Origin of the sequence: Streptomyces sp. WAC07094 (assembly GCF_036320405.1) — a bacterium.
In the GTDB taxonomy this organism is placed as follows: domain Bacteria; phylum Actinomycetota; class Actinomycetes; order Streptomycetales; family Streptomycetaceae; genus Streptomyces; species Streptomyces lannensis.
Map to the genome: position 1 here is coordinate 229,226 of NZ_JAVMJZ010000004.1, position 57,671 is coordinate 286,896.

41 protein-coding genes and 4 pseudogenes (2 of these 45 running past the window's edge) are annotated in these 57,671 nt (G+C 68.5%); 20 read left to right on the top strand and 25 right to left on the bottom strand.

Annotation, left to right across the window (positions count from 1 at the left end):
* The 10 genes from RCR19_RS42890 to RCR19_RS42935 all read right to left on the bottom strand — a co-directional run.
* Positions 1 to 338, bottom strand: the 5' end (the start) of a protein-coding gene (locus tag RCR19_RS42890) for a type II secretion system F family protein (RefSeq protein WP_331270514.1). The gene continues 550 nt to the left of window position 1, outside the view; 338 of the gene's 888 nt are visible here — the first part of the coding sequence; it begins with the start codon at positions 336 to 338; the stop codon falls past the left edge of the window.
* Positions 338 to 1,294: a type II secretion system F family protein gene (locus RCR19_RS42895; protein ID WP_331270515.1), complete on the bottom strand. Its 957-nt coding sequence runs from the start codon at positions 1,292 to 1,294 to the stop codon at positions 338 to 340. Before RCR19_RS42895 ends, RCR19_RS42890 begins: the two co-directional genes overlap by 1 nt.
* Positions 1,291 to 2,793, bottom strand: coding sequence for a CpaF/VirB11 family protein (locus RCR19_RS42900; RefSeq protein ID WP_331270516.1), 1,503 nt, complete (start codon positions 2,791 to 2,793; stop codon positions 1,291 to 1,293). Before RCR19_RS42900 ends, RCR19_RS42895 begins: the two co-directional genes overlap by 4 nt.
* The gene (locus RCR19_RS42905; protein ID WP_331270517.1) at positions 2,783 to 3,607 is read right to left on the bottom strand and encodes a hypothetical protein; all 825 of its coding nucleotides are present in this window, start codon (positions 3,605 to 3,607) and stop codon (positions 2,783 to 2,785) included. Before RCR19_RS42905 ends, RCR19_RS42900 begins: the two co-directional genes overlap by 11 nt.
* Positions 3,607 to 4,314 (bottom strand): SAF domain-containing protein, encoded by a 708-nt coding sequence (locus tag RCR19_RS42910; protein WP_331270518.1) that lies wholly within the window; start codon positions 4,312 to 4,314, stop codon positions 3,607 to 3,609. Before RCR19_RS42910 ends, RCR19_RS42905 begins: the two co-directional genes overlap by 1 nt.
* 22 nt (positions 4,315 to 4,336) lie before the next feature.
* Positions 4,337 to 5,323 carry an ATP/GTP-binding protein gene (locus RCR19_RS42915; protein WP_331270519.1) on the bottom strand — a complete coding sequence of 329 codons (987 nt, stop codon included), beginning with the start codon at positions 5,321 to 5,323 and terminating at the stop codon, positions 4,337 to 4,339.
* A complete protein-coding gene (locus tag RCR19_RS42920) occupies positions 5,317 to 5,685 on the bottom strand; it encodes a hypothetical protein (RefSeq protein WP_331270520.1) in 369 nt (122 codons plus the stop codon). The genes RCR19_RS42915 and RCR19_RS42920 overlap by 7 nt, the downstream gene beginning before the upstream one ends.
* Before the next feature lie 437 nt (positions 5,686 to 6,122).
* Positions 6,123 to 7,040 (bottom strand): replication-relaxation family protein, encoded by a 918-nt coding sequence (locus tag RCR19_RS42925; RefSeq protein WP_331270521.1) that lies wholly within the window; start codon positions 7,038 to 7,040, stop codon positions 6,123 to 6,125.
* On the bottom strand, positions 7,037 to 9,469 hold the full coding sequence (locus tag RCR19_RS42930; RefSeq protein WP_331270600.1) for an ATP/GTP-binding protein: 2,433 nt from the start codon (positions 9,467 to 9,469) through the stop codon (positions 7,037 to 7,039). The genes RCR19_RS42925 and RCR19_RS42930 overlap by 4 nt, the downstream gene beginning before the upstream one ends.
* Before the next feature lie 176 nt (positions 9,470 to 9,645).
* A complete protein-coding gene (locus RCR19_RS42935; RefSeq protein ID WP_331270522.1) occupies positions 9,646 to 10,227 on the bottom strand; it encodes a hypothetical protein in 582 nt (193 codons plus the stop codon).
* 226 nt (positions 10,228 to 10,453) lie between these two features.
* Between RCR19_RS42935 and RCR19_RS42940 the strand changes: the two genes are divergently transcribed.
* Positions 10,454 to 10,960, top strand: coding sequence for an NUDIX domain-containing protein (locus RCR19_RS42940; RefSeq protein ID WP_331270523.1), 507 nt, complete (start codon positions 10,454 to 10,456; stop codon positions 10,958 to 10,960).
* A 259-nt stretch (positions 10,961 to 11,219) separates the two neighbouring features.
* On the opposite strand, the gene RCR19_RS42945 is transcribed toward RCR19_RS42940, so the two are convergent.
* The 8 genes from RCR19_RS42945 to RCR19_RS42980 all read right to left on the bottom strand — a co-directional run bounded on the left by RCR19_RS42945 (position 11,220) and on the right by RCR19_RS42980 (position 21,608).
* The gene (locus RCR19_RS42945) at positions 11,220 to 12,188 is read right to left on the bottom strand and encodes a C40 family peptidase (RefSeq protein ID WP_331270524.1); all 969 of its coding nucleotides are present in this window, start codon (positions 12,186 to 12,188) and stop codon (positions 11,220 to 11,222) included.
* Positions 12,189 to 12,370: 182 nt separating this feature from the next.
* A complete protein-coding gene (locus RCR19_RS42950) occupies positions 12,371 to 15,085 on the bottom strand; it encodes a hypothetical protein (RefSeq protein WP_331270525.1) in 2,715 nt (904 codons plus the stop codon).
* A 14-nt stretch (positions 15,086 to 15,099) separates the two neighbouring features.
* Positions 15,100 to 17,784: an ATP-binding protein gene (locus tag RCR19_RS42955; protein WP_331270526.1), complete on the bottom strand. Its 2,685-nt coding sequence runs from the start codon at positions 17,782 to 17,784 to the stop codon at positions 15,100 to 15,102.
* Positions 17,781 to 18,350 carry a hypothetical protein gene (locus RCR19_RS42960; protein ID WP_331270527.1) on the bottom strand — a complete coding sequence of 190 codons (570 nt, stop codon included), beginning with the start codon at positions 18,348 to 18,350 and terminating at the stop codon, positions 17,781 to 17,783. The genes RCR19_RS42955 and RCR19_RS42960 overlap by 4 nt, the downstream gene beginning before the upstream one ends.
* On the bottom strand, positions 18,347 to 18,688 hold the full coding sequence (locus tag RCR19_RS42965) for a hypothetical protein (RefSeq protein WP_331270528.1): 342 nt from the start codon (positions 18,686 to 18,688) through the stop codon (positions 18,347 to 18,349). Before RCR19_RS42965 ends, RCR19_RS42960 begins: the two co-directional genes overlap by 4 nt.
* A complete protein-coding gene (locus tag RCR19_RS42970; protein WP_331270529.1) occupies positions 18,685 to 19,623 on the bottom strand; it encodes a conjugal transfer protein in 939 nt (312 codons plus the stop codon). Before RCR19_RS42970 ends, RCR19_RS42965 begins: the two co-directional genes overlap by 4 nt.
* 745 nt (positions 19,624 to 20,368) lie before the next feature.
* Positions 20,369 to 20,986: a DUF2218 domain-containing protein gene (locus RCR19_RS42975; RefSeq protein ID WP_331270530.1), complete on the bottom strand. Its 618-nt coding sequence runs from the start codon at positions 20,984 to 20,986 to the stop codon at positions 20,369 to 20,371.
* 421 nt (positions 20,987 to 21,407) lie between these two features.
* The gene (locus RCR19_RS42980; RefSeq protein WP_331270531.1) at positions 21,408 to 21,608 is read right to left on the bottom strand and encodes a hypothetical protein; all 201 of its coding nucleotides are present in this window, start codon (positions 21,606 to 21,608) and stop codon (positions 21,408 to 21,410) included.
* Between the two features lie 735 nt (positions 21,609 to 22,343).
* Here RCR19_RS42980 and RCR19_RS42985 point away from each other — a divergent pair.
* The 5 genes and pseudogenes from RCR19_RS42985 to RCR19_RS43005 all read left to right on the top strand — a co-directional run bounded on the left by RCR19_RS42985 (position 22,344) and on the right by RCR19_RS43005 (position 27,983).
* Positions 22,344 to 23,432 carry a glutamate--cysteine ligase gene (locus tag RCR19_RS42985; protein ID WP_331270532.1) on the top strand — a complete coding sequence of 363 codons (1,089 nt, stop codon included), beginning with the start codon at positions 22,344 to 22,346 and terminating at the stop codon, positions 23,430 to 23,432.
* Between the two features lie 441 nt (positions 23,433 to 23,873).
* A complete protein-coding gene (locus RCR19_RS42990) occupies positions 23,874 to 24,992 on the top strand; it encodes a hypothetical protein (protein ID WP_331270533.1) in 1,119 nt (372 codons plus the stop codon).
* Entirely contained in the window at positions 24,989 to 25,882 is an 894-nt protein-coding gene (locus RCR19_RS42995; protein WP_331270534.1) for a hypothetical protein, read from the top strand. Before RCR19_RS42990 ends, RCR19_RS42995 begins: the two co-directional genes overlap by 4 nt.
* Before the next feature lie 634 nt (positions 25,883 to 26,516).
* Positions 26,517 to 27,730: pseudogene (locus RCR19_RS43000) on the top strand (transposase).
* Between the two features lie 43 nt (positions 27,731 to 27,773).
* On the top strand, positions 27,774 to 27,983 hold the full coding sequence (locus tag RCR19_RS43005; RefSeq protein ID WP_331270535.1) for a hypothetical protein: 210 nt from the start codon (positions 27,774 to 27,776) through the stop codon (positions 27,981 to 27,983).
* A gap of 159 nt (positions 27,984 to 28,142) precedes the next feature.
* Here RCR19_RS43005 and RCR19_RS43010 read toward each other — a convergent pair whose 3' ends face one another.
* Positions 28,143 to 29,030: a helix-turn-helix transcriptional regulator gene (locus RCR19_RS43010; protein ID WP_331270536.1), complete on the bottom strand. Its 888-nt coding sequence runs from the start codon at positions 29,028 to 29,030 to the stop codon at positions 28,143 to 28,145.
* 238 nt (positions 29,031 to 29,268) lie between these two features.
* Here RCR19_RS43010 and RCR19_RS43015 point away from each other — a divergent pair, with 238 nt between their 5' ends.
* The 3 genes from RCR19_RS43015 (at position 29,269) to RCR19_RS43025 (ending at position 31,884) form a co-directional block, all read left to right on the top strand.
* Complete coding sequence (locus RCR19_RS43015; RefSeq protein ID WP_331270537.1) at positions 29,269 to 30,285, top strand: zinc-dependent alcohol dehydrogenase family protein; 1,017 nt, start codon at positions 29,269 to 29,271, stop codon at positions 30,283 to 30,285.
* Positions 30,286 to 30,667: 382 nt separating this feature from the next.
* On the top strand, positions 30,668 to 31,435 hold the full coding sequence (locus RCR19_RS43020; protein WP_331270538.1) for a glucose 1-dehydrogenase: 768 nt from the start codon (positions 30,668 to 30,670) through the stop codon (positions 31,433 to 31,435).
* 35 nt (positions 31,436 to 31,470) lie between these two features.
* Complete coding sequence (locus RCR19_RS43025) at positions 31,471 to 31,884, top strand: cupin domain-containing protein (protein WP_331270539.1); 414 nt, start codon at positions 31,471 to 31,473, stop codon at positions 31,882 to 31,884.
* Between the two features lie 134 nt (positions 31,885 to 32,018).
* On the opposite strand, the gene RCR19_RS43030 is transcribed toward RCR19_RS43025, so the two are convergent.
* The gene (locus RCR19_RS43030; RefSeq protein ID WP_331270540.1) at positions 32,019 to 33,137 is read right to left on the bottom strand and encodes a hypothetical protein; all 1,119 of its coding nucleotides are present in this window, start codon (positions 33,135 to 33,137) and stop codon (positions 32,019 to 32,021) included.
* A 1,302-nt stretch (positions 33,138 to 34,439) separates the two neighbouring features.
* Between RCR19_RS43030 and RCR19_RS43035 the strand changes: the two genes are divergently transcribed.
* From RCR19_RS43035 to RCR19_RS43050, 4 genes are all read left to right on the top strand, one after another.
* On the top strand, positions 34,440 to 37,976 hold the full coding sequence (locus tag RCR19_RS43035) for a LamG-like jellyroll fold domain-containing protein (RefSeq protein ID WP_331270541.1): 3,537 nt from the start codon (positions 34,440 to 34,442) through the stop codon (positions 37,974 to 37,976).
* Positions 37,977 to 38,040: 64 nt separating this feature from the next.
* The gene (locus tag RCR19_RS43040) at positions 38,041 to 44,514 is read left to right on the top strand and encodes an RHS repeat-associated core domain-containing protein (protein ID WP_331270542.1); all 6,474 of its coding nucleotides are present in this window, start codon (positions 38,041 to 38,043) and stop codon (positions 44,512 to 44,514) included.
* Between the two features lie 20 nt (positions 44,515 to 44,534).
* Positions 44,535 to 45,134 carry a hypothetical protein gene (locus tag RCR19_RS43045; protein ID WP_331270543.1) on the top strand — a complete coding sequence of 200 codons (600 nt, stop codon included), beginning with the start codon at positions 44,535 to 44,537 and terminating at the stop codon, positions 45,132 to 45,134.
* Between the two features lie 1,107 nt (positions 45,135 to 46,241).
* Positions 46,242 to 48,254, top strand: coding sequence for a prolyl oligopeptidase family serine peptidase (locus tag RCR19_RS43050; protein ID WP_331270544.1), 2,013 nt, complete (start codon positions 46,242 to 46,244; stop codon positions 48,252 to 48,254).
* 33 nt (positions 48,255 to 48,287) lie between these two features.
* On the opposite strand, the pseudogene RCR19_RS43055 reads toward RCR19_RS43050, so the two are convergent.
* Positions 48,288 to 48,455: pseudogene (locus tag RCR19_RS43055) on the bottom strand (transposase); the annotation flags it as partial.
* A 17-nt stretch (positions 48,456 to 48,472) separates the two neighbouring features.
* On the opposite strand from RCR19_RS43055, the pseudogene RCR19_RS43060 reads away from it, so the two are divergent.
* Both RCR19_RS43060 and RCR19_RS43065 read left to right on the top strand, forming a co-directional pair.
* Positions 48,473 to 48,655 (top strand): annotated as a pseudogene (locus RCR19_RS43060) (hypothetical protein); the annotation flags it as partial.
* A 6-nt stretch (positions 48,656 to 48,661) separates the two neighbouring features.
* Positions 48,662 to 49,216, top strand: a pseudogene (locus tag RCR19_RS43065) (XRE family transcriptional regulator).
* A gap of 370 nt (positions 49,217 to 49,586) precedes the next feature.
* Here the strand turns inward: RCR19_RS43065 and RCR19_RS43070 are convergent.
* Positions 49,587 to 50,453, bottom strand: coding sequence for a hypothetical protein (locus RCR19_RS43070; RefSeq protein WP_331270545.1), 867 nt, complete (start codon positions 50,451 to 50,453; stop codon positions 49,587 to 49,589).
* Between the two features lie 482 nt (positions 50,454 to 50,935).
* Here RCR19_RS43070 and RCR19_RS43075 point away from each other — a divergent pair, with 482 nt between their 5' ends.
* Positions 50,936 to 51,754 (top strand): S1 RNA-binding domain-containing protein, encoded by an 819-nt coding sequence (locus RCR19_RS43075; protein WP_331270546.1) that lies wholly within the window; start codon positions 50,936 to 50,938, stop codon positions 51,752 to 51,754.
* Positions 51,755 to 51,839: 85 nt separating this feature from the next.
* Here RCR19_RS43075 and RCR19_RS43080 read toward each other — a convergent pair whose 3' ends face one another.
* Positions 51,840 to 52,232, bottom strand: coding sequence for a hypothetical protein (locus RCR19_RS43080; protein WP_331270547.1), 393 nt, complete (start codon positions 52,230 to 52,232; stop codon positions 51,840 to 51,842).
* Positions 52,233 to 52,496: 264 nt separating this feature from the next.
* Here RCR19_RS43080 and RCR19_RS43085 point away from each other — a divergent pair, with 264 nt between their 5' ends.
* The 3 genes from RCR19_RS43085 to RCR19_RS43095 all read left to right on the top strand — a co-directional run bounded on the left by RCR19_RS43085 (position 52,497) and on the right by RCR19_RS43095 (position 55,527).
* Entirely contained in the window at positions 52,497 to 53,804 is a 1,308-nt protein-coding gene (locus RCR19_RS43085; protein WP_331270548.1) for a tetratricopeptide repeat protein, read from the top strand.
* 436 nt (positions 53,805 to 54,240) lie between these two features.
* Complete coding sequence (locus RCR19_RS43090) at positions 54,241 to 54,699, top strand: lamin tail domain-containing protein (RefSeq protein ID WP_331270549.1); 459 nt, start codon at positions 54,241 to 54,243, stop codon at positions 54,697 to 54,699.
* 222 nt (positions 54,700 to 54,921) lie between these two features.
* Positions 54,922 to 55,527 (top strand): SMI1/KNR4 family protein, encoded by a 606-nt coding sequence (locus RCR19_RS43095; RefSeq protein WP_331270550.1) that lies wholly within the window; start codon positions 54,922 to 54,924, stop codon positions 55,525 to 55,527.
* Positions 55,528 to 56,021: 494 nt separating this feature from the next.
* Here the strand turns inward: RCR19_RS43095 and RCR19_RS43100 are convergent, their stop codons facing one another.
* Together RCR19_RS43100 and RCR19_RS43105 are read right to left on the bottom strand one after the other, a co-directional pair.
* Entirely contained in the window at positions 56,022 to 56,531 is a 510-nt protein-coding gene (locus RCR19_RS43100; RefSeq protein ID WP_331270551.1) for a hypothetical protein, read from the bottom strand.
* A gap of 333 nt (positions 56,532 to 56,864) precedes the next feature.
* Positions 56,865 to 57,107 carry a hypothetical protein gene (locus tag RCR19_RS43105; RefSeq protein ID WP_331270552.1) on the bottom strand — a complete coding sequence of 81 codons (243 nt, stop codon included), beginning with the start codon at positions 57,105 to 57,107 and terminating at the stop codon, positions 56,865 to 56,867.
* A 191-nt stretch (positions 57,108 to 57,298) separates the two neighbouring features.
* On the opposite strand from RCR19_RS43105, the gene RCR19_RS43110 reads away from it, so the two are divergent.
* Positions 57,299 to 57,671 carry the beginning of a HEAT repeat domain-containing protein gene (locus RCR19_RS43110; RefSeq protein WP_331270553.1) on the top strand. The gene runs 3,845 nt beyond the window's last position, so only the first 373 of its 4,218 coding nucleotides appear in the window; it begins with the start codon at positions 57,299 to 57,301; its stop codon lies beyond the right edge, outside the window.

Consider the following 57,671-nt stretch of genomic DNA (forward strand, 5'->3'; position numbering starts at 1 on the left):
GCGACGATCCACGGGATCGTCACCAGCACCGGGCACAGCAGGCCGATCGCGGCCAGCGCCACCTTCTTCAGCACGAACTGGCCCGGCCCCTGCCCGAGCAGCGAGAGGTTCGTTACGGGGATGGTGATGCCGGGCAGCCGCTGCAGGCGGGCCAGCAGCCACCGTCCCCACACCTCCTCACGGCCCAAGACCGGTGCGGGCATGCTCAAGCCGGCCGGAGCATGACGTTCGAGAGCGGGTGCCAAGGCGGGCTGTGCTCCCAGCAGTACTTCCCGCACCAGCAGCGCCGTGCCGGCGCCGACGGTGCCACCGGCGAGCACCATGGGCCACAGATTCATCAGCGATCTCCTTCCGGACCGCGGCCGGCGCCGGACACGGCGGGCGCGGCCGCCTCTGCTGCGGGTGCGGGGGTGCGGACGGCGCTGCGCGCATCGGCGATCAGGAAGCGGGGAATGCGGCGGAAGACGCCCAGCTGCCGCATCAGCGCCAGCACCCCCACGAAGCCGGCCGTCAGACAGCCGAGGACCAGTTGGCCCAGCAGGCTGGAGTAGGGCCGGGTGTAGGAGGGGACGAAGAAGCCGGCACCGATCACACCGAGGGTGATGAGGGTCATCCACCGCACCGTGGTGCGCGGCTTGGCCCGGTCCGCCTCGATCGAGCGTTTCTTGGCGACCTCCTCGCGCACCGTTGCCGCCAAATCCTCCAACGCCTGCGCCAAGCCGGGGCCGCGATCGCCCGCGGACAGGATCAGCGCGGCACACACCTTGTCGGCGGTGACATCGTCCAGTTCGTCGGCGAACACGCGTAGCGCCTGCTCCGGCCGCCAGCCCAGCCGCAGCCGGTCGGACAGGCCACCGATCTGGACGGCGAGCGCATCCGGTGCCCCCTTCCGGCTGGTGATCATCGCCTGTTCCAGGCCCATGCCCAACCTGAGCAGGCCGGCCAGGCGCTGCGTCCACTCACTCAAGCCCTCCAGCCGGCCGATACGCTCCTGCGCACGGCCGGCCGGGCTGACCAGCCAGGGCACCCCGATTACGGCCGTGCCGAGCAGCACCGCCGCCACGAAGTTCCCCGACACCAGCCACACCCCGGCGAACACCACCACGGCCGCGAGGGCGAGCATGCGCCGCCGCAGGCGGGTATCCGCGGTGGCCCGCTGCTGCTCCGCCCGGGCCCTCCATCGCCGCCAGTGCGGGGCCCGCCGCGGCGTGGTGGTCCCGACGACCCCCACGACGACGCCGAGCACACCGCCGACCACCGCCATGCCGCCCAACAACGCCACCAGCACCGTCACGTGCTCAACCCCTCCACCTTCAACGCCAGCGGCCGGGCCCAGGCCCCATACGGCTGCTGCAGCAGATGGGAGTCGAACCCGACCCGGCGCAGGTCATCGACACACGCCGGATCCATCCGCGGCACCGCCCGCAGCTCACCGAACTCCCGGCCCGGGCAGAAGACTTCGTTCGTGGCGGGCCGGCCGCTCTCCCCGATCCCGGTCACCTCAAGGACGTGGGAGACGTAACGGTGGCGGCGGCCCCCGATCTGCGTCTCGTCGGTCATGTCGACGTAGACGATGAAGTCCAAACCGTTGGCGGTCTGCCGGTAGGCGAGCTGCTCGGACAGATTCCCCTGAGCCAGCGCATACAGCTCGGCGATCCGGTCGAAGACGGTGTCGGGCCGGCGGGCGTGGATGGTGCACAGGTTGCCGCCCGCCCCGTTCGTCAACGCCTGCATCATGGCCACGACTTCCGGCCCGCGGACCTCGCCGACCACGATCCGCTCCAGCGACATCCGCAACGCGGGATGCATCAGATCCAGCAGCGTCACCTCACCCGCGCCGCGGCCGGTGGCGTCCTTCTCCCCGTTGGACTCCCGCGCGATCAGGGAGACCGCCTGACGGTGGTAGCCGTCCGCGTGGGCGAACAACTCGTCCTCGCTCTGCACGGTGGCGAACCGGCACTGCGGGTCGAACTCCCTCAGCATCGCCCGCAGCAGCGTGGTCTTGCCCGCCTTCTGCTTCCCCGCGATCATGATGTTCTTCTCCGCGCGCACACACGCACCGAGAAACTCCCGCAGCACCGCATCGATCATGCCCAGCCGCACCAGAGCGTCCAGGTCGGCGTCCGCGACGCGGTGACGGCGAATGACCGCATACGTCATCGGCCCCAACCCCGTCACGGCCTGCAGACGCGAGCCGTCCTTCAGCGACAGCGCCAACGTCGGGTTCGCGGTGGAGATGGTGCGCTCGCTGTGACCGGAATCCCGGGCCAACTCCCGCAACATCTCCAGCAGCTCCTCCTCCGAATCCGCCACCGGCCCCACCCTGCGGCGCACCCCGTCGCCATAGTCGAGCCACACCTCATCCGGGCCGTGGATGAGGATGTCCTCCACCCGCTCATCGTCCAGATACGGCTGCAACCGGCCCGCCCGATACAGCAGGTCGTACACGGCACGCCGCAAAGCGTCGTCCTCCTGCGGCGTCGGGCTCACGCCCCGCTCGACGCCCTGAGCGTCCGACCACAGCGCGACCGCCTCGTTAATCCAGTTCAGGCAGTACTGCTCCTCCGCAGCACGGTCCACCCCCGCAGCGGTCTTCAAAAGTTCCTCACGCTGCCGGGCCACCTGAGTGGCGATGTGCCGGGCAACCTTGTAGTCGACCACGTCCGCAGCCGCACCGTCACCGGCGGCAGGCTGCCCGGCTGCCGGGGTCCCGACCGGCACCCCGTGCGCCTGCCGCGGCCGGCCCGGAGAAAGAGCCATCGCGGGATCGCCGTGCAGCGGCCTACCGCGCATGAGCCCCCACCTCCGCACCCGCCACCCCGCGCGGTGCCAGGCGCGCCCTGCGCACCGCAGCCCGCTGCGCCAGCAACGCACCGCCCGTACGGGCCGCCTTCATCAACCCCGTCCGGGTGAAATGCCGCGGCTGCTCGGCACCGTCGGACAAAACCTCGGCCTCCTTCGGCGCAAACGGCAGCGTCGCCACCACCGGCACCTGCAGCACCCGCTGCACCTCACCCGCCGGATAAGGACCCTCATCGATCACGATCAGGCCGACACCGCCCACCCGCTCCTCCAACGCACGCACCCGCGCCTGGGCCGCCTGCAGACAGCGCAGCGTGTTGCGCACCACCACAACCACCGCATCCGCCTGCTCGACCAGCACAGCGGACGGCCCGAACGCGCCACCGCGCCCCACATCGACCAGCACGTCGTGGCCGTAGTCGGCATCGATCCCGCGGAACGTCACCGCCAGCGCCTTCCACACCGGGCCCAGACTCGCCGCCTGCGCCGGATCACTGATCCCCGGCAGCAGCAACCGGTTGCACGGGGACTCCTCCCGGCCGTCCTCACCGCTCAGATCGATCAGCTGCCGCCAAAACCCCTCGCCGAACTCACCCTTGCGCGCGGCAACCGATAAATTCCGCAGCCCGTACCGGTCACCGAGCTGCCCCAGCAACAGCCCGTGCAACACCGCGCCACCGTCCGGATCGCACTCGGCCAAGATCATCCGACGGCCCGGCTCCAGCGGCCACGCCAGCAGCAGCGCCAGAGCACTCGTGGTCACCCCCGGCGCACCACTGCACCCCGCCAGCGCGATCACAGCCATCAGGACCCGTCCGGAGCGGTAAGGACCAGGCGGAGCGTGCCGGCCGACACCCACGCGGCCACCGTCGGGCCGTCATCGGCGGAGGTGGCGACATCGACGACCACCACCCCCGTACCCGGAGCAGCCCCCGACGCCTTCACCACCCGGCCCGCCAACGTCTGCGGTGCGACGGCGGGCGTCCGACCCGTGCCCGTCTCGTCCTGAGCCGGCACGTGCACCAGCCGCACCTTCTGCCCCGGCACCAGAGCACTGGCCGGCACCTGCTCCGGCTTCAGCCCGATAGGCACCACCTGCTCACCCGGCCGGACCAGGGAATCCCGCGTCACCTGCGACGGAGCCAGCAGCGAGCCGGGCCTCAGCTCCACAGCGGCCCGCTGACCCACCACCTCATCGAGGTCATCCGCCCGCACGGCTTTGACCGCCGGATCCAAAGCGACCGACGCCCTGCCCAGGTCCCGTTCGGTCAGCACCTGACCGACCTGCACGTCGCGGACCACAGTGACCACCTGGGTGCGGTGGCCGACCTGCAGCACCAGGACCGCAACACCGGCGCCCCCCGCGGCGATCAACGCCAGCGACAGAGCGATCACCCCGGGCCGCCGCCGGCGGGCCGAAACACGAGGCGGCGCCACCGGCCCGGCCCCCTGCCCCTGCGCGGGGATGCCGTGTGCGCCGGCTGCGCTGACGCGTTCCTTCGTCTTGCTCAACGTGGGCTCCTTCCGGCGTCTGTTACCGGACGACCTGCAGTTCGCCGATCGCCACCTGCATCTGGGACTGCCGAGACTCAACGAGCCGGCCACCCTCGCCACCGCCGCCGACAACCTGCCAATCGACCGTCCACGTCGACGTCGCCGTCACGGTGTACGCGCCCGACGGCTGAGACGTCGACGTCGCCGTGTAGGTGTGACCGCAGGTCGGCGACTCCTGCCTTCCGTACACCGGTGAGTATTTTTTGCCAGGTCCATGACAGGTCACTATCGAGCCATCGCCCATCCTCCAGGCGATCTTCGACACCTTCGCCGTCGCCGTGACCGTCACCCCGCCCGCCGTCGCACTCGCCGAGTTCGGCCCGTACGTAGTCGGACTCTGATCCACCCACATCCACATCGGCACACCCACGACGTACTCGCCGGCCGCTCGAGGGCTGGCAATGTCGGGACCGGCGAGCCGCATCTTGTCGACGGCTTGTTGGGCGAGCTGCGCGGGATCGACAGCGGCCGCAGTCGGCGGCTGGGCCATCCACACGAAGCCCTCGGCCAGGACCTCGTTGCCAGGAATGCCGAAGGGGCAACTGCGTTGGTAGATCGCCCCATCACCTGGTTGATGTCCCCGCCAGGCTGAGTCACCAGCCGCAGGCTGCGGGTCGGCCTTCTTGTAGTAGCAGCCGCCGGAGAAAGACCCCAGCTCGGCATCCTCGCAAGGGACTTCGTACTCGCCGCTGCCCTTTTCATCGGGGCCACCAGCCTTGCTGCCAGCGAAGTAGGCGCTGCAGGTGCGCTTCTTCCTGCTCGCAACCTTCCCACCGTGGTTGCTGCTCCCTCCTCCGGAGGGCTCTGCGTCTGATCCATTGATCCCCACGCCGATGCACAGCGTCATTTCGCCGCAGTCACTCGGTGGAGCCACTGTGGGGTCTCCGTCAGCGCTGGCGACTCCGGCGGAGCTCAGCGTCAGGGTCAGAGTGAGTGCGGTGGTCGCTAATCCCGGACAGGTCAGCACGCGTGCTCCTTGTCCACGTCGTAGTCGACGACCTTCCACTGCCTGCCGATCGTGCGGACGGACCCGCTCACGGTATAGCGCCGCACTTGGTTGGGGCTGGTGACGTTCTTGCTGCCCTGCAGCGCCTTCCAGCCGCTGGTATCCAGGCATTCGGTGATGGTTGCCTTCTGTGGCGTAGCTTCGATGTGGACCGAGGTGACCTTTGCCGTCGACTTCGGCTCGCCTTCGAAGTGAACGCCCGCCTGGCGGTACTGAAACAGCTCACTCTCAATCTTGGACAGCGCTGTGTCTGCGGCGTACGTAGTGAGCTTCGTGTCGGAAGCTTTGCCCTGGCGGTAGGCCTTGCTCTGCTCGGTGCGCATCCCGCGCCAGGCCGTCAATGCGGCGTTCTGAGCGGCCTGTTCCCTTGCATCTTGAGTAGCAGATGGCGTGGCTGCAGCGGATGGCGGAGGCTCGGAATGCCTGTCCGGGCCACCAGTGCACGCTGAAAGGGCCAGCACTGCGCACAATCCCGCGGCTGTTGCAGTGGCAGCGCGCTGTCGGGTGTGAGCATGAGTAGACCTTGCTTCGCGGCGTCGACCTGGTGTCACCTTGTCTCCCCGTGGCGATCCCATGTAATGCGGCCGTTCGTTGGGCTGCGCACGTGCGTGGCAGTCCAATGGTGGCTGGAGCTGCGACCGCGTTTGCGTTCGTACAGGTTACGCATATGCCTGATTGAATTTGAACCGAACTCAGCCAGCTCATGCGTAACTTGGCTCAAACTCAGCCACAGATCGTCTTTGCGTAGGTAAATGTTCAACTAAAGGGCGTACCACGGGCACTGGTCCTCTCCTCCGGCGAGGGGTGTCCATACGTCTGCTGAGGGTCCGTGTGTTTCGAGGTCCTCGAGCACGGCTGCGCCGAGGGGTACGTCGCGGGCGAGGGCGGCGACGAGGGGGTGCTGGGCGGCCATGGCTTGGAGATCACTGATCCGGTGCTGCAGGACGTATCGGGTGGCGCCGGTCAGCACGAACAGGACTCGGGGGAAGACGGGGTACCAGCGCAGCCAGGCGGCGCCGGATGTCTGGCGGGCGCGTTGGCGGCCGGCGGGCTGGGGTTCGTAGGTCCAGAGCCTGGCGTATTCGATGAGCTTGGTGGCGAGGCGTTCGCTGCCCATGGTGGCCCGGTCGACTTCGATGAAGGCCCTGAGTTTCGTGCGCTGTTCGCCGCGGATGAGGGTGTAGTGCAGGACGGCGTCCGTAATGACTTTCTCGCCGTCGTTTAAGGGGTGGGCGACCTCGGGTGTCCAGTCGAGGTGGCCGTGTTCGTCGCCGCGGTGGCGGGCGTCTTGGGCGAAGGCGAGATGGGCGCGGACCGCGGTGAGGGTGTGCGGGGTCTTCAGGGAGGCGGCGGTGGCGGAGGTGACGGGGTAGGGGGGCCGGCCTCGCATCTCGGGGAAGTCGCGGGCCAGTCGGGCGCCTTCGCTGGTGAGGTACCAGGCGCGGGTGCGGTTCGACTGGGGCAGCACGGTGTAGTCGACCAGGTGGTGGCGGCGCAGTTTGTTCAGCGGGGCGGAGATGCTCTGGCGGGTGGCGTCGGGCCGTAGCAGGGCGTGGAGTTGGCTGGTGGTGGCCATGCGGTGCTGGGCGAGCGCGGCCAGGAGCTGGTGGGGCAGCCGCTCGACGGGACACGGCGTGTGCCGGGCCTGCACGGGTTCGGTCGCGGGCGTGAGGGTCATTTGTATTCCTTTGCTTTGTCCAGTGATACGGCCGGCGTGCGGCGGGTGGGGGTGTGCTGGGCGAGGAAGGCGTTGACGCGGTCCAGTTGGGTGGCGGCCCGTTCGGTGAGCTGGTCGAGGGGTTGTGCTCCGGCGGTGGTGCGGGCCGTGTGCTCGAGGCGGGCGACGTCGCGAGGGCGGGCGTAGTCGGCGAAGACGTCGTCCAAGTGCGGGCCGGTGACCTGTACGGGGCCGATGCGGCGGCCGTGGACGGTGAGGGTCATGTAGTGCTCGTACCGGTCCAGCGCTGCGACCTCGGCGGGGCTGGGGGTGTCGCCCCATTCGGCGGTGATGGGGGCGATGGCGGTGGTGGAACCGGCCGTTGAGGCAAGGGTGGAGGCGTTCTGGGTCAGCGACATGCGGACCGGGGCGGGCAGACGGGCCAGGAGCTGGGTCATGCCGTGCACGGTGACCTTGTATTTGCGGAAGTCCTCGAACATGGAGGCGATGGTGTCGGGGGCGGCGCCGGTGAGGGTGATCAGTTCGTCGAAGTAGAGGCGGAAGGGCCTGCGGTGGTGTTCGGGGGTGTCGCGGCGGGAGCGCACGGCGCGGAGCAGGTCCCGGGCGAGCAGGGCGGTCAGCAGGCGGTCGGTGGGGCCGTTGCCGGCGGGGCAGATCCATACGATCAGTCCGCTGTCCATGGCGGCGCGGCTGTTGTAGATGCCGGTCGGCTGGCCGAGGAAGGCGCGGGTGACGGGGTGGGCGGCCAGGCGGGCGAGGGGGTTGAGGACGACGGCGAATGCGTCGGAGGGCAACGTGGGGAAGACGGTCTGCCACCACGCGCGGATCTCCTCGCTGAGCCGGTCGGACACGGCGGTGAGCGCGGCCGTGCGGAAGGCGGCATCGCCCAGGAGCGCGCGCACGTGGAAGAGGGTGGCCTGGTCCTGGGGGCGGCCGGCGTGACAGGCGGCTTGGTTGACGGTGACCAGGACGACCAGGCACGCGGTGAGGATAGTGATCGCCCGGGGGGCTGATGCGTCGTCCCAGCCGAGCACGGAGGCGAAGGCGTCGGTGACCGCCTCGATGACGTCGTGCGGCGGCGGCCCGTGCTGCATGGCCAGCGGATTCCACGAACTCAACAGCGGTGTGGGACCAGCCGTGTTGAGGTCGATCAGGGCGATGCGCTGCATCAGGGGGTCGTGGGCCAGGAAGGGGGCGGCGCGCGGCCAGGAGTCGCGGTGCGGGTCGAGGAACATCAGTGCGCCGCCGGCGTGGGCCCAGCCGATCGCCTGGGCCAGGGCGCGTTCGGTCTTTCCGCCGCCCGCCCGCCCGACCGCGCATTCGAACAGGGTCTCCTTGGCGTGTGTGGCGACCAGCCGCCTGCGCCCGTCGGGGCTGCGGTAGATGCCCTGCAGCAGCAGGTCGGGGTCGCCGAAGGTGAAGGTAGGCAGGGAGTCGGCGAGCAGCGGCAGCCGGCAGTGGACGGTGGGCGGCTTGAGCAGGCCGGTCAGTTCTTCCAGGCGGACCCAGTTCGCCCGCGGCGGCCGGCAGTGCCCCAGCTTCCAGCGGCGTTCGAAGCCGCGGCGGCTGGGCCAGCGGTCGGCGCCCAGGCGCCACGGGCCGACGTGCAGCCCGCGCATGGCCCACCTCGAGTGGCCGCCGAACACATCCAGGGCGGCCTGGAGTTGGGCGAGGCGGGCCTCGGCGCGGCCTTCGATATGGGAGGCGCACATCACCAGCAGCTGGACGCGCACGAGCTGGTCGTCCTCGGCGAGTTTGCCCAACGCCTGCGCCGGATCCACCCGGCGCGGGATGGGCGGCATGACCAGCCGCCGCCCGCCGGCCGGCCGGCGGGGGCCGTGGAGCAGTTGCTGCAGCTGCCAGGCCAGCGAGTCCTCCAAGCCGGCGGCGTCCCGCCGTATCCAGCGGGCGGCGCGCTGGGCTTCTTTCTGTTCGGCGCGGCGGGCGGCGGTCATCAGCTGCAGGCGGCGGGCGCGCAGGGCCCATTTGGGGGCGCGCTGGATATCCAGGCGGATCTCGGCCATGTCCCCGAGTTCGGCGCGCAGGTCGCAGACGGCGTCGACCAGCGGCTGCAGAGGGTCGGGATCCAGCGGCACCTCCCGCAGCGGGGCCGTGGGCTTACCGCGCAGGAGGAATTCCGCGCGGACGACGTGCTCGCGCGGCTTGTCGGCGATCGGCCGCGCCCGGCTCACGGCCACGTGCGCGCCGAAGGGGGTGATGGACAGCAGGCGTTCGCCGCCGGCCGGGCCTTCGATGCGGTAGCGCAGCGGGCGGGTGCCGTCCGCCCGCAGCCGGATCTGCACCGCCTTCGATCGGCGCGGCGCCCACCACGGCATGCTGGTGGAGGCCCGGGCGAGTTGCACCCCGCGCCGGAAGATCTCCTCAAGGCTTGGGTCGAAGTGCCGGTCGGGCACGAGCTCGAGGGCCATCCGCTCGGCCGAGGCCCGCCTGGCCAGGTACCGCAAGAGAGCTTCGCCCGCACCCCAAGCGGCGGCGACGGCCACCGCGAGGTGGTACCAGTGGGCTGCCAGCCAGTCCGCGATCTGAGCGATAGAGGTGATCGAGCGGAGAACGGGCCCGGGGCCGGTGATTACGGCCTGCTGGGTCAGATACGGGGCGGCTGCACCGTCCACGCAGATCCCCCCTTCCGTGTGTAGGTGCGGGTGAAGTGCCAGTCGGTGATGCGGCCGTCCGTATAGGTGCCGCCGCGGTCGGCGCCCGCCCACACCAGGTGCACCACCGCCTGGCTGGTGCCAGGGCCGCGGCGGGCGATCGCCGCTTGGATCCGGAACCGGGTGAAGGCCGGTGGCGTCACCGTCTGCTTGCGGTCGGGGAAGAAGGCGGGCCAGGCGGTGCGGCCGATGCCGGTGGCGTCCGCGCGCAGAAGCGCGCGGCCCAGGGTGAGCAGGCGCCGTGCATCGCCTGCTTGCAGGTCCGCGGGCCATGCGGTCTCGAGGGCCTCTTGGATCGTCCGGTCGCCTGCGGTGCCGTCGCCGTGCGGCGGCAGCGCCGCTACCGGAGGCGAGGGCGCCGGTGCTGTGGCCGGCGCCGTGAGCGCGGATTGGGCAACCGTCGACGGATGGCTGGTAGGGGTGGTGCCGGCCGGGTGGCGTCCGTGGACAGCCGCGGCCATGGTCGGGGTGTGCGGCAGGGTCAGCAGGAGGGTGCCGGCGACCGCGAGCACCATGGTGGCGATCAGCAGCAGGCGCGGTGAGCGGGGTAGAGGGCAGGATCCGAGCTGACGTGTCGGCTGATGCTGCGATGACCAGGGCCTTTGGATGGTTGCCGAGTCGGTGCGCCAGCCGGTTTGCCCCGTATGTGTTGCTTTCCTGTGGAGGAGATTCGGGCGGCCCGGGTCGAGCGGAGCACGGACTTCGGCGCGGCTGTCAGTTCCCTCTGTCATCGTGTGCCTCGTGAGCGAGCTTGTTGAGCGGGTGGATGAGCAGGACGAGGTGCTGGCGGTCGTGGACCGGGGGGAAGCAATCCGTCACGGGTGGCTGCATCGAATTGCGACCATCGTCTGTCGCGATCCTGGAGGGCGGATCTTCATCCACCGTCGTCCAGACGATGTCTCCCTCTTCCCAGGGCAGCTCAACTGGATGGTCGGAGGCGCCGTGGGGGTAGCCGAGTCGTATGAGGAAGCTGCCGCACGGGAGTTGGCGGAAGAGCTCGGTGTCCACGCTCGCCCTCGTTTCGTGCTCAAGTTCTTGTGCGAGGGCGCGATCAGCCCGTACTGGCTTGGTCTTCATGAGGTCGTTGTCATGGAACCTGCCCGACCCGACCCAGCGGAAGTCGCATGGCATGACTGGTTGACCGAGCCAGAACTGATGGACTTGGTCCGTCATCGGACGTTCGTTCCCGACGCTCGGGAAGCATTCGACCGATATCGGGGCCGGCCGCTGCGGACCGAAGCCCTGTAGACGGCCCGGGCCATCCGGCTTTTGTCCCCGAGCTCTCGCTGTACCCGTCCACCGTTGCCTGCCCCATGCGCGCCAGAAGCCAGGGCCCAGACCGCCCCCAGACACAACCAGGCCGAGCAGAAGGACAAACTCGGCGAAAAACGGGATCTCAAGAGGTCGGGAACCGCCGCGGCACGACACGAGCTGTGAAGCGGCAATTTGACGGGTCATCACTTTGCTGTTGTCCCTTCCGTTCGGAATCTCCACAGCGGACAGGTGGTCATAGGACGCGGGCTCCTCCCGCGTAGCCGGACATCGCAGCGACCGCGTCGAGGCGGACGAGGGTGCCGGGCCGGGCGGCGTTGATCATCTGGCCGCCGCCGGTGTAGATACCGACGTGGTAGATCGTTGTGTCGCGGCCGGGGACGTACGCGTAGAAGACGAGGTCGCCCGGTTTGAGCGCGCGGATGCCGCGGCCGGCGGGGATTCTGTGGCCGATGCCTGCTTGCGCGGCCGCGGTGCGCGGCAGCCGGATCCCGGCCTTGGCGTACGCGTACAGGGTCAGGCCCGAGCAGTCGAAGCCCGTGATGCGTGTGCCGCTTTTGCCGCCCGGGGAGCAGCAGCTGCCGGTGCTGGGCCCGTGGGGGCTGCCGCCGCCCCACGAGTAGGGCACACCCCGCTGGGACAGCGCCGCCTGAAGCACCGTACGGGCCCGCGCCGACACGCCAGTGAGGTCCGGGCGTGAGGCGGCCGCCGTGTACTGGTCGATCCAGCCCAGCACAGTCGACAGGTAGGGCGCGGAGTGGTTGTACTGCCAGATCGCCGCCCGCAGTTGGGCGCGTCGGGTCAGGTCGCGGCCGTGGCCGCACAGATAGGCTGCGGCACCGAGGGCGGCGTCGTCGGCGTTGTGCGGGTCGGCGACGTGATCACCGCTTGCGTCCTTGCCGGTCGACTCCCAGGTGGCGGGCAGGAACTGGAAGGGGCCCACAGCCCGTTCCCCGTGGGCGGTGCCATCCCACCTGCCGCCGTCGGTGTCCGGGACGGCGGTTCTGTTGCCGCCGGCGCCGGAGCCGTCCAGGAGCACCCCATAAATCTTCGGGCGGATGTCCCCGCCCGCAGTGATGGTGTGGCCGATGGCGTGGTTGGACTCGACCTTCGCGATCCCGGCGAGGATCTGCCAGCGCATGCCCCGGCACGCGGGCACATACCGGCCGATGAGATGGACGGCTTTTTGGTAGGCCGTGAGCATGCGCACAGGGATATCCGCCGCGCTGCCGCCAGGGATTGCGTCGCTTGCCTGGGCACGTGTCCGCAGGGCGATGACGGCGCTGATCGCGCCGGACAGGGGAGCGGCGCAACACACGGCGGCAAACAGCACCAGCACCACCACAACCGCGCATCCTGCACGCCGGGTGCGGCGACGGGCGGGCCTCACGCGCCCTCACCGCCCTCGCCCCGGCGCCGGGCTTGCTCCTGGCGGCGCCGCTCGGCGTCGGCCGCGGTCCTGCGCAGCAGGTCCTGAAACCGGGCGCGTGCCTGGTCGCGCGTGGCATCGCCAGCGCCGCGTCCACCGGGCAGAACCGGCCCGGCCTCCCGCCGCAAGGCCGCGCCGGCACCAGAACCAGAACCAGGACCGGGCGCGGCGGTGGGCGCGGCAGGATTCCCGGCCGACGAGGGCGGGGACGGGGGTGTGCCGGGCCGCGCGATGGTGCGTGCGGGTGCGGCCGGTGCCGTGCGGGTGGGCAGGCGGCCGCTGAGGAACGGGCCCATCCCACCGCGGTCGCCGCTCTCCTCCCGCACAACGCGGGAGGCGTGGCGTCCGGCATCGGCCCAGGCCCGGCCGTCCTCGCGCAGCGTGTTCCCCCACACCCGTACCTGCTGGCGGGCGTCCTGGGCGTAGCGGGAGCCGCCCGAGCCGGCTCGGCGAACGCCGGCCGGCAGGCCGAGGGTGGTGCCGTAGGCGGCGCGGCCGGTGCGGTGGAGGATGCGGTAACCCCGGTAGCGCACCAGCCGGTTGTGGGCGCGGGTGGACAGCAGGGTGCGGTCGGTGTTCTGGTCGTGCAGGAGTCGACCGGAGACGGGGTCGATGATCCGGCCTTCCGGGGTGCGGTAGCGGTCGGAGGGACCGCCGGGCCTGCCCGGACCGGAACCACCCCGGCCCCCGGGCCCGCCACTGCTGCCCGGGCCTGCAGGCCCGCCGCCTGGTGGACCGCCTGCCGGGGTGTCGCCGTCGGCGGTGGGCTTGCGCCACCTGCTCAACCGGTCCTCGTCGGGCCGCGTGCCGATCAGCAGCCCGTGCGCGCCCTTCGCGCCCAGCCGTGCCGCCATCCCGGCTCCCACCGCGGCCGCGGTGAGCGGTGCAAGACCGCGTCCGGCTTCTGCAGTGGCATCGACAAGCATCCTGCCGGTGTCCACCGGCATGCCCGTGCCGTCGGCCATCGCGGTCAGCGCGTTCATCAGCCGGTGGCGGGTGCCGAGCCCGCTGTACCGGCCGCTCCCGGTGACGGTACGCAGCCCGCCGCCCATGCCGAGGGTGGGGGAGTTGAGGGCGAGGGCGGCGCCGAGGTCGGAGGTGTCGCCGGGCAGGTGGGTGCCGCCGACCTTGGCGTAGCGCATCCGTAGGGCCATGCGCCGGCCGAAGGAGGTGATGCCGGCCAGGAGCCGGCGGTGCCCGGCCGTACCGGCGATGGCCAGCACGTCGATCAGCAGGAGCCGCTCCACGACCAGGTCGGGCCCGTTCGTGATCGTGGCGTCGACGGCGATGCCGAAGAACGGGATGAAGGCGCACACGCCGACCATGGCCAGGACCGCGATGCCCCACCACGACAGCCACTTCCACACCGCCTGCCGGGCGGGCCCGGGCAGCATGCCGGCGATGAAGGTCACTCCTCCGGCGGCCGCGGCGGCCGCGCAGATGCCCTGGGTGCCCAGCAGCACGATCACGCAGGACAGCAGCATGCCGCAGATGAACAGCGCGGCGATCAGCAGCAGCACCGCGCCGCCGACCCGCCACCAGGTGGGCTCCTGTGCGTAGTCGGCGCAGTCCTTGCCGACCGGGCCCGCCTTCTTCAGGTCGGCGAGGAACGCGGCGAACTGCTGGTCTTTTTCGGTGACCAGGGGGCTGGCCGTATCCAGCAGCTCGCCCCCCGGGGTGAGGGAGGGAAGCCCGGTGCCACGGTGGGGGCCGTCGCCGGTGTCGCGCTGGCAGTACTGCTTGCCGGGGCCGTGGACCAGCGAACACGCATGCTTTCTGCTCTGCGAGGTGGCGCCCGGCTGGTAGCCGCCGGTGATCCACTTCAGGTGGACGGCATAGGCCGCGCGATCGGACGGCTTGCCGGGGTCGAGGATGCGCCCGTACTGCAGCAGCATGTACGGCTTGACGATCAGCGCATTGGTGATCGAGTCCTGGATCGGGCGGGCCACCTCGGCCGCGGAGACGGGACCCTCGCCCTGCCGCTCGAGGCAGGTGCGTTCGGCGTTTCCGGCCATGCCCTCACACGGCCCCCGGCTGGCGATCTTGCCGCCCCAGTTGTAGGAGTTGACGCTCTGCTGGGCGACCTCGGCGGCCACCTGCTGGCCCTGCCCCAGCGGACCGCCTGGGGCGAGGAGGTAGTCGGGGCGGACGAACGCGGACGCGGCCAGGGCGCCCAGAAGCAGGGTCAGGAAGATCTCGCCCAGGCCGCGGCCCACCTTCCCCCGCACGATCATGAAGGAGGCGAACACGAACGCCCAGGCCAGCAGCAGGCCCTTCAGCCCGAGCGCGTCGACGACCACATGCTCATAGGCGTCGGCGGTCTTCTGCGCCGGCTGGAGAAGGATCTTCAACAGGGGGAAGCGGAAGGCCAGCTCGATCGCCCACCCCGCCAGGCCGACCAGCAGCCGGATCAACGTGAACAGGCCGGACAGGGCGAAGGCGAGGGCCTGGGAGGTGAAGGCGACGATGGAGCCGCCATCGGCAGTGAGCTCGTAGCCGTCGATCGGCACCCCCTCTGAGGAGGTGATGTTCAGCGGGGCGAGCAGATCCCCGCTTGCACCGCTGCTGCTCGCGGCCGCATATACGACCTGGCTGTTGACCATGACGAACACGGCCGTAAGCAGCGCCACGAAACCGGCAGCACGCACCGTGCCGTGATCCAACCTGCGCATCTCAGCACCGCCCCCTATCCACGGCGCTCACCGGCCGCTTCACCGTCAGCCGCCGGCGCTGACGGGCGGGCCGGGGGCGCGCCCATGCTGGTTGGGGCTTGTGGCGTGGTGGTGATGGAGGCGGCGATACGCGGGAGAGCGGGGATGATCGTCTTGATGCGGCCGGTGTTCTGCCGCGGGCAGGTCAGCAGGAACTCGCCCTCGCGGCCCTGCTGCCCGACGGGGGACAGGCCGGTGGTCACCAGCCGCAGCAACTGGGCATCCTCTGGGTCCAGTCCGACGAACTCAAGCCCGCGGCGGGCGCGTTCGCGGCTGGTGGTGCGGGCCAGGGCCCGGTAGGCCATCAGGCCGCGGTCGGGGCCGAGTTCCTCGGCGTCGTGGCTGCCGGCGAGCAGGCCCGCGCCGTGCTTGCGGCCGTCGTGGAGGATCTCGTGGACCAAGGCGGTGCCTTCGGCCGACGAGGTCAGCCAGTACAGCTCGTCCAGCACCACCGCCGTGAACCGGCTGGGGTCCTCGAACGCGGTTTGCCGGGCGATCGCTGCGATCAGGTAGAGGACCGCCCGCCCGATCAGGGCCTCCAGCGGCTGCTGGCGCAGCACCTCGGGGTGGTCGAACGCGGCCTTCGGCGGCAGCCGCAGACCGGCCGTCGTGATGACGATCATGTCGGTGTGAGGGGAGGCGTCCAGCCGCACCGGCGGCAGCGCCGGGTCGAACACCATCGCGGACAGGGGGTTGCCGGCGACAACCCGGATGAGGCCGGCCAACGTGGCGGCCGCATCCTGCCGCGTGCCCCCCTCACGGCCGGCCATCTCCTGAAGGACCTGAAGCACGCGGTGCATGGACGGGGCGTCACCGCCGGCGGCCTGCTCGACAGCGTGGTGCAGGACTTCGCCGCCCTGGCTCATCGGCCCGATACCGAGCTGGAGGGTGAGGTAGGACAGCGCATAGTGGCGGCCGGTGGGGCCGTCGAACACGCGCAGCGGATCGATGGACACCTCCGCCCGGGCGGCGTCGACGATCTGACACCCACCTTGGGTGGCCGCCTGCGCGAAGGTGGCCCACTCGCGCACCGGGGTGCGGTCGATGCAGATCGCGACCCCGCCCCGCGCCCACACCGCTTCCGCGATCAGCTTCTGCAGCACGCTCTTGCCCGCCCCGAGATCCCCGACGATCCCCAGGGACGCGGACGCATCCTGCTTCGGCGCATCCGCCACGTTGATCATCACCGGGCGGGTCGTACCGCAGTCCAGATCGATGCCGAGGAACATCCCGCCCGGATCACCGACCTCCGCAGTAGTGAAGGCGCCGGACAGCGCCCAGTCCTCGGAGACCTGATGCTGCGTGAACTCCCGCACGGCATGCGGCCGCACCGTGCCCGGCAGCCCCACAGTGAACAGGGCCTCCTGCAGGCCGGCCGGGCGCACCGGCCGGTAATCGACACCGGACAGCAGCGCCGCCAACGCCCGGGCCCGCCCGTCGCAGACGGCGGCGGTAGGCCCCCACACCGTCAGCACGGTCACGGACTGCACCTCCACCTCCACGCTGGTACGGGACAGGCGGGCATCCAGCTCGCCCAAATCGCGGGCAGCATCCGTCAAGGAGGAGGGCATGCCGGTGGGGCGGGCGTCGTACTGGTCGGCCTGGTCGATCAGTTCGTTCTTCTTGCGCCGCACCTGATCCCGCGCCTTCTCCGCGGGCACCAGCGTGAGGTCGACGGTGTAGTCGACGGGGAAGTCGAGCCTGTCCAACTGGGCGAACAGGTCGGCGGCCTCCTGACTGACCGCGGGCGGGCACTCCGCCAACGCCAGGTGGGCCTGGTAGCCGATCCCCGTCTCGGACTCCACCTGCAGCCAGCGCCGCCGCAGCGGCGAGGACGTTTTCAACCGCCACCAGGTGGTGCGGCCCGACCGAGTGAGGCGATCCGCGCTGCCCAGGTTGCTGTCCTGGTGCGGGTCCAGGCCGCCCTCCTGCAGGCGGACCTGGCCGAGGTCGGCGTAACTGGGGGAGTGCAGCGTGCCGGCACGCAACCGCCCGCCGTACAGGTCGCTGGTCTCGGCCTCGGCCAGCAGCGGCTCGGCCAGGCCGCGATGCAGGGCGTGCTGGATCATCCAGACGATCTCCGCCGGGCGCGCCGGACGCAACGCAATACCGCCGGCGAGTGCGGCCTGCACCGCTGCCGCCTGCTCGCGGTAGGCGGCCACCTCGCGCCGCGCCACCGGGCCGGGCCGAACGCCCAGCAGCGGGGCCATATCCGCCCACACGGCACCCAGCGAGGCGGACACCTGCCCGCTGGTGGTGTCGGTGGTCAGGGGCACCGCCAGCCACAGCGTGCGGCGGTGCATCTCCTGCCCGGTGAGCAGATCCAAGGTGGCCTCGACGTTCTCCACCCACGGATGCGGATCCTCGCCCAGCTGCTGGTCGGCCGGTTCGATGCCGTCGATCATGCGCAGGGCGATCTCGCCCGGATCGACCTGCGCGCACAGGCCGAACAGGCGCGGCGCCCCCGGCAGGGAGCGGATCACATGAGTGGTCCGGGCGAGCTGCTCGTCGCGGACGGCGGCCGGCACATAGGTGCCCTGGACCGTCTCCTCGCGGCGGCCCTGCTCGTCCGGGCCGGGAGGCAGCCGGTACAGGGCCCACACGCCCCCGTGGATCGACCACACCAGATGGCCGGCGATGTGACGGATCGGCACCCTCACCGCACACCCCCTGCCTTGGCGCAGGCCAGCAGCTGTCGCACACCCGACACCGGCTGCACCAGCACAGGGTCCTCAGCCGGCGGCCGGCGCCGCACGGACACGCGGGCGGCAAGAGTGTGGTGTCGCGGCGGCCGCGCAGTCTCGGGCACGGCGGCGCGGGGCGATGCGGACACGCCGTCAAGTGGGGCGTCTTCGAGGGTGAAACCGCCGAGCAGCGCGCGACAGGCCCGGTCGCGGGCCGCGCGGCCGCCGATCCGGCCACCGGGCGGCTGCCATACAAGCAGCACCCAGCCCCACGCCGCCTGCAGCGGAGCACGCCCCTTGACCTTCGGACGGCGCACCATCCAGATCGCCAGCAGCCATCCGGCGATCGGGACCGGGCCCATCCACGACCACCAGGGAATCGTCTTGACCAGGACAAAACCGCCGCCGACCGCGACCATGAGCTGCGCGGGCGTGTAGGGGCCGAGGGGGATACGCCAGTCGGCCACCTTCCCCAACACCCAAGGATGGCGACGGGCAGCGGTATAAAAACGCCCCACCCGCCCCGCAGTTGCCGCACTCATCGCCAGCCCCCTGCACGGGCGGAGTGGTCGTGCGTGTGCGGACCGGTGCCGTCCACGAGGTGGGGAAGGGCGGGCGCGCCCCGGGAGGGGTGCTTGACCTCGTCGGTGACCATGCTCGCCAGGTCGTTGCGCGCGTTGTACAACCCCAGAGCGATCACCATCAGCAGCAGCGCGCCGATGCCGGCTTTCAGAGAGAACCGCTGGATCATGATGACGACGACCAGGACGACCAGACCGGCCTGCAAGCCCTTGGTCGCCCAGTCCCGGAACATGGTGATCCACGAATTGCCGAGGTCGTTGAGCTGCCCGGCGAGCACCAGGCTGTGCACCGCCATCACACCCCACCACCCCCACCGGGCACTGCTGCCGGGGTATCGAGCGCGGCGACTTCCCACCGCCCGGAGCGCGCCTTCAGCGTGAGCTCGTAGGCCAGCGGCCACCGACCCGCGGCATCCCGAGCCTCTACCTGCGCGCATACGAGGACCGTCGTGCCGTCGGCCGGGACCCGCTCGGCGGCCGCCGCATCCTGGACGGCGAGCAACTGCTGCACCGTGACCGCCGTGTAGGGGGCAGGGGTGACACCCGACAGGCGCACGCCGGGCGCCAGATAGCGGTTCACCTCCCCGGCCCCCGCCAGGTACGCGGCGAAGAACTCCCCGAGACCGACGGCCAGATCACCCTCTGACGGGACGCTCACCGCATACGGCGAGGCGGGCACCTGGGCGCGGCCCGGGCCGGCCACCACAGCGGGAGCACCGGTCACCACGAACGAGCCGCCATCGTCGTCGACGGCCACCGCCACCACGTAGTAGCGCACCGGCGCCTCGGCGTACTGCGCAGCCACCGTCACCGACCACCGGCCGGCCTGACGCTGCGCACTGCGCACCGCCGTCACCGACTGAGGCCCAAGCTGCGCACCAGAAGCCGGGTCGGGCAGATCGACGTCCGGCGCCATCGACTGCGCAAGCCGCGCCTGCCAACGGGTGGCATCACCGGCGCTGCTGCGCAGCCACGCGCCCACGAACAACTGCGCATACCCGCCCGGATCAGCGGCACCGGACGTGCGCACCGTGGCGGGTTTGGCCGGGGCTGCTGCTTCGACGACGGCCGGGGCGGACGTGACCGCGACCGTCAGAGCGACGGGCCCGGCCGCGATGGCCGCCCACACCACCAGACGCGACAGGCGCACGCGGCGCCGCATCGCCTCCAGCCGGGCGCCCGCGGCCACCGCGGCAGCGGCCTGGCCCTCGGGGGCCTGCTTGCCAGGAGACATTCCACACTCCCAGGTCAGAACGGTTGTTGCTGACCTTGAGGAAACCCGCCCACCCCGACCCGACCACCGACCACCAAGCCCCGACCACAGTCACGACAGGGATACAAAACCCGTGGTGGCCTGCATGGTCGGCCCGACCACAGCCCCGACCACGAACCGGCGACAGACCGCACGGCCCAGGCCACCCCTGCCGTAGACAGAGCGCGCTGCTATCGGGCCAGCAGACTGCGGTCCGGCTGCGCACGGAACGCGGCACCCCAGGAAGGCTGCGCAGTCGGCCGCCGGCGTGCGCATCCGAGCCGAGCTGGGATGCGCATCAGCACTTCGTCATCCGACTGCGCACCGGTTCCGCAGCCGAGTGCGCAAGGCTCATTGCGCACGCCGCCCGCCCCGATGCGCACTCCCAGGCCCGCACCGACAAGCCTGCCCGGGCCGCCACCTGGTCGGCCCGACCATCAGCCCGACCAAGAGGGGCCGACCCTCCAGGCGTCCAGCCGGAGCGGGACCCGCCGGGGATACGGCGGCCCCGCCGACCAGCAGCAGGGGGAACACGCGCGCAAACCACAGCAGGCAGCCCGGTCCGTAGGGAGCGCAGGGCCTTCACCCTCACCCGCGAGAACGCCATCTCCTGGCGCGACTCGACACCCCCGGACTCACTCTGCATCACGGGACAACGAAGGGAGAAAACGACCTTCAGGCCATCGGGCTGGCGGCGGTTCAGAAGCCGATCTCTCGCACGGTGCGGTCAGCGGGTTCTGCGCGGCTTCCTGCGGCGTATGACGAGGCCGCTGAGGACATGGAGCACAATAATTGCCATTACGACTCCGATGACCCAGTGCGTCCCCCAACTGGACGCCACCAGAAGTCCGCCCAGGCCGAGATGGACGGCCACGACCAACACGATGATGGCTATGAGGCCGAGCGCCGCCCGGCGTCGCGGATGGGACGCCGCCTTCCTCGCCGAGTCGGTAGCGGGATCATGGGGCTGGTGATCGGCGTCGGCCTGTCGCCAGGTGACCAATGCATCGCGCTCGCCGATCTTCTGCATGCGTCCTGTGACCAGGTGCTGGATACGCTGCAGGCTGTCCCGGTCGGCGGCTTCGACACGGAGTGTCAGCGAGTCGGGGCCGGCCTGTAGGGTGCAACGGCCCTCGACGAGGTCGATAGTCCCGCGTGCGTCGGTCCATTCGACGATTCGGATCTGGGGCGGTGCTGTGCCATCGTCGTGCGGGTGAGGCCGGTGGGGTATCCGGTCACACATCTCGCTGGAGTGCTCACGCAGCACTTCCAGGTACCGCTCCCGCAGCTCTTCCAGGTACCGGCTCGGCCGCTCGGTTCGGATGTCGGCTTCGGCGATCAGCACGAGGCGTCCTTTCAGAGGCGTCGCTCACCAGGCAGCTTGGTCAGCTCTCATTCATGTTGACCAGGTGGCTCAGCGATGCGTGACAGCCGGATCTGTACTGTGCGACCTCCACCACCGCGGCAACGGCCCCGCTGAGGGCCAGGGTTCAAAGCACGGCGACAAGGATGCCCCGAGGTACATCAGCGGTGGGGCGTCGCGGCTCTACTTCCGCTGACAGCTCAGCTGGGCATGAGAGGCCTTCCCCGGGGCCAAGTAGCGGCCCCTGACTGACACCTCACTACCAGCCGAGACTCGTCCTGCGGCTGTGCCCACCAGGAGCCATCCACCCCACTGTGTGAGCCGCTGCTACCGCGACGGCGCTTCCCGGAACTGATACGGCCATGTTGGCCGCTGCGGTGCTGGAGCCCGGTGCGTTGCGACTTCAGTCCTTGACCGGTTCCACGTGTAGGGGGTCAGCACCGCCCAGGTACAGCATGTACCCCGCGTTCTCCAGGTCCACGTCCATCCTCTCTGGAGGGATGACGTAGATCCCTGCGGTGGGTGCGGGAGCCCAGCCGAGGTGGCGGGGAGGGTCGTACTCCTCGTAGTGCCCCACGTAGAGCCGGGTCGGCGGGATGGACACGGTGCAAGGGTCTCCCACGCGGAGGGCGGAAGCTGCCGGCTCCAGACGGTAGGGGCTCCATTCCTGGTGGGCATCGCCGTACGGGAGGGCGACTTTGCCGTTCCATCGGACATTGGAGGAACTGTCGATCACTCTCCATGGCCATTCCACAGTGATGTAGCGATGCACCTCGGCCACCCGAGTAGGTGCAGGCTCACAGGTGACGATCACTTCATCGCCGATCCGAGGAACCATGTCTGATCACCTTTGTTCCGGTCGTGGCTGGCCAGGCCTATGGGCTGGACAGCCCATAGGCAGTGCGGGTAGACGGGTCAGGCCCGAGACCACGTTCTCCCCCTTACGCGGCCTGCTCATGGTGCTCGGCCAGGACGTCATTGTCGAACCTGGCGCCAGCCCGGACCAGGGGCGTCAGGCGCGTTCCGGCAATCACGCACCAGCGGGTCTGGGCGGAATCGACAAGCTTGAACGCCATCGCGGGGCCGCAGCGGGGCTGCCCGGTCCACGGGTGACCCTGGCGCGGAGCTTAACTGTGAAGAACGTGCACTCCATGGGGTTCGTGGTCCGCAGGTGAAGGCACCGAAAAGTTGTAGAACGTCAGTATTTCCTCGAAGTCGTCGATGATCTTCGCCGCAGGTGTCGAACGGCTCCGCCACGGGCAGTCGGGGTCAAAAGAACCGCGACGGCCTGCGGGCACGGGACGGCTCTGAGCGGCACAGGCAGGAAGGCGGCAACAGGATGCGCACCGTCGGAGTGGAGGAGGAACTCCTCCTCGTGGACCCGGACACCGGTGATCCGAAGGCACTGTCGGCTGCCGTTTTGGCCCATGCAGCCCAGGACGATCCCGGCCAGGACTTCCTCGACAAGGAGCTGTTCGGGCAGATGCTGGAGTTCGCCACGCATCCGCAGTCGGACATGGCGGACCTCGGGGCCGAGATCGTGCGCTGCCGCAAGGAGGCGGCGCGGCACGCGGGTGACCTCGGGTGCGCGGTCGCCGCGCTCGCCACCTCCCCGCTCCCGGTGAGCCCGTCGATCAGCATGAACGAGCGCTACCGGTGGATGGCGGAGAAGTACGGGATCGCCACCCGGGAGCAGTTGGTGTGCGGCTGCCATGTGCATGTGTCGGTGGAGTCCGACGAGGAGGGCGTGGCCGTCCTGGACCGGCTGCGGCCCTGGCTTGTGGTGCTGTGCGCGATCAGCGCCAACTCGCCGTTCTGGCAGGGCCAGGACTCCGGCTACCGCAGCTACCGCAGCCGGCTGTGGGGGCGCTGGCCGTCGGCGGGGCCGACCGAGCTGTTCGGCTCGGCCGAGCGCTACCACCGGCGCGTGGCGGACATGGTGGCCACCGGCGTCATCCTGGACGAGGCGATGGTGTACTTCGACGCCCGGCTGAGCGCGCGCTACCCGACGGTGGAGATCCGGGTGGCGGACGTGTGCCTGCGCGCGGACACCGCCGTGCTCATCGCCACGCTGGCACGCGCCCTGGTGGAGACGGCGGCACGCGACTGGCGGGCAGGCAGGCCGCCGCTCGAGCACAGCGTGAGCCTGCTGAGGCTGGCTGCCTGGCAGGCCGCCCGGTGCGGCTTGGACCAGGACCTGCTCGACCCGGTCACCATGCAGCCGAAGCCGGCCGCAGACGTGCTGCGTTCGTTGCTGGAGCACGTCGGGGACGCTCTGACCGAGAGCGGCGACGCGGCCCGCGTCGAAGAGGCCGTGGCGGATCTGCTGCGCCGGGGCAACGGCGCCCGCGAGCAGCGGCTGCTCATGGAGAGCACCGGCAGCCTGAGGGACGTCGTCACCCAGTGCGTAGAGCACACCCAAACGTGAGTGAGTCGGTCAGAGGACCAGCACGAGGGCAAGGCCGCGACGGCGGGCGATAAAGGAGGCACCCCAGGCTGATACCGGTTGCCGTGCTGGGCTGGCTGGGCGGCACGAACCTGCTGCTGGGTGTCTTCTGTCGGGTGGAGTGGACGAAGCCACTTCTCGAATCGGGATCGTCGCTCAGGACGTCTCGGTGGTGCCAAGCCGACACGGAAGCGCACATGGTCGGTCCGGCCACGAGGCGGACCACGGCAATACGGCGGACCTGTTGCCCGATTGTGACCGCTGGTCGGGGATCGTGGCTGGCGGTCTGGTCGGGGGTGCCGCATGAGCTGACGGCATGAAACCCACGCCCATTTCCGCACCCGCCGGCACCGGCCTCCTGCTGCTCGGGCCCTCCGCTCGCCGCCCTCGCCGCCGCGCACGGTTCATGCGGACGAGGGCGTGATGAGCGGCTACGGCGCGGGAATTCGCCGCGGGGCGATGGCGGCGGATCGGTTCACCCAGATCCGCAACGACCTCTTCCGCGACCCGAAGATCTCCTATCGCGCCAAAGGGGTCTTCGGGCTCATCTCCACCCACCGGGACGGCTGGCGGGTCAGCGTTGCCGAACTGGCCCGGCAGGGCCCGGAGGGGAAGGACGCCGTCACGGTCGCGCTCAAGGAGTTGGAGCGGCACGGATATCTGGTCCGCGAGCGTGAACGACGCGCGGACGGCACGCTCGGCGCCGCCGCCTACTTCATCACGGACATGCCCGAACCCCCCGCCCGCCGCCCCAGCCCGGCACTACCGCCTTCCAGCACGCCGCCGGCCACCGGCCAGGACAATCGCTGGTCGGAGCCAGAGCCGGAAAAGCCTGCGCAGGCTGAACCTGCGCAGGCTGACCCGCCCACAAAGAACACCAACAGAAAGAAGACCACCCGCCAGAACACCAACCCCGTCCGTCCATCCGCCGCTCACGCGCACAGGCGCGAAAACGACGACGCCACACAAACACCGCCCGACGGCAGGCAAAGCCCACCCCGTCACACACCCTCGGGGGAGCCCTCTGCCGGCGCCCGGCTGCTGCTGTCGATCGGCGTTGAGTATCCTGAACTGCTGCTGACTGGGCCCGCATTGCGGGACCAGGGCCAGGTCGTGACCGCCATGCTGGATGCTGGCTGGAGCCCCGAGCAGGTGCGCCGCATCGTTGCCAGCCGACCGCTGCCGGGCTGGATCCACAGCTCCGTCGACGCGATCGTCGCCGCCAGACTGCATGCCGCCCACGCCTACCCGCCCCCGGCCGCCTGCCCGGATACCGCCCCCGCGCCGCGGCCCTCCCAGACCGTTCTCGCCGACCACCGCCCGGTACGCGAGGCGCTGGCCTACCGGGCGCTCGCCGAATGCGCCGGCTGCGGCCAACCCGGATGCGCCCCAGGCGAGAACCTCTGCCCCACCTGCCTGAATTGGCCGCTGTGCCGCTGCTGCACCGGCCCCACACCCCGGCGCGCCCATCCCGAGGGCGACGGCCGCTGCACCACCTGCGCCACCGCCTCAACTCGCCCACTGGAAGGCACCAGCGCATGACGAGCCGCACGCCACCGCCCACCGCGCCCGCTTCCGGGCTGCAGCCCTTCGCCCAGCAACCCGGCCACTGGGAGCAGCAAGGAAACCGTGCCCGGCGCACCGGGCACCTGTGCTGCGGCGCCTGGTGCACGCAGACATGCGAGCCCGTGCTGATCCGGGAGCGGACCTGCTGGGGTTTTGTGGACTGGACCGTCCCCGCAGGCGACCGTCTGCCCGAATGCCCCCACCGCATCGGCGTCCTCACACCGGCGGCCACCCGCTTGCAGCGGCTCGCGCTGCGCTGGCTGAGCCGACGCCCCGCCCAGCGTCTGCCCCTGCTGCCCGTCTCCGTGCGCTGCTCGGCGGCAGCCGTCGCCGTGCTCGGCCTGGTCGCCGCCGCGGCCGCGATCAGTCACGGCACACCCATCGGTGTGGCAGTGCCGCTGATGCTGCTGGTGCCGCTGCTGATCGAGCACGTGCCCGACCGGCTGGATGCCCGCGCAGGCGAGCACGTCCGCACCGTTCAGGGCGACGCCACCTGCCGGTACCTGCAGCGCCTGGCCGGCCTGCACAACCATCTGATCCAGGCCGCCGCCGGCAGCGACCTGGACCAGGTGCGGCGCGCCGCCGAGATCGGCCGACACCAGCTATGGGATGCCGCCGGCCTGCTGATCCACCACGACACCCGCGCGGTCTCTTCCGAGCTCATCGCCCGCGAACGGCTGCTGGTGCAGCTCGCCGCCCTGATCACCGACCTCCACTCACCCACCGATCCCGGCTCCGCCCCTGGCGGTCAACCCGCAGGGCCTGCACCGCAGTTGGGCCCCTACCCGCCCGGCTTCAGACGACAGAGCGACCGCCCCACACGCACCCGTACGACACCGATAAAGGGGACGCAGCCCCATGCCTGAACCCCGACACCGGCCCCGAACAGCGGACCGCTGACAGAGGTGCTGCGCGTCCAACGGCTGTGAAGCCACACGTCCGTAACGACCGCTGACGCGCCGCACTCAGACGGCGGATCCGCAACCTCATCTGGCACTGACAGCTGTCCCCCGCCGCGGCCCTGGACGCGGCGGACCGGCTCCACATCGGCGCCCGGCGCAGCCGGCTCGGCCACTGCGGGCGAAAGCTGCATCGAGGCTCAACCGCCCCGCGGCCGCTTCTCGCCGACGTGCACTTCGCAAACGCAGCCCCGGCGAGCACAGATTCGGGCTGTTCCGGGTACCCGGGGCTGCCGCAGCCGATGCCGGACGCAGCGCCCTACCGGGCCTGCCCCGCTTGCCTCGGCTGTCAACCGGAAGGAGCGGCACGATGAACGACCTGCACACCGAGGAGGACGTTCGTGGTTTCCTCCGCCTGTGCCTGGATCCCGGACGTGGCGTGGAGCGAGCGCCGCTTAAGCTGACCGGCTCTCTTGAGCGCAGCCCCTCCCTGCAGGAAGGGGTCAGCTCATCCTCGTGCCGGAGCCGCGCAGCGGCGGAGTTCGCTGCGTTGTCAGTGGCGTGCCCTATGTTGATCACACAAGCCGAAGGGGGTGCTCTCATGCTGTCCGGTCGCCGCTACCTGCTCGATCTGTCGCCCGAACAAGTCGGGATGTGCGAGGAGTTCGGCAACATCTGCCGGTCGGTGTGGAACACCGGCCTCCACCAGCGGCGCGAGTACCGCAGGCGTGGCGCGTGGATGAACTACGCGCCACAGTGCGCCGAGCTGGCCGACGCCAAGCGCGAGCATCCTTGGTTGAAGGCCGTGCCGTCGCACGCGTTGCAGCAGACCTTGAAGGACTTGGACCGGGCCTGCCGGGAACACGGCACCTTCAAGGCCCGTTGGCGGTCCAAGGCACGCTGGTCCCCCTCATTCCGCTTTCCCATGGGCAAGCTGATCGAGGTGGAACGCCTCGGCCGTAAGTGGGCCCGCGCGAAGCTGCCCAAGCTGGGCTGGGTGCGCTTTCGCTGGTCGCGCCCCCTGGGCGGTGAGATCCGCTCTGCGACCCTCAGCCGGAAGGCCGGACGCTGGTACGTCTCCTTCCTCGTGGACGACGAAGCGGTCACGCCCCAGACGCATGCCATGCCGAACACGGCCGTCGGGGTCGACCGGGGCGTCAAGGTAGCGGCCGTCACCTCGGACGGAGACTTCCACGACCGCAAGTTCGTCACCGCTGGCGAGGCCGGTCGGTACCGGCGTCTTCAGCAGCAGCTCGCCCGCGCGCGGAAGGGATCGGCGAACCGGGCCAAGGTCCGCGCCCGCATGAACCGGATCATGAGCCGGGTGACGGACCGGCGCGCAGACTTTTGCGCCCAGACCGCCCAGCAGCGAAAAACGCCGTGGTGGTCCTCGAAGACCTCAAGACCCGCAGCATGTCCGCCTCGGCTTCCGGCACCATCGAGGCGCCCGGCTCCCGCGTGGCCCAGAAACGAGGCCTGAACCGTGCCATCCTCGACAAGGGATGGCACCGCCTCGAACTCGCCCTCTCGAACGCCGCCCGCTACACCGGCACCGCCGTGGTCAAGGTCAACCCCGCGTACACATCGCAGCGGTGTTCCGCCTGTGGCTTCGTCTCCGAAGACAACCGAGAGAGCCAATCGGTCTTCGTGTGCAAAGCCGCAGGCTGCGGACACCAAGCTCATGCGGACGTGAACGCGGCCCTCAACATCCGAAACGCGGCAGGGCATGCCGTGTCAGCCTGTAGAGACCTCGCCGCTAGGCGGTCTGTGAAGCAGGAACCCGTAAGCCGGGCGACCGGCCGAACCCCCTCATAGGGGAATCCCCCTGCTTTAGGAGGGGGAGGACGTCAAGAAGGTCATGCCGCAGGTTTTGCGTGATGCGGTCGAGCAGTACGTGCCGCATCTGGCCGAGCTGCGTGAGGCTGCCGAGCTCCAGGAGGAGCAGGGGCGGATGGCCCGCCAGAGGTACGCCGACGAGCTCGCCGCGTTCATTCACGGCGACGAGGCCGCCCCGGCCCGCATGCCGCACCCCAGGTCGCCGACGAGGACTGATTCCGTGCCGCAGTGAGCGCTCCTTCCTGCCGTCCGGGCGAGCAAGGCCGGTTACGCACACCCGCCTTCGGCGGCGGCCGCACGCCGTGCCGTGCGTGCGACCGGGCTGCCCGACAACGACCGCATCACCGCCAGTTCGTGACAGGCCCGACGTGGGCGATGCGTGAGTAAGCGGTCAGCCGGCCGCCTGGTGTGTGGTGGGCTCGGCTTCTTGGGTGGCGGTCCAGGATGCGAGGAGGCGCAGTGCTTCTTCCGAGGGGGAGCCGGGTTCGGCGGTGTAGATGGTGAGGGTGAGGCCGGGTTCGGCGGCCATGTCCAGGCCCTCGTAGGCGAGGGTGAGTTCGCCGACGGCCTGGTGGTGGAAGCGTTTGGTGCCGGTGCCGTGGTGGCGGACGTTGTGGGCGCCCCAACGGGTGCGGAATTCGTTGCTGCGGGTGGACAGCTCACCGATGAGGTCGTGGAGGTCCTTGTCGTGGGGGTTGCGGCCGGCTTCGGTGCGCAGGATGGCGACGGCGATGTCGGCGGCTTGGTCCCAGTCGGGGTAGAAGCGGTGGGAGGCGGCATCGAGGAAGTTGAAGCGGGCGAGGTTCGCCTGGTTATCGACCGTGGCGTAGACGTCGCTGTAGAAGGCGCGGGCGAGGTGGTTGGTGGCGAGCAGGTCCATGCGGCCGTTGCGGACGAAGGCGGGGCCGGCGGTGATCGCGTCCAGGGTCCATTGCAGGCTGCGGTGCGGGGTCCACTGCCGGGCGGTGCGGCGCCGGGGCCGGGTGAGGACGTCGGAGCCGTCGGCGGCCTGCGCCAGATGCAGGAGGTGGGCGCGTTCGGCGTCGTCGAGCTGGAGGGCGCGGGCGACGGCTTCGAGGACGGGCGGGGAGACGCCGGAGAGGCTGCCGCGCTCCAGCTTGGCGTAGTACTCCACGCTCATGTCGGCGAGTGCGGCGACCTCGCTCCTGCGTAGGCCAGGGACGCGCCGTCTGCTGCCGGAAGGCAGTCCCGCCTGCTCCGGGGTGATCTTTGCTCGTCGCGAGGTGAGGAACTCGCGGACCTCGTCACGGTTGTCCACACCTCGACCGTACGTCCCGCACGCGGCCGTAGGGATGTACCGCCAGTACACCCCTTGACGGTGACTCGCTGCGCACGAGAGAAGCGGGTTACCTGGAGGGCGTGGCTCTTCTCCAGCCGTGATCTCGGCAGGTGAGAGGCCCGTACCCGGCTCGCTGTCCGTGCCGGGCCTGCATCTGTATTCGGCGGCTGCCGGTACGCCCGTACCGCTCGCCTTGGCACCCTTAAGGAACCTTTTCATGCGCGGAGCAGTGATCCACGCCCCCGGCGATGTGCGCTTGGAGACCCTGGACGACCCGAAGATCCTCCAGCCGAGCGATGCGATCATCCGGACGGCCGTCACCTGTGTGTGCGGCTCTGACCTGTGGCCCTACCGCGGTCTGGAGCCGATCGGCGAAGCGCACCCGATGGGGCACGAGTACGTCGGCTTCGTTGAGGAGGTCGGCAGCGAGGTCACCTCGGTCAAGCCGGGCCAGTTCGTGATCGGCTCGTTCGCCACCTCGGACAACACCTGCGCCAACTGCCGCAACGGCTTCCAGTCCAGCTGCCTGAACCGGGAGTTCATGAGCACCTGCCAAGCCGAGTTCGTGCGCATCCCGAACGCCCAGGGCACCCTGGTCGCCACCGATGAGCGGCCCGGCGAGTCGTTCTGGCCCAGTCTGCTGGCCGTCTCCGACGTCATGGGCACCGGCTGGTGGGCCGCCGACGCCGCCGCGGTCACGCCCGGCTCGACCGCCGTGGTGGTCGGCGACGGCGCCGTCGGTCTGTGCGCTGTCATCGCGGCGAAGGAGAGGGGCGCGGAGCGGATCATCGTGATGAGCCGGTACGAGCCTCGCCAGAGGCTCGCCCGTGGGTTCGGCGCCACCGACATCGTCACTGAGCGTGGCGAGGAGGGGGTGGCGCGGATCAAGGACCTCACCGGGGGGATCGGCGCCGACTCGGTGCTGGAGTGCGTCGGTACCGCCCAGGCCATGCAGCAGGCACTGCAGTCGGCCCGGCCCGGCGGCCAAGTCGGCTTCGTCGGCGTCCCCCACAATGTCGCGATCGACGGCCAGGAGCTGTTCTTCTCCCACGTCGGCCTGCGCGGCGGCCCTGCCCCGGTGCGCCGCTACCTGCCCGACCTGGTCGACCGGGTCCTGTCGGGCCGCATCAACCCCGGCAAGGTCTTCGACCTCAGCCTGCCGTTGGACCAGATTGCCGAGGGCTACCGGGCCATGGACGAGCGCCGTGCCATCAAGGCCCTGCTCACGCCCTGACCCGCACCTCCCGCCCTCTCCTGGACGCGAGCCCTTGCGCCGTCTGTACCTCTTCAGCGGTGCGTTCCCGCGCGGGACTCACCGTGACGGCATGTCCCTCGTCGGTGCAGGCACCGGGCCGGGGCTGGCTGCTGCCCCTTGGCTGCCGCAGCCGTGGCTCGCCTGTCCCGCAACGCCGGCACCCGGGCGGAACTGCGATCGGGGCCGCTTCAGCGACAGCAGGGCAGATGGTCACGCCCGCGGCTGCCACCGTACGCACCCTGCTGCTGATCGGGCTCGCCTCGAGCGGCACACACCGCGGCGAAGAGGCCGAAAGGCCGGCTCCGGTCCGGAATACAGCACTGACATTCGTCCCTCGCACCCGCACCTTGGAGCGCCCGCAATGAACCCCACGTACGACTTCAGCGGCCAGGTCGCCTTGGTCACCGGCGCCAGCTCCGGCATGGGCCTGGCCACTGCCCGGGCCTTCGCCCGTTCCGGCGCGGCCGTCGCTTTGATCGACGTCAACGAGACCACCCTGGACACGGCCGCACGGCAGCTCATCGACGAGGGCCATCAGGTGCTGGCCCTGGCCTGCGACGTCACCGACGAGGACCAGGTCGCCGACGCCGTCGACCGCACCGTGGACACCTTCGGCCGCCTCGACATGGCCTACAACAACGCCGGCATCCAGATCCCGCCCGCCGACGCCGCGGACGAGCCGGCTGACCAGTTCGATCGCGTCCACGCCGTTAACCTGCGCGGCATCTGGGCCAGCATGAAGCACGAACTGCGCCACATGCGTACCCAAAACAGCGGCGCGATCGTCAACTGCTCATCCCTAGGCGGACTGGTCGGCATCCCCGGTCGCGCCTCCTACCACGCCTCCAAGCACGGCGTGATCGGTCTGACCGGCAGCGCCGCCCTCGAATACGCCCCGCGCGGCATCCGCATCAACGCCGTCTGCCCAGGCACCATCGACACCCCCATGGTCCACGACATGATCGCCAAGGGAGAACTCGGCCGCGCCGAGGCCGAGGCAGGCCAGCCCCTCCACCGCCTGGGTACGGCCGAAGAGATCGCACAGGCCGTCCTGTGGCTGTGCAGCCCCGGGGCGAGCTTCGTCATCGGCGTCGCCCTCCCCGTCGACGGCGGCTACGTCGCCCAGTGACCACCTGCACCACACCAACAGCTGAGAGGACCGTCATGGAGTTCATCAAGCAGCAGCCCACCAGCAAGGCACCGGCCGACTGGTTCACCGGAGACGTGTGGTGGGACGTCATCGTCGCCGGCCAGGAACCGTCCCGGATGCGAGCGAACCTCGTGCGGTTCTCGCCCGGCGCCCGCACCAACTGGCACTCCCACGCCGTAGGCCAAACCCTGCACGTGGTCTCCGGCATCGCCCTGATCGGCACCCGCGACGGCAGCATCCTCGAAGCCCACCCCGGCGAAACCGTCAGCTGCCCACCCGGCGAGGAACACTGGCACGGCGCCACCCCCGACCACTTCATGGAACACATCGCCCTGTGGGAAACAACCGGCGACGGCACCCCCGAAACCGTGTGGGCCGAACCCGTGACCGATCAGCAGCACAGGGGGCACCGCCGCCGCAACCAGTAGCAGCACTTTGAACAGACGCATGGAGGCCGAGACGGCGGCGACAGGCCCCACCACGTCGAGCATGCCCGCCTGCCGCTGCCAAGGTGTGGCGCGGCTGCGCTGGGTGCTTAAGACCCGTATCTGTCGAACACGGCTCAGGGCGGGTGCTTGAAGAGAACCAGCAATCCGAACGCGTACCAGCCGGCGAAGATCGCTCCGCTTCCGTAGAGGCAGCCCTGGACGGTGCGGGGCAGTCGGGCGACCGGCCGCATGACCAGCAGGAGCATGATCGGCAGGAACGGCAGGATGAAGCGGGGCTTGGACAAGGGTGCGCCCGGTGTGCCGAACATCAGCTCCCAGGCTCCGGCGAGCGCCAGTACCAGTGGCCAGGGCACCTGGCGGTCCAGTGCCAGGGCGACCACGCCTACAGCTACGACGAGGATCACCGTCAGCACGAGCGGATAGCGGATGTCCGTACTCTGATAGGTGATCAGTTTCTGCAGGAACCGCAGACTGCCCAGGCCGAAGTCGAATTGCTGGTCCCAGGCCTTCTCCGCGATGAACCAGCCGTCGAGCCGGCCTATGCGGCTGCCCAGGTACAGCCAGCTGAAGATGAGTCCGAGCGGCGCAAGGCCCATCGCTGCCCAAGGCCGCCAGCCGGCCCGGCGCAGCGTCACGGCTCGGATCGCGCTGACGGCGACCACTGCCACCAGTACGGCCGAGGTCGGCCGCACAGTGCCGGCCAGCGCGCACAGGACGCCCGCCCACAACCACCGGCGCGCAACCACCGCGATCAGCGTCCACATGAGGAAGGCGGTGAAGGTGGCCTCGGAGTAGGGCACCCACAGGGCGAACGCGTACGGCGAGCACGCCCAGAGCCCCACGCAGGCGTAACCCGCACGACGGCCGAACAGCGACCTTGCCAGTGTGTGCACCCCGGCAGCGGCAATCGCCGCCATGGACCAGGAGACCACCACTCCCGCATACGGGAAAGGCAGGAAGGTCACCAGGTGCACCACGCGGATCAAGGCGGGCACCATCGGGAAGAACGCAAGCGCGCTGGGCTCGCCCAGCCCGTCCGGGGCGTACTCCAGATGGTTCGGGTAACCGCGCTCGGCGATGTGCAGGTATCTCGCGCTATCCCACCGCATCAAAACCTCGGTGGCGTGGTAGCCGCGAAAGTGGCTGATGGCCATGAGGAGACCGAAGCCGGTCACGGCAATCGCCAGGTAGATCCCAGCCGCGGTGAGTGCCTCGCGCCGCTCGAAACGCACGTGCACAGGATTGCGCCGCAGGTGCGCCAGCCAGGTATTTAGTGGCGGCCCGCTGTCCGTTTCGGGCCGCGGCGATCCGGCCTCGCCATTCCCGGCACTGCGCCGAGGAGACGGCATGAGGTTGACCATGATGCACTCCGAGGCGGGCGGTGTTACGAGGACCGCCTGGACTCTACAGATCTCCAGATTGGAATCACGACTTGCGGGTCCTTCCAGGTCACACCAGCTGCGGGTAGCAACCCGAGGTGCGGCGCATATCCCTGGGGCGGGCCTCCTTCAGCAGCCGGGGGTCAAGGGCGTTGTCGTCCGGTACCAGCCACAGCCGGCCGCCGGCCCCAGCATTACACCTCAACGCTCACCGGCACGCACCCAACCCAACAGCTCGTACGTCCGCTGGGGCTCCTCCAGGAGCCCGTCTACTGCAGTGCGCACGCCCAGGCGTGGCCGTGCTTCGTCTCCCATGAGTGAAGTACCGGCCGTGCCCGAGTCGCTGGAACCTGCGTGACACAGACCAGGAGACCAGAAGCCGCGATCAGTCGTCGCTCCCCGCCGTAGGGCCAGCGCTATGGCGAAGGCGATGAATTCTCCGAGTTGACCTCTTGCCGCCCGCTTGACTGTTGACCGCCTCCAGTACTCGAGCGCATGTCATGAGGTTTGCGCCAACCCCGCCGCACCGTGGCGAAACTCAATAGACCCCACAAACGCGTGTACTGGCGGCATAACCGCATCCGCTGACTCACCTCCACGAGGCCTGACCGGATAGCCGCCCTGGCAACTCGATGGTTAACGTTCCCCAAACAAACCATTTATTTCCATGGAAAGAAAGGTGATAAGTGAGCGCAGGGGAGGGGAATTGTTGCGGTCGGTGCGCATTCAGTGGCCGCGTAGCGCCCGGACCAGGCCGCAATTGGCCCCGGGCCGACATGCGTGGCAGCTGCGCTGGCTGACTTTGCGTAAATTGCGACGACCCAAAATTTTTACTTCAGGCTTGCTTGCCGGGTCAGTCTATGTGTCACCTGTGCCGATTTTGTCCGCGTCCTCTTTGCTGCTTGATGGATCTTCGATGGTGATATGCGGGTCATTTCTTTACCGGATTGCATGTGATTTATAGATCGTTTTGATCCATTTGGCGTTCGTGAGGAGTGATTGACAGTGTGTAATTCCTGGGTTTTGATCACCCGGCTGTAAAGGATCTGTGAGCGCGGGGTGGGGGCTATGGGGTGGGGTGGGCTGCGTCGTGCTGTCGGCGTGAGAACGCGTGGCAGACATGCGCCAAAGCGTGGTGTCTGGCTGGTGGCGTCGGTGCTGGTAGTGCAGATGCTCGGCACCGCGGGCGCCGGTCAGACCGCCGCTGCCGCACCGAAGGCGTCATCGGTGGCCACCGACACCAGCGACCTGTCACCTGAGGCAGCTGCATCGCAAAAGGCAGCAGAATCGGGCTCACCCGTCCAGGTGGACGAGGAGACAACCCCCACCCAGCTGGTCACCGCCCAGCCGGACGGCACCTTCACGGTCGAGTTCGACCCCGGTCCAGTGCGGGTGAAGCACGGGTCGGACTGGGTGCCGATCGATACGAACCTGGTGGCGACATCTTCCGGGATGCTGGCGCCGAAGGCCGCTGCGGCTGACGTCACCTTCTCCGGGGGCGGTTCGCGTGACCCACTGGCGAAGATCACGCTGGGCGGGAAGTCGTACAGCGTGGGTTCGCCGTGGACGCTGCCGACCCCCACGCTGTCGGGTGCTACCGCCACCTACGCAAATGTCATGCCCGAGACCGACCTGGTGGTTCAGGCCACCCCGGACGGCTTCAGCGAGAACCTGGTCGTCAAGTCCCGTGAGGCAGCCCAGAGCACGGCTCTGACGAGCATCCGGTTCCCCGTCTCGGTCGACGGCCTGTCCGCGTACGACACCCATGCCGGCGGAGCTGCTTTCCTCGACGACCAAGGGCGCCCCGTGTTCACCACGGGTAACGCGCTGATGTACGACTCCTCGACGGCTGCTGAGGCGGGCGCGCGCACCGCGACGCCCTCGAAGGCCGCTTTTAAGGCGGCGACTGCGACGGCGGATGGGAGCCCGGTCGACGGCCCTGAGCCTGGAGCGCGCACAGCGCCCATGGACGTGACGGTCTCCAACGAGGCGCTGACCCTCAAGCCGGATCAGTCGTTCCTCGATGATCCCCACACCACCTATCCCGTGGTGCTGGATCCCCAGACGAGCAGCGCATCGCTGTCTGGCTGGACGACGATTTGGTCGAGCTCGCCGTCGACGTCGTTCTGGAAGACCGAGCATTCGCTGGGTGTCGGCTACGACGCGTGGGTCGACCACAAGAAGGCGCGCTCGCTGTACCAGTTCGACACGCACACCCTGGGCGGCAAGAAGATCCTTTCGGCGACCTTCACTGCGCTGGAGGTGTGGTCGGCGAACTGCACGGAAAAGCCGGTGGAGTTGTGGCGCACTGGATCGATTTCGTCGTCGACGAAGTGGTCGTCGCCGCTGGCCTGGTCCTCGCGCGTCGACACCGTGACGACGGCCAAGGGCTACTCCTCTTCCTGCCCCGGCGGGAACGTGGAATTCGATGCGACGGGGGCAGTGAGCTACACCGCGGGCCAGTCCGCCTCGACCACGACTCTCGGACTGCGCGCCAGCGATGAGGACGACGAGATTGCCTGGAAGCAGTTCGCCTCACCGTCGGACACCAAGCCCACGCTGTCGGTGACGTTCGTGTCCAAGCCCAGCACCCCGACCAACGTGAAGATGTCGAGCCCGAGCCTGGCCTGCGCCTCGAGCCAGAGCACCCCTGCCGTCATCCGCGACACCACACCGACCTTGACGGCCGCTCCGAAGTCGGCAGACGGTTCGCAGTCCACGCTGCGACCGAACTTCGAGGTCTACAAGGCGGACGGCTCACTGGCCGGGTCGGGGAGCCCGTCCGCGTGGACCACCTCGGGTACGGCCGGTACATGGACCACCCCGACTCTGGTCAATGGCCAGACGTACCGGTTCCGCGCGCGGAGCCAGTACAAGTACTCCTTCGACGGCACGACCAGCTACATGTACTCGGGCTGGACCACGGGATGTTGGTTCAGGATCGACACGACAGGTCCGGTTCCTCCCGATGTCGACGCCACCGTCTACCAGGAGTGCGCAACCCCGGAGTCCCCGGACATCTGCACGCCCTACGGCGGCGTGGGCGTACCCGGGTCGTTCACGCTTAAGGCCAACGGTGCCTCGGACGTCGTCAAGTACACGTACCAGCTGAACGACGACCCCGTGCAGACCAAGACGTTCACGACGCCCACCTCCAGTTTCACCCGGTCCTTGGCCCCCGACGTGCGAGGGCTGAACACCCTCACCGTGCAGACCTGGGACTCTGCGGGCAACTCGTCAAACAGTTACACCTACTCCTTCAAGGTCGCGCCCGGTGCTGGCCCAGTGGACCAGTGGCTGATGGATGAGGGCAGCGGCTCCACGGCGGTCGACTCCGTCGGAGGCAAGGACGCAACCCTGGGCGGCGGAGCGGCCTGGACCAGCCAAGCCCGCCTGGGCAAGGCTTTGCAGACCAATGGCACGTCGGCCTACGCGGCCACGACCTCCTCGGCACTGGACACGACCAAGAGCTTCACGATCTCCGCATGGGCTCGCCTGACGGGCAACTCCCACAATGCCGTGGCCGTGTCCGAGCCGGGAAGCACCGTATCCGCGTTCGCGCTGTACTACTCGACTGCCTACCAGGCGTGGGTCTTCAACCGGACAGCTTCCGACACGGTGTCGCCGCCGACCGTTCGCTCGATTGCGACCACCACCCCAGAAGTCGGCATCTGGACCCATCTGATGGGTGTGTACGACGCGCAGTTCCAGACCATCCAACTGTTCGTCAACGGTGTACCGCAGGGTGACCCCGTCTCCTTCACTACTCCCTGGCAGGCCACCAAGGGGGTACAGATCGGCCGGAGTGAGACAGGCGGCGTCTTCGGCGACTACCTTCCCGGCCAGATCGACCACGTGGTCGCCTGGAACCGGATCCTGTCCGAAGAGGAGATCGCGGACATCCAGGCGATGACCGATCCGAGCACCGGCCACGCGCGGCCGTCCCTGGCTGCCGAGTGGGGCTTGGACGAGACCTCGGGCACCACCGCCGCGGACTCCTCCGGGTACGGTCACACGGCTACCCTCGCTGCCGGCGGCAGCTGGACCACCGATGTCGACGGCGGCAGGGGCAATGTCCTGTCCCTGGACGGAACATCGACGGCCAACGCCACCGCTTCCGGGCCGATCGTGGACTCCCAGGGCGACTTCACCGTGGCGGCCTGGGCCAAGCTCGACCCGACAGCACTGTCCGACACGAGCGTGGCCCACCACATGCGGATCGCCACCCAGTCCGGCGGCGTACGCGACTCCTGGGGCCTGTGGTACGACCAGGCTGCGGGCTCCGCGCAGGGCATGTGGGTGTTCGGCCGCACCAAGGCGGACACCACCAGCGCCGCAGTCGTCAAAGTGCCCGCCAACATCGCATCAGCCCAGCTGGTGGACCCAGGCGAGTGGACCTTCCTGACCGGCGTCTACGACGGCGCCCACCACCAACTGTTCCTCTACGTCAACGGCAACCGCCAGGGAACCCAGGGTGATGGCGACACCGACGACGACACCGGCGACGGCATCGTCTTCACCGATCCCTGGCAGGCCACCGGAACCTTCAACATCGGCCGCGGACGGGTCAGTTCCGGCGCCTACAGCGACTTCGCAAAAAGCCTCGTGGACGACGTGCGCGTGTGGACGGGCGTGATGTCCGACACCGATATCGACCAGATGTACAACAACGAAGCGACCATCCCGCTGTAGCCGCAACCAGCCATACAACACCGGCATGGGTTCGACAGACCTTCAACAATCGGGGAGTGCAGTCATGGGTGGGCTTCGGCGGACACGGATGTGGGTCGTCGCCATCACAGCAAGTGCGCTGGTGGCCACGGGGTTGGGCACTGCCCCTGCCGTATGGGCGGCCCAGCGGCACGGGCACAACACCGTGCAGGCGCCCGACGTCAAAAACGGCACCGCCGTGCCCTTCAAGACCAAGAAGGCCACGAGGAAGGACCCGGCCAAGGCAGCGGCAGCCCGCACGAATGCGGAAGCGGCCAAGCCCACTGCCTGGCCCACCGCCGCGGCCGTCACCGTGCCGGTAGCGGGCAAGGCCGCCCGTGCCAAGGCCACCGCCGTGGGTAAGTTGCCCGTCAAGGTCAGCGCCCCGACCACCGGCACCGCCCCGGCCAAGGTGTCAGTCCGGGTAGCCGGGCACAAAACCGCCACGGACCTGGGCATCAACGGCACCGTCCTTTCCCTCGCCCGCGCCGACGGAGAACAGGGCACCGGCAAGACACAGCTGACCCTGGACTACTCCAGCTTCGCCCACGCCTACGGCGGCGACTACGCTTCACGGCTCAGCCTGGTCCGTCTGCCGTCCTGCGCGCTGACCACCCCGACCCTGAAGAAGTGCCGGACCACGACACCGGTGGCCACCACCAACGACGTGGCACACCACACTCTGACGGCCACCACCCCGGTGCCCTCCTCCGGCATCACGGCGTTCGCCGCGACCGCCGCCACCGCCAAGTCCGGCGCCGGCTCCTACCAGGCCACCTCTCTCAACCCCTCCGCTGCCTGGAACGCAGGCGGCTCCAGCGGCGACTTCACGTGGTCATACCCCCTGGCCGCACCCCCGTCCAACGGAGGCCCGGCACCCAACCTGGCCATCACCTACGACGCGCAGAGCGTCGATGGCCGGCTGCCGTCCACCAACAACCAGCCGTCCTGGATAGGCGAGGGCTTCGACCTCTCGACCTCCTACATCGAGCGCTCCTACGACTCCTGCGACGACGACGGGCAGAGCGGCAAAAACGACGAATGCTGGGCGAGCGACAACGCCACCCTCGTCCTCGGCGGCAAGTCCAGCCCGCTCATCAAGGACAAGACCTCCGGCGCCTGGCATCCCAAGACCGACGACGGCGAACGCGTCGTCCGTTCCTTCGGCGCCCCCAACGGAGACGACGACGGCGAATACTGGACCGTCACCACCCAGGACGGCACCCAGTACGTCTTCGGCAAGAGCCAGCTCCCCGGCTGGACCACCGGAGCCCCGGTCACCAACTCCACCTGGACCGTGCCGGTCTTCGGCGACGACTCCGGCGAACCCGGCTACGACAAGGGCACCAGCTTCTCCGACCGGGCGCGGACCCAGGCCTGGCGCTGGAACCTGGACTACGTAGTGGACCCGCACGGCAACGCGATGTCGTACTGGTACACCAAGGAGACCAACTACTACGCCAAGAACGGCACCACCACCGTCAACGGCACCGTCTACGACCGCGGCGGCTACCTCAGCCGGATCGACTACGGCATCACCTCCTCCAACGTCTTCGGCAAGGCCCCCGAAAAGGTCACCTTCACCCCCGCCGAACGCTGCCTGGTGACCAGCACCGAAAACTGCTCCTCCCTCACCTCCACCACCGCCTCCCACTGGCCGGACGTGCCGTTCGACCAGATCTGCGACTCCGGCAAGGTCTGCTCTGCGACCGGTCCCACGTTCTTCTCCCGCAAGCGCCTCACGTCCGTCACCACCAGCATCTGGGACGCAAGCCTGGCCACCCCCAACTACCGGGACATCGACACCTGGACGCTCGACCAGTCCTTCCCCGACCCCGGCGACGGCACCTCCGCCGGCCTGTGGCTGACATCCATCACCCACACCGGCAAGGACGGCGCGACCACCGCCATGAAGCCGGTCACCTTCGGCGGCATCCAACTCTTCAACCGGGTCGACACCACCCACGACGACGTTGCCGCACTGGTCAAGTGGCGCGTACGCACCATCACCTCGGAAACCGGTTCGGTCCTCACCGTCAACTACTCCGACCCCCAATGCGTCGCGGGCACCACCATGCCCAAGAGCCCCGACTCCGACACCCTGCGCTGCTTCCCGACGTACTGGCAGCCGCCCTTCACCCCAGACCCGCAACTGGACTGGTTCCACAAGTACGTTGTCACCCAGGTCACCGAGTCGGACCCCACCGGCGGCGCGCCGCTGAAGCAGACCGACTACAGCTACAACGACTCACCGGCCTGGCACTACGACAGCGACAACCTCACCGCCCCCGCCAAGCGGAAAACCTGGTCGGTCTGGCGCGGCTACGGCAGCGTCACCACAACGACCGGCAACCCGCAGTCCACCCGCGCCAAGACCGTCGCGACCTACTTCCGCGGCTTGGACGGCGACAAGCAGTCCGACGGCACCACCCGCAGCGTCAAGGTCACTGACTCCACCGGCACCCAGGTCACCGACTCCGATCCCCTGGCCGGGAACGTCCGCGAGTCGATCACCTACAACGGCAGCGCCGAGGTGTCCGGGGTCATCACCGACCAGTGGATCCACCAGACCGGCACTGACGGCACCCGCAACAGCACCTTCACCCGCCCGCACGCTGTCCATACCCGCACCGATCGGTCTGCCGGCAGCCCCCGGAACACCACCGTCACCACGACCTACGACGACGCAACCGGCGCGGCCACCGTGGTCGACGATGCGGGCGACGATGCCGTCACCGGTGACGAAGAGTGCACCCGCACCACCTTCGCCAACAACACCACCGACTGGCTGATGGCCTTCCCTGTGAGGGTCGAGACCGTCGATGTGGCCTGCAACGCCGCCACCAGCCGCCCGGACGACGTCGTCTCCGACGTCCGCACCCTCTACGACAGCCAGACCTACGGCACCGCACCGACGCTCGGCGACGAGACCTCCACCCAGCGACTCTCCTCCTACAGTGGCGGCACCCCCGTCTACCAGACGGTCTCCACCAGCCACTACGACCCCCAGGGCCGCGTCGACTCGGTCAAAGACGCCGACCAGAACACCGTGAGCAGCACCGCCTACACGCCCACCACCGGCGGCCCGCTCACCCAAACCGTCACCACAGACGCCAAGGGCTACGCGACCACCACCACCTTCGACCCCGGCCGCGGCACAGCCACTGCAGTAGTCGACCCGAACACCAAGCGCACCGACTACGCCTACGACGGCCTCGGCCGCCTCACCAACCTCTGGCTGCCCAACCGGTCCAAGGCCAACAACCAGCCCGCCAACCTCGTCTACACCTACACGCTCTCCAACACCGCAGCCTCCGTCGTCTCCACCGGCAAACTCAACAACGACGGCAGCACCTACGACACCACCTACGCCCTGTACGACGCGCTGCTGCGCCCCCGCCAGACGCAGACCCCGGCACCGGGCGGCGGCCGCGTCATCGCGGAGACCAAGTACGACAGCCGCGGCCTGGCAGTGGAGGCGAACGCCGACTACAGCGACGCCACCGCCCCATCCGGCACCCTCGCCAACATCACCTCGGTGGTTCCCTCCCAGACCCTCACCACCTACGACGGCGCGGGCCGTGCCACGGCGTCCGACTTCTACGCCATAGGCAGCAAGAAGTGGACGACCTCCACCGCCTACGAAGGCGACCGCACCACCGTCACCCCGCCCCAGGGCGGCATCGCCACCACGACCCTGACGGACACCCTCGGCCGTACCACCGAGACCCGCCAGTACGACAGCGGCACCCCGACCGGCTCGTACACATCCACCAAGTACACCTACGACGCGAAGAGCCGGCTCAAGGAGGTCGTCGACGACGACGGCAACACCTGGTCATACGGCTATGACCTGATGGGCCGCAAGACCACCTCCACGGACCCCGACACCGGGACGACCACCACCGCGTACAACGACCTCGACCAGGTCGCCTCCACCACCACCGCGGTCGGTACCGCTGACGAGAAGACTCTCAGCTACACCTATGACGTGCTCGGCCGTCAGACGGACATGTACGACGGCACCACCAAGGACGCCGCCCACGAACTCGCCAAGTGGACGTACGACTCCGTCGTGAAGGGGCAACCGACCTCCTCGATCCGCTACGTCGGAGGCTCCGGCACGACCGGCAAGGCCTACATCAGCCAGGTCGGCGCCTACGACTCCCTGTACCGGCCCACCCTGACCCGGGTCACCATCCCCTCAGTCACCGGTGAAGAGGCTTTGGCCGGCGCGTACACGTCGACGATCGGCTACAACCTCGACGGTTCCGTCCAGTTCATTTCCGACCCAGCGGTCGGCGGACTGCCCTCCGAGTCCCTGGAGTACGGCTACAACGAGCTGAGCATGCCGACGACGCTCAACGGCGCAACCGACTACGTACAAAACACCGGCTACACCAAGCTCAGCGACATCAAACAGATCACCCTCGGCGTCTCACCCTCCGACACCGCCAAGTGGCTCCAGATCAGCAACACCTACGAAGACGGCACCCACCGCCTCCAGCGCCAGCTCGTCACCGACGACGCACAGACCCCGCCCGTCCAAGACACGTCGTACAAATACGACGAGGCCGGCAACCCCACCCAGGTAGCCACCCACGCCGACAGCACCGACGACGTCCAGTGCTACCGCTACGACGGCCACGACCGCCTCACCCAGGCCTGGACCGCCACCGACGGCTGCGCCGCCGACCCCACCACCGCCGTCCTCGGCGGCCCGGCACCGTACTGGCACAGCTACACCTACGACGACCTCGGCAACCGCAAGACCCAGGTCGACCACACCACGACCGCCGGCGGCAACGACACCACTACGTCGTACGAGTACCCGACGGCAGGTACCAGTCAGGCTCACACTCTGAAGTCGTCCAGCACGGTCATCGGCAGCACTACTACACGCAACTCCTACACCTACGACGCGTCGGGTAACACCCACACCCGCACCCTCAACGGCAAGACCCAGACCTTCGACTGGGACGACGAAAACAACCTCACCAAGGTCACCAACGCCGACGGCACCACGGCCTCCTACCTCTACGACGCTGACGGCAACCGGCTTCTCTCCCGCGACGGCACCGGTACCACGCTCTACCTCGGCGACACCGAAGTCCACCTCGCCAAGGGCACCAGCACTACCACCGGCACCCGCTACTACACGTGGGCTGGCCAGACCATCGCCGTCCGCACCAGCTCCGGCAGCCTCCAATGGCAAGTTACCGATGCCCACGACACCGCCGAAACCGCCGTCGACGCCACCACCCAAGCCATCACACGCCGTCGCCTCGACCCCTTCGGCAACCCCCGCGGCCCCCAACCCGCCACCGGCACATGGCTCGGTGACAAGGGATTCGTCAACGGCATCCAGGACACCACCACTGGTCTCACCCACCTTGGCGCGCGCGAATACGACCCCACCATCGGCCGCTTCATCTCCGACGACCCCGTCCTCGAGCTGACCGACGCCCAGCAGATCGACGGCTACACCTACGCCGCCGACAACCCCATCACCAATAGCGACCCCGCCGGGCTGTGCACCGACCCGGGCAACGGACACTGCCAGCCCGACAACGGCGGCAAGAGGGACCAGGCCCCGGACCCCGCCTACGGCAACACCAACCCCCTCCCGGGCGACAACGGCGGCACCCACCACGGTGGTGACGGAGGAAACTCCTCCCACCACAGCTGCGGCTGGTCGCTCTCCTGCCACGCCTCCAACTTCGCCCACAAGGCGTACCACGTCGTCCAACGACACCCGGTGATTGCAGCGGTTGTGGCCACTGCAGTCGTCGTCGGAGTAGTCGCATGCGTCGCTGCGACAGTCGGTGGCTGCGGAGCCGTTCTAGCGGCAGGGGCGGCTGGCTTCGCTTCCGGTGCCGAAGCCGGGCTGGGGGCAGCCGTAGTCGGCGGCGCCATCGGCGTCATAGGCCAAGGCGGAGCGGTCATAGCAGGGGCAACTGGAATCGCTAGTGCAGCAGCGGCGGCCATCGCTAGAGGTGCGAAGACAGCTACCAGTGAAGAAGCGGCCGCGTCAACAGGAGCCAGAAGCGCGGATGCCGCTGCAGAACGCACTGCTCTTTCTGGCTCGGCCGACCGTGCCAGAGCTCGGGCACAGAAAATTCAAGACAAGCATCTGAACCGGGCCCCCAAAAAACGGGACGATATCGCGTACAAGCAGCGGATGGTAGCGGTAGTTGAAACGGATGGCTTGAGCGTCGCTGGCGGGGGGGCGCGTGATCTGAGCCCCGAGCAGTTCAGGATGCTCGATCCGCAAACGGAGATCATGGCCAAGCTGACCCATGCGCACGGGGAGGAGACCGCCGTGACAGGTGCTGTAGAGCATGGGCTGATTCCGCAAGCCATTGGAACCTCCAAGGACTTTTGCGATCTCTGCGAGCTCTTCATCCAAGAAACGGGGGGAATTATCACCGGGCCTCGCACCGCGATATGGCCTCAGTTTGGAGGGCCAGAGATCGACCCGGCTCTTGTCGGCTGGGACTCCCCGGAGTCGGCGGGCTAAGACATGATTAGGATGGTCCAATGATTCAGCGCTATGACGGAGATGTACTCCTGTCGGACCTAGAAGCTCTAGCCGCTCCCCAACGCAGGGCGTTTGCCGCAGCCTGCGCCGAGGCACTGCTGAGGCACTTCGGATCCGCCTGGGCGGCCAGCGAATCGGCTGGCTCAACGGAGTGTGAACAGGTAGTCGCTTTCTGCTGGCGTGCGGTGGAGCGAGGTGCAGGAGATCCGGAAAGCTCAGAGATCGTCGACCTCTTCCTCACGGGACTGGAAGAAATCCTGTCTGAAGACGAAGAAGGGGACCTGGGAGTCATGGAGCATGTGATTGCTGGCGCTTATTACGCACTCAAATGCTCTAGAGAAGGGGACTCGGGAAATGCCGAGCTAGTAGCTAAGAACCTGTACGAAGCGGCAGACTACGTAGCCCTGGCGGATCCAGAGATTGACATGGCGAGCCCGAATGCAGGAAGTGCCATCATCGCATCGGAAGTTGTTCAGAAGACTCTTGCTGTCATTGCAGGGATTCGAGACCTTGTGATCGCTCGCACTTTTCAGGGTTCCGATCAATCTGTGGAAATCTCCCAAGTGCGAGGATTCGCCAGACAAGGGCTGGATGGATGAGAGATATGGTCTCCCAGCGCTGAATCGTGAGACGTGGGAACTGGCCAAAGGTGACATCTAGGGGGGCGAATTGGCGTCTGACGCAATTGTGAACCGCGAAGGTGTGGAGGGGGTACCTTCCACGGTTGTCAGGGCGATGGGTCTGGAGTGGTACAAAAGCCACCTGGCTAGCATGGAACCTCGGCAGGAAGCCCGGCCAGAGGGCGCACTAGTGGAGTACATTACGGACGTGAGTTCGGCTACAGGTGCGACTGGCAATCCTGTGCTGCTGCTGGCTCCTAACAACCGCCGGATCGCAGCGCGCCTGGTAGATACGTTGATTTCTTCAATGCTCGCGTGCTTGAGCTTCATCGCTGCGGCGGCCTCCAGCGATGGCATCGCGCTGCTCGTCCTTGTGCCAGTTGCATGTGCAGCCGGTGGGTTGCTGTACTACCTACCTCTGGTGCATTGGTGGGGCACAACCGTCGGCAAGCGACTCTTTGGGCTGCGAGTAGTTCGACTTTGGTCAGATGGGACCCTGCCGCCGTCATGGAAGGACACGTTCATTCGGGAGTTCGACCGGGGGGCATTCTTGTCGATACCGATACTGAACTTGCTTGTCGCTGCAATTCTACTGGCGCAGATGGCTAGGGACCGAGCTGTCTATCACCAGAGCAAGTACGACCGTGCAGCCCGCACGGTTGTGGTTCGGTGGCCGGGACTCATCGGCGGCAGCGCGGTTGGTGGGAACCACTGAGTAGCGCGGCGCGCACGGGACTGGTGTAGGTGCTGGTAGTTGTGACAATGGAGAAACGATGGGACGCGGGGGCAAGATCTGCAGTGCGACGCTCCGCAGACGTGACACCGCGTCGGTTAATGAATTGGGAGTCGGGCCGCGACCCTGGAAGGGGGCGTTCGTGAGCGTCGGGTGCGTGCGGCGGTCTGAACGTGTTGCTGTGATCGGAGGCGCCGTTCACGAGTCAGCTCGGAGGCGGCTGACGGGATCCCGTCCGATCACTTCGATCGGGCGGGATCTCTGCGTTTCGCCGGACGGGCGGCAGGCACCCCTGGCGGGCGGCGCCCGTAATCCGCTGTTCACCGCCTCCTTCGCGAGCAAGAATCGTCCGCATGTCTGCGATCCCCGGTGGCACGACCGCCTTCCACGACCTGCCCGCGTTCCTCGCCCAGCCTCGCGTCAACTGCCTAGCGCTGTCCGCCGACGGTGGCCGTCTCGTCGCCACCGTGCAGACGCTGTCGGAGGACCGGACCAGGTTCGTGTCCGGGCTGTGGGAGATCGATCCGGCCGGGGAGCGCGAGGCGCTGCGCCTGACCCGGTCGGGGAAGGGCGAGTCCGGGCCCGTGTTCGGCCCGGACGGGGTGCTGTACTTCCTGTCGGAACGCGAGGACGACAGTGAGGAGGACAAGCACGAGGGTGCCGCGCTGTGGGCGCTGCCCGGGCGTGGTGAGGCCGCCGTCGTGGCCCGGCACCCGGGCGGGATCACCGCGTTCACCGTCGCCCGGGACTCCGGCGCGCTGGCCCACACCGCCGGGCTGCTGCCCGGGGCCGCCGACGCGGACGCGCACGGCAAGCTGCGCACGGCGCGCAAGGACGCGAAGGTCACCGCGATCCTGTACGAGGCCGGGCCGACCCGCGCCTGGGACCGCGATCTCGGCCCCGAGGTACAGCACACCTTCGTGCGCGCGGGGGCCGAGGGCGCCGTGGTCGACGCCGGCGGGCAGGGCGTCGGCCTCGAGCACCCCGGGGACGTGGCGCTGTCGCCCGACGGGACGCGAGTGGCCTACACCCGGTTCGTACCCGGCCGGGTGCCCGCCGAGAACCGCACCGCCGTGGTGGTGGCACACGCGGCCACCGGCGAGGAGGTCTTGGTCCTGGGCGATGTGGAGCACCTCTACGAGGCGCCGGTGTTCACGCACGACGGCTCGGCGGTCGTGTGCTCGCGGATGACGTGGCCGACTTACGACGAGTCGATGGACATGACGCTCGTCCGGGTCGGCGTGGACGGCGGCGAGGCCGTCGATCTGCTGCCCGGGTTCGACAACTGGCCTGTCGGCGCCGTCTGTTCGACGGTCGACGACGCCCTCTTCTTCGTGGCCGATGTGGAGGGTCACGCGCCTGTCTTCCGGCGGGACGCGGACGGCACCGTGACCCGGCTCACCGCCTCGGGCGCGTACGGCTCGCTCTGCGTGGCCCCCGACGGGCGGACGCTGTACGCGCTGCGCAACGCGATCGACTCGCCGCCGCGGCCGGTCAGGTTCGAGGCCGGCGTCGCCGACCAGACGCCGGTCGAGCTGCCCGCCCCCGGTGCGTTCGACGCGCTGCCGGGCACCCTCACCGAGGTGCACGCCAACGCGGCGGACGGGTACCGGCTGCGCGGCTGGCTCGTGCTGCCTGAGGGCGCGTCGGCCGAGAACCCCGCGCCACTGCTCGTCGCCGTGCACGGCGGGCCGCAGGGCAGCTGGAACGGCTGGACCTGGCGGTGGAACCCGTGGCCGTTCGCGGCCCGCGGTTACGCGGTGCTGCTGCCCGACCCGGCCCTATCGACCGGCTACGGTCAGCAGGGCCACCGGCGCGGCTGGGGGCAGTGGGGCGGGGTCCCGTACACGGACGTGATGGCGCTGACCGACGCAACCGAGGCCCGTGACGACATCGATGCCGCGCGCACCGCGCTCGGGGGCGGCTCGTACGGCGGCTACATGGCCAACCGGGTCGCCACGAGCACCGATCGGTTCAAGGCGATCGTGAGCCACGCAGGCCTGTGGGACCTGCGGTCCTTCCAGGGCGACACCGACGCGCCCTGGTACTTCCAGTGCATCTTCGGGGACCCGGTGACCCGGCCCGAGCGGTACGAGGCGCACTCCCCGTACCTGGACGCCGCGAAGATCCGTACGCCGATGCTGGTCATCCACGGCGCGAAGGACTACCGCGTGCCGGTCGGCCAGGGCGCCGCGCTCTTCCAGGATCTGCAGCGGTTCGAGGTGCCTGCGAAGTACTTGTACTTCCCGGACGAGAACCACTGGATCCTCTCCCCGGGCCACATCCAGGTCTGGTACGAGGCGTTCCTGAACTTCCTCGATCACCACGTCCTTGGTGACGAGTGGCAGCGGCCCGGACTGCTGTGAGCGCGGGCGGGCGTCGGCCTTCGACGAGATGGGATCCCCGCTTTTGGGCAGGAACGGACGCCGGTTCACCGCGGCCGACGCGTTAGCGGACGCCAGGTGCAGCGACACCCCGACCCGGCAGTTGGTGACCTCGACCGCGACGCCGGTGTACTGCCAGGGCACGCGGGTGGCGATGTCGACGGAGTGGTGGGACGGTTCCATGGCCCGGGAAGTGACGCTACAAGGATGGCAAGCCCCTGCCCGGCGGCTTCCGGCTCGGCGTCTCACCCGGCATGGTCAAACACGAGGGCACGCAAAGCGTGCTGTGGGCCGAAGGCCTGACGGAGAAGCACGGTCCCGACGTGAACATTGCCCGGCACATCAAGACCGGCACCCTCTCCAGCCAGGACAACGGGGAGTAAACACCAATGGGCCTCCTCACCGACAGCCTCGACAAAGCCGACACCGCCCACTTCACCCGCCCCATCCCGAAGTCTGCCAAATCCCAGATGCAATACCTGGTGAAGCAGATCAAGGGGAACCAAGGCGGCAGCCGACCTGCTCGGCGTCACCCAACGCACCGTCGAGCGCTACCTCAAAGGCCAGATCAAACATCCCCGCCGCGACCTCGCCGAACGGCTCGCCGCCGAAGTAACCAAGCGATGGCAGCCCCGAGTACGCGACAGGGCAAAGAAACAGGCCGCCACCACCGGCGGCATCTACATCGACACCCGAGCCAGATTCGGCTTCACCGCAGCCCCGGGCACCACCGACGACCCGCGGCTACGCCCCATCACCCAAGGACTCCCACCCGCCTACGCCCAACGCCTTTTCGACGCCCACGCCGCCGGCGCCGCCGAGCAGCAAGCTCCAGGACATCCTTGCCGAGGGCCTCCAAGAGATCTACTTCAAGGACCGCGGGAGGCGCGCCGACGGTCTGACGGTGAAGTTCACCCATTGACTACATCGACGTCGACTACTGAAGGTCACCTCGCCACATTGGCTTTAACCATCGTGTGACTGAGCGCTTCAGTTGGCGAGTGAGCGTGCCGGTTGGCGAGTTGAGCTGGCGGCTGTGACCGAGGGCGGTACATGCCCGGATGGACAACTCCGATGCACGATTAATTCGGCCCGACGGTGACGCCGAGCGCAAGCTGGCCCGTCTGCTCGTGATACCACCCAGGCGTGAGGTGATCAGCGCAGCAGAAGAGCGCCGTGCACCTGCTCGTCGAAGATTTCGATCACCCGGTCGAAGACCGTCTGATCCTCGCTGGCACGAGCCGCGGCGAGCTCCTTGCGGACTGGCGTCGGATGGTCGGCGACCGGGCGAAAAGGTCTTTCCAGTGCTGGGTATCAGCTGCTGAGGTCGAACAGGCCCCACACAGTGAATGGCTCGGCCTGGACGTAGATCCTGCTTCCTCGGCTGACGACCCGCCGGCGGTGGGGAGCAGGGCCATTGGGCAGGGTGAGCACGCTGACCTCCGTTGGCTCGACAGATGTTTCGGTGAGCTCTCCGTGGGCGAGTCGGTCCCGCTCCTCGCCGTAGCCGCCGTAGAAGGTGACTCGCTCGCCGTGGACAGCCACCGCTTTGGCGCCCCGTATGCGGTTCGACCACACCCTCACGGGCTGGTCGGTGCGGTCGGGGCGTATCTCGACGAGCGGGAAGTCCGTGTAGGGGCACGCCCAGGCGGCGGTACTCGACACGTTCAGCGCGTAGCAGTCGAAGAGACCAGGGATGCGGGCACCGTCCGACGTCCAGGCGAGCCGGCCCGTGGCGCTCCAGCGGCGGATTCCGGCCGGGTTCTCGTCGAAGTGACCGACCCAGATATGGCCGGCCTCGTCAACAAGCAGGTGCTCGATGGCGTCCCCGACGGAGAAGGACGAGGTCTCGCGCCCGAGCGCGTCGAAGACCTGGACCTGGTTCGCGTCCTCGTGCCGGCGGGCGCGCGACGCGGCGACGACGAACCCACCGTCCGGCAGGCGGTCCAGGTGCGGCCAGCGGGCTCGCACGGCGCTCAGCTCGGTGAGTTCGACGTTGCCGCCCGGATGGACGGAGACGACCAGCGCGTCGAAGGGCAGGACATCGCCGCCGGGCTGCGGAGCGCGCTCGGCAAGCAGCCAGTGGGCGGCGCCGAAGACGTCGACGGTACTGGTCAGGACGTGGCGGTTGTGGTGCGCTCGGGGGAGGTGGGCGTAGGGAATGAGGGCAGTCTTCTGCACGGGCGGGCTCTCCTTGGTGGGCGGTCACGGCCATCGGTCGCTGCGGTGAGTTGCGGTCGGCGGCGCGCGAGCTGTGGAGAGCGGAGCGGGGCGCCTAGAGGGCATGGCCCTTTCTGGTCGTCATGAGGTGATCATCGTCGACATCCAGCCCCATGACAAACCCTTTCGGCGCACTGCCCTCATTGATCGACGAAACCGTCCAGGTCAGCCTCAACGAGGGCCATCCTGTCTGCCAACTCGAATGCGCAGCACGACAAGTCCAGTGCTCATCGAACAGGTCTAGTGCTCAGTCACACATCGTGTGTGAGCCAAAGCGCGATAGTTGTCACATAGGCAGGCTTGTTGTCACCTGCGAGGTTGGGCGCCGGACTCGGGGGATGAGCCGTGACACGCTAGTTGGAACCTGGTCACGAGAGTTGGAACCAGTTCGACCGGCGCCGACTAAGCTCACCTTTATGTCCGAGCCAGCCCCTGACCCTCGCATGCAGTCCTTGATCAACCACCTCCGGCCGGGGGCCGTGAGAACTGTGAAGGTCACCGGGTTCGACGGAGCGGACGTCCTGGTGCAGCTCGTAGATGCCGAAGGAGGGGCGACTGAGATCGGTCGGATTCCTCGGCAGGAAGCGTCGACGCGTCGGATGGAGCATCCATGCGAGCTGTTTGAGGTCGGCCAGGAGATCAACGCCGAAGAGATCGGTCGTTGGCGCGAAGGTCAGCTTCACCTCTCCGCCAGGGCGTGCGAGATTCCGGCCTTGCGATCCTTCCTCCTCGCGTTCGAACGAGGGCAGGTCGTCACCGGGACAGTCTCCGAGGTTCACAACTTCGGGGTCTTCGTTCACGTCGATGGCGAACCGGACGGTCTGTGCACCGGCTTCATCCGGGTACCGGACCTGACGTGGGGCTGGATTAACCACCCCTCAGAGGCAGTCGAAGCTGGCCAGCGGATCACCGCTGAGGTGATCATCGCCGAGACCCGCTCCGGACAGGTCACGCTCTCCTTGAAGGCTCTGCAGGAAGATCCACTCATTCGGTTCGCGGATCAGGTCGGCCGAGTCCTCACCGGGCCGGTTACGAAGATCATTCCTTTTGGTGTGTTCGTGCGGCTTGCTCCCGACGTTGTGGGGTTTCTTCATCTCTCTGAGCTGACTGACGAGTCGGTCGAGACTCCGGATCAGCTTGTCAATGAAGGCGAGCTGATCACGGTGAAGGTCACCGAGGTCGACCTCCAGCGCCACCGCGTGCGGCTGGGCGCCGCTGGCGGAGTGGAACAGAACCTAGCGAACTGGCGCCAAGAAAACTGACAACTTGCGGTTGGTCGCAAGAGGCGTGACCACTTGGTGCCAACAAGCGTGTCCCGCCAACCAGAAGCCACCAGCTCGCGGAGCCTCACCGGTTCCAACTAATGTGTCCAGGCTCAGGGGAGGCGGTCGACTCCATGGTGGTGGGTCGGCGTCCGCCGCAGCAGGCCACCACTACTGTCGCCGTGGAGTTCAGGAAGATCGTGAACCAGGATGACCTGTCCACCGCGTCGATGGATCCGGTACGAAGCGGCTCTTCCCCGGCTCGCAGAAGGATGTCGACGCTGTCGGCCAGGCCATCGATCGTGTGGCCACGCTTCAAGGAGTGGTGCATTCGACCCCGGAAGACGCCCGCGTGCCGGTTGGCCGGGACCAGGCCGTCCCAGACGACGAAGTCAGCTCCGGCGATCAAGGCGTTACGTGCAGGCCCGCATGCCGACGTCTGTTCGCGCAGCATGGCGATGAGGTCGTCACGAGTCACACTGCGCCCCGGCGACAGGAAGACCAGTGATCGGCTATGTGTGACAACTCCAGCGCCTCTCTGGCGACGGTCCGGCTGCTTCGACCTGGTTTCTGTGCAGCCTATGCGGTGCTGTCGGTGACAACTACCGAGCCTCGGCACACGTGTTCCGGCTCATAGACGCTTCCACAGCGCGGTGGTGTCAGTGAGCGTTCCTATGCTCTTGCCATGGACGTTGACGATCTTGAGTGGCAAGAGCGGATGCTCGGGGGGATCCCGCCGCGGATGGCAGATCTTCTCCTCGAACTCGGGCATCTGGATCTGGTGGTGGAGGCGGCGGGCGAGCGTGGTGAGTGGTTCTGCGCGCTGGCGGCCGTGCGCGATCTGTGTGGGGCGGAGGACTACGAGCGGGCCTGGTCGGTCATCGAGCCGTTCGCCGTAACCGGCTGGAAGCCTGCCGTGACGAAGGCTGCCGAGGTTCGCTTCCGGATGGGGCGGGTCGAGGAGGCGCTGGCGCTGGTCCGCCCGGACGAGCCGGTGACGGAGGGCCGGGAATGGCGCGACTGCGCCCTGATGCTGGCGAAGGCTGGGAGGTTGGACGAGGCGATTGATGCTCTCGCCCCTCACCTGGAGGACTGGTGGTTGCAGTCGACTTTGGTCGAATTGACCGAGGGGGAAGATCGGGACGAGCGTGTCCTGGAACTGCTTGCCCCGTTGGCGCAGGGAGGTAGGCAGGCCGCGGCGAACGGTGAGTGGAACCATCCCGGCTGGCAGGCCCTGGACCTTCAAGCCAGGGTCTTGGAACGTGCCGGTCGCGTCGAGGAGGCGATCCGCCTTCTCGGGGCCGACGTGGCCGGGCGCCGGTACCTCGTCCAGAACACCGTCGAGTCCTATGCGGCACTGCTCGCACGCCACGGCCGGATCGAGGAGCTGCGCGAGCTGGGGACCGGCGAGCACGCGACCGCAGCCCTGGAGCACTACACGAAGGCGCTTGAGGACCTGGACCGGGACCATGAGGCCGAGACGGTTCTGCGTGAGATCATCGAAGCCACCGACCACTCCAACCATCGCAGTACCCTCGTGGGCCTCCTGGCACGGCAGGGGCGGATCGACGAGGCAGTCGAGGTCGGACGGCCCACGTTCGAGTACTACGACTGCGGCAATCACCTCGACTGGGCCGTAGACCTGCTCGTCGAGGACGGGCGACCAGAGCAGGCTCTTCAGCTACTGGAGGAGCGCAGCGAGGAGTACCTCAAGGAGCACGCGTACCAGGTCCAGTCCATGCGGTTGTCGCTGCTGGCGGAGGCCGGACGCCACGAGGAGGCCATTGCTGAGGCCACGGCGTTGCCGGCGGAGGAGTACTGGGACAGGGACACGACGATCGCATACCTGCTAAAGGGGGCCGGCCGCGTGGACGAGGCCGTCTCCTTGCTCCAATCGTCCACCGAGTCCCGAGCGCCCCTTTACCTGGCAGAGCTCCTGATCAAGCAGGGGCGGCCCGCCGAGGCTATCGCAGCCCTGCCCTTGCCGTCCGTCCAACGCGGGCAGGAGGCCCGAGCCCGACGCCACACCGAGCCCAACCCTTTCGACTGACCGCCATCACACCATGCGATTGCTGCGAGGGACGCACGGTGCTGAGGCTTCGATGTGGCAAGCGCCGCCAACTCGACTACTCGGTCACAAAAAGTCTCTGACCAGCGGACAAGCGCCGTTACCCACTTTCGGGTGACGGCTTGACGTACGCCGGGGTAGTGCGCGCCTGGCGCATTCGGGGCGCGGGTCAATCCGCACATGGGGTGGGATAAGTGATGGGCCGTCAAGCTCACGTATCAGGCACATAGATGCACACCGCACTTGTTTGTCTCGGTGATATGGCCGTTTTGTAACGCCATTCGCGGAATACCCGCATCACTCGCGCTTCGGCCCCAAAGTGTGGATGCGCGGTTGAACCGGCCGCGCAGCACACCGCACCACTCGTGCACAGCCCCCGGGCCGTGCACTGTGTGCCCGCACATGCAGGGGGAAACCTGTGACCACTTCCACGACTGCTCGCCGCCTGGGCGCGGTTGTCCTCACCGCTGCCACCCTCGGTAGCCTGGCCGCCGTGCCGGCCACCGCCGCCAGTCGGCCGCACCGGCCCGACGTTCAGATCAGCCGCGTGCAGTACGACTCCCCGGGCCGTGACGACCGCTCCAACCGCTCCCTGAACGGCGAGTGGGTGCAGATCACCAACAACACCCGCCGCGCGATCAACCTGGACGGATGGACACTGTCCGACCGCGACCACCACACGTACCGCTTCCACCACTACCGCCTGGCCGGCCGAGCCACGGTCCGCGTCCACACCGGGATCGGCCGCGACGTGCGCACCGACCTGTACCAGGACCGCCGCGCCTACGTGTGGAACAACGACACCGACACCGCGACCCTGCGCAACCAGCGCGGCCGCACCGTCGACTCCATCTCCTGGGGACACCGTCACCGCTAGCCGTTCCGGCACGCACTGACTGCAGGTAGAAGGGGCCGCGCACCCGGTTGGGTGCGCGGCCCCTTCGTTTACCCGCACCTTTCCACCATCCCGCACCCGTGCGTCGCCGAGAAGCCCCGCAAGGGTGAATCCGATTGGCCGTCAACTGCGCATGGCAGCAAGGATGCTGCTCAGCAGAGCACGTCGGTCGGCCCCACCCAACTGCCCGGGGAAGTGACAGGAATGAAGGACGACTATCTCGAGCGTGTGCTGGAGATGCTCGGCGAGCCGTCGTGGCGGTACCGGGATCCTGAGGCGTGGCACAGGTTGGAGAATGAGCTGGGTACGAGCCTCCCGGAGGACTTCAAGGAGATCGTCGATGCCTACGCTCCCGTCCAGGTCAACGGCCATCTCTACCTGAGTCATCCGGCGACCGACCGCTGGAACCTCTCCGAGCAGATCCGCAGAACGTCCCATGCGTGGTCGCAGATCGAGTGGGACGAGGACGAGCCTGACGGGGACCCCCGAGTCTCGCTCGGCACCTCCGACCTCGCCTTCGGTACTCCGGACGGACTGATTCCGATCTGTGGCACCGATCGGGGCGAGGAGATCTTCTACGCACCTCGTGGCGCTCTGGGACGGGGCTCCCTCTTCATCGAGAACGGTGAGGGCGAGTTCTTCGAGTACTCGTTTTCGTTCGCGAAGTGGCTCTACCTCTGGCTCACCGGTGAGGAGGTCACCGGTCCTGGCGGTTCCGCCTTCTACCCGGGCCCGGTGGTCCTCCAAGATTTGCCCATGACACCGGACGAGCAGCCTGAGAAGCGGTACGGGCCCGCCCGGGGAATGTGAGGGATTCCACGATGCCCGGGCCGTGGCGCGATCGAGGTTGCGAAGGCCGACGCCCATTGCCAGGTGGACACCGGGTTGGCCGAGACCGTCGAGCACGTCCAACGAACGGTCGAACAGCGCTGCTCACAGCGGAGGACAGGGAGACCATCGCGCAGTATCGGCGGGCCAAGCAGCGGGCGCTCACTGCTGCAGCCGAATGAGCGTTTTCTCTCCTGGCCCGGGCCAGGAGAGAAAACCGAGCTGCGCAGCGTTTCACGGTCGCCGACATGCAGCCTGCTTGAGAAGCCAACTTTGTGCCGCCTGCAGGACCTCGTCCCGGTTGCGTGCCACGGGGCGTGGATCCTTGACGATCTCCACGTCTGGAGGGATCGGTGCGTCAATGCACGGCCTGTTCGGCGCGTCTGTGTCCGTACCGCTCATGTCGGCGGTGACGGGTGCCCAGCCAGTAAAAAGGGCGTGGCCGCCGGTGGCGGCGTATTGCCCGGTGCTGAGGCTCAGGACGGCACGAGTGCGAGGTGGACGGTGTTGTCGTATGGCACGACCAGCGTGCGCCCTCCAGGTGTTGTCCAGTGTGCGGGTACCAGGAAGAGGTGGTCGTTCGCCTGGACCAGCAGCCGCAGGCCTCGGTAGCGGTACTGGAGTTGGCTCCCCGCGCTCGGCGTGAGCCGCGTGCCGCTGGCGCCGGCCGGGAGGTCACGCAGCGGTTCCTTGGTGTACAGGACGATCTCCGGGCGTCTTGGCAGGGAGTCGGCGTCGTCTAGTGCTCGGCCCAGCCCGTGGGCGGTGGCGAAACTGGTGGCGGTCCAGAAAGCGCTGGCGATGACGAGGAGGGTCGTCCAGGCGATCGCGTATCTGCACAGGCGTATGCAGGCTGTTGAGGCGAGCCAGTCCGCGACGGCTGAGCGCGTGGGAGGATCCGCGTCTTCGGGCGCGTTACGGAACCGTCGCCGGTCTCGGCGGATGGTGATCCGGCGCAGCAGCCAGCTTCCGTAGGTGAGACCCACAGCACCGACACCGAGGCACAGGGGCCGTGAGTGCGATCGTCTCGGTACGGGAGATGTGCGGTACCAGCAGGGACTCTGGCGCATCGTAAGCGACCGTTGCCGAGCCGCGGCGTCGGTGCCTCCGTCGACGCGATCGCCTCGACGCGTGCTGCACAGCTTCCCTGCCTGGAGGATCGTGATGTGGAAGGGCAACGTCTTCGGCATCGTCGGCCCGGGACTCATGGTCCTTCGCGGCCCTCGCCAGCCAGCAATCGGTCCGTCACCGCGGGGTATGCCCTGGACACTGGTCCAGGGACTGCCGAGCCTCGGCAGTCCCTGGAGGAGGCAGGCAGTTCAGCCACCCGATGACTTCCGGGTGGGGCGCGGACGAGTTCCGCCGGATTTAAGGTGAGTCGGCGGGCGGTGAGAAAACCGACGCCCTATCCACGCAGCAGTCGTCATGACAAAGGCGGCGGCAAGGGCGCCGAGGAATTCCGGCACCGCGGCAAGCAGAAGCTGCCACAAGGCCGACTCCTGTCCTGTCCGATGACGCGTGTCGCCGAGTGCCACGGCGAGATCGACGAGGTCGCTGATCATTTCAAGTCTCCTTACCGAGCGGTCCGTTGCTGCCGAAAGGGCATGCGGAGACAGTCGCCCCTTGGAGCGCGGTCCCCACGTGGCTGGGGACCGGCTGGGACGACCAGGGACGGCGGGGGACAACGACGGGGACAACTCCCTTGTGGTGGCCTCGCTGAACCAGCCGACAGCTGCAAGCATCGTGGGGCAGCATGAGTCGTCCCAGCACCGTCAACGGGGAGGCAGGAGTGGGGCCCGCAGGCAGCCGAGGTCGGACAGCAGCACATCTGTGGCAGGAGTTTGGTGACTTCCTGCGTCAACAGGCCGAACGCGCCGGGATGGGCTCCCGCGACGTCGAGCAGGCGTTCAGGGTGGCAGCCCAGCGCGAGCAGGCGGTGCAGCGTGAGGTCGATCCGATCGGAGGGCCTTCCACTCATCGCGTGGGCGATATGGCGTTTTCCAAGTCGCACATTGACCGCATCTTCAACGCGCAGGCCCGGCCCAAGCCACCGTTGTCGTTCACCATGCAGTTCCTGCGCATCACCAGCCGAGCAGCCGGTCTTACGCTGCAAGAGCACCAAAGCC

Bases quoted from the DNA above. Each gene is read 5' to 3' on its own strand.
- RCR19_RS42945 (WP_331270524.1), bottom strand. From the start codon at position 12,188: ATGCTCACGGCCTACCAAAAAGCCGTCCATCTCATCGGCCGGTATGTG.
- RCR19_RS42905 (WP_331270517.1), bottom strand. From the start codon at position 3,607: ATGGCTGTGATCGCGCTGGCGGGGTGCAGTGGTGCGCCGGGGGTGACC.
- RCR19_RS43020 (WP_331270538.1), top strand. From the start codon at position 30,668: ATGAACCCCACGTACGACTTCAGCGGCCAGGTCGCCTTGGTCACCGGC.
- RCR19_RS43075 (WP_331270546.1), top strand. From the start codon at position 50,936: ATGCAGTCCTTGATCAACCACCTCCGGCCGGGGGCCGTGAGAACTGTG.
- RCR19_RS43050 (WP_331270544.1), top strand. From the start codon at position 46,242: ATGTCTGCGATCCCCGGTGGCACGACCGCCTTCCACGACCTGCCCGCG.
- RCR19_RS43040 (WP_331270542.1), top strand. From the start codon at position 38,041: ATGGGTGGGCTTCGGCGGACACGGATGTGGGTCGTCGCCATCACAGCA.
- RCR19_RS43045 (WP_331270543.1), top strand. From the start codon at position 44,535: ATGATTCAGCGCTATGACGGAGATGTACTCCTGTCGGACCTAGAAGCT.
- RCR19_RS42930 (WP_331270600.1), bottom strand. From the start codon at position 9,469: ATGGCCCTCGAGCTCGTGCCCGACCGGCACTTCGACCCAAGCCTTGAG.
- RCR19_RS43105 (WP_331270552.1), bottom strand. From the start codon at position 57,107: ATGATCAGCGACCTCGTCGATCTCGCCGTGGCACTCGGCGACACGCGT.
- RCR19_RS42935 (WP_331270522.1), bottom strand. From the start codon at position 10,227: ATGGTGCTCGCGGTCGCCGGCACCCTCCTGCTGACCCTGCCGCACACC.
- RCR19_RS42925 (WP_331270521.1), bottom strand. From the start codon at position 7,040: ATGACCCTCACGCCCGCGACCGAACCCGTGCAGGCCCGGCACACGCCG.
- RCR19_RS43095 (WP_331270550.1), top strand. From the start codon at position 54,922: ATGAAGGACGACTATCTCGAGCGTGTGCTGGAGATGCTCGGCGAGCCG.
- RCR19_RS42990 (WP_331270533.1), top strand. From the start codon at position 23,874: ATGAGCGGCTACGGCGCGGGAATTCGCCGCGGGGCGATGGCGGCGGAT.
- RCR19_RS43085 (WP_331270548.1), top strand. From the start codon at position 52,497: ATGGCAGATCTTCTCCTCGAACTCGGGCATCTGGATCTGGTGGTGGAG.
- RCR19_RS42970 (WP_331270529.1), bottom strand. From the start codon at position 19,623: ATGTCTCCTGGCAAGCAGGCCCCCGAGGGCCAGGCCGCTGCCGCGGTG.
- RCR19_RS43025 (WP_331270539.1), top strand. From the start codon at position 31,471: ATGGAGTTCATCAAGCAGCAGCCCACCAGCAAGGCACCGGCCGACTGG.
- RCR19_RS42920 (WP_331270520.1), bottom strand. From the start codon at position 5,685: ATGCGCACCGAGCAGAGCAAGGCCTACCGCCAGGGCAAAGCTTCCGAC.
- RCR19_RS43005 (WP_331270535.1), top strand. From the start codon at position 27,774: ATGCCGCAGGTTTTGCGTGATGCGGTCGAGCAGTACGTGCCGCATCTG.
- RCR19_RS43015 (WP_331270537.1), top strand. From the start codon at position 29,269: ATGCGCGGAGCAGTGATCCACGCCCCCGGCGATGTGCGCTTGGAGACC.
- RCR19_RS42960 (WP_331270527.1), bottom strand. From the start codon at position 18,350: ATGAGTGCGGCAACTGCGGGGCGGGTGGGGCGTTTTTATACCGCTGCC.
- RCR19_RS42985 (WP_331270532.1), top strand. From the start codon at position 22,344: ATGCGCACCGTCGGAGTGGAGGAGGAACTCCTCCTCGTGGACCCGGAC.
- RCR19_RS42900 (WP_331270516.1), bottom strand. From the start codon at position 2,793: ATGCGCGGTAGGCCGCTGCACGGCGATCCCGCGATGGCTCTTTCTCCG.
- RCR19_RS42995 (WP_331270534.1), top strand. From the start codon at position 24,989: ATGACGAGCCGCACGCCACCGCCCACCGCGCCCGCTTCCGGGCTGCAG.
- RCR19_RS42950 (WP_331270525.1), bottom strand. From the start codon at position 15,085: ATGCGCAGGTTGGATCACGGCACGGTGCGTGCTGCCGGTTTCGTGGCG.